The sequence below is a fragment of the Pseudarthrobacter kochi genome (assembly GCF_055412805.1).
Window position 1 is genome coordinate 1 of record NZ_JBVAYV010000028.1, and the last position, 53,725, is coordinate 53,725.

Consider the following 53,725-nt stretch of genomic DNA (forward strand, 5'->3'; position numbering starts at 1 on the left):
CGGATTGGCCAAACGGAGTTCTAGACAAACCCCATTTTTCCCGATCCGACAGGCATTCTCCGTTTAAACCGCCGATACAACCTCAACCCGACCGGTGGATCGAGGCTTAGGCCTCGGTGGCGCGGCATGGGGGGTGGCGGCAGCTTCGCAGCCACCATCCGATCCGGTTGCTGAGTGCCGCGAACGCCATCCGGCCGCGGATGGAAAACCTGTTCGAACGGATGGTCAAATATACAGAATCGAGGGATGCGGGCAGCCGGACACCCCAGGGGTCACCAGTGATGGCCTCTGGCGCGCTGAAGTCACCTTTTACACCATTCCAAACACCGCAATGGTGGACGAGTACACCCATGTTGAGGTGTTCAGTACGGGCTGCCCTGCTTTAGGACTTGACTACTTCTTCTCCAACATGGGGGCCGCTGTTCACAACCGCTTCGTATTTCAAACAGGACAGATCGTTTCCGGAAATGACGGGAAACCCGAGAACATTTCCGGCCACGGCATCCCAACCGACGTGCAGCAACTCTCACGCGGAGATGATCGCCTGGTTGTCTTGAACAACGGCAGGAACGAATTGCACGCGGTCAGTTGCGAGCCGTTATCTGCATTGGCCGCATCCCAAGGCGGCGGCCGCTGACCGTGAGAATCACGAGGCCCTCATGAAGGGCAGCTCGCGCTCCAGGGATGGCGGGGCATAGTCCTGATCGTCGCGGCTAACGCAGCGGCCATCATGCTGGCCGGACGCAGCACCAGGCAGTCCTCATGTCCGCCGGACGATCCCTCAGGCCCCGTGATCGGCCCGGCCCGGCTCGCTTGGCTTCCGGGGCGGGAACCGGACGAATGCCCCGACCAGAGCGATCGCCAGCGCCAGCAGTATTGTAGGCCCGGCCCCTCCGGCGGAACCAAGCGCAGCCGCGAAAACCCGTTTGCCCATCGCAGCCATCTCCTGCAGGTCTCCTCCCAGCACCCGCGTGCCCAGGACACTCTGCACCGCCGTGAACATCGCGGGGACCACCCAGAGGAGTCCCAGGTCCACGACCCACACCAGTGCCCGGACCGTGGGGCGCAGCCCGCACCACGCCAGCGCCCCGCCCACAAGCACCGCCGGTAACCAGGGCCACAGCATCGTCAGCAGCAAGGGGACGTTGCCGACGCCGGCCGCGTAGGCCACTCCGGCCGCCACCCAAGAGACAACCGGCACCGCCACCAGACCCACACCCAGGGCGGCCAGTGCCCGGGATTTTGCCGCGAGGAGCAACAGCACCATCAGCCCGGCGACGACGGCGGCAACCACCCCGCCCTGCAGACCGGCCAGGTAGAGACTGGACATCGGTCCGGGCGCCAAGCCCTCGCCGACCACGGTGAACGCCTGAATCGCGGCCGTGACCTGCACCAGGATCACACCGCCGGCTGCGCACCACATCGCCAGGCGCCGCCGCGCGGGGGACCAGAGCCGGACCGCCAGACCGGCAGCCGCCCCAGCCGTGGTCATGAGGGCCACCAGTGTGGTGGCTTCGTACTGGCTCAGCGGCAGGAGTGCCAGCGGCATCTGAGCGGGCAGAACCTGTGTGCCCCACAAGTTCTGGAGTGGCAGCCGGGCCCCGGTGAGCAGCCATGGGGCCAGGCCCAGGATTCCGGCCAACAGCCCGATCAGGAGCGAAACAGCCACGACTTTTCCGACCCCGGGCCTGGGCGCGTCCGACCGCCGCGACGCGGGTTTCACTGCCGGGCTGAGCCGACTTTCGCTGCCGCGGGCCATGGGATTTGCGTTTCCGGCTGCTTGGGGACCCACCTGGCCTTTGGGGTGACTCACGGGAACTCCTTCAGAAGTAACGAATTAACGCGGTTGCCGGGTGTGCCGGGCGTGTGGGGCAGCGGCGCTGCCCCGTACCCGGGTTCGGCGCATGGCAAGGGCTTGCGCGGCAAAGCGCCGTGCCAGTGGAACGGACTGAAGATCTGATGCTACACCGAGTGGATTAACTAAGGTTGCCGGCGGGCATCCGGGACTACCGCCGTCGACGGGGGACTAGCTGTCCGTCAAAAGTCTCGCGTAGTTCGCCATGGAGCGCTGGTACCGGGGCAGATGCGGAATGAGAGCTTCTAGCGCGACGCGGAGCGCCTCGTCGTGCCGGCCGGCGTCCCGGAGGGCCAGGGCCCGCACGGCGCTGGGTGCCCCGCCCAAGGCATGCGGATCGGCGTGCGCGAGGATCGCTAAGGCTTCGTCAGTGTGTCCGAGCGTCCGCTGCGAGCTGGCCATCTGCACGCAGGTGCGTGTCTGCCTGACGGGGTCGAGCCCGGCAGCGAGCCCGGCCTCGTAGAAGGAAACGGCGTCAGCAGTCCGCCCGGTTGAGTCGCGGATACAAGCGCGTTCGAAATCTCCCCGGCCGTCGCCTGCCGGCGAGACGGCTGCGAGTTCGTCCAGTTCGTCGACGATTTCGTCGCCGTCGGTCGGTGATGCCTCGAACGCCGTCCAGAAAGCGGCGATTCGGCGCTCCCACTCGTCAATGGTCATTTGCCGATCCTACGTGCGCCTGAGTGCCTACGGTCTTCCACAGCCGAGGCGGAAGTCATCGTCCCGGAGCTGCGCTCCCACGTGCAGCCGGGTCAACCCAACGCAGGAAAGGCAGGACCACCACATGACTGAACAGGAATACAAGACGGGGCAAAAGCAAAACACGACCGGGAAGAAGGTCTGGTTCATCACCGGCGCAGGCCGCGGGATGGGAACCGACATCGCGAAGGCGGCCCTTGCCGCCGGCCACGCGGTGGTCGCCACGGGACGGAACCCGGAAAAGGTCATCCAAGCTGTGGGCGAGAGCGGTAATCTGCTGGCAGTGAGGCTCGACGTCACCAATCCCGCCGAGGCTGAAGCGGCCGTCAAGGCCGCCGTCGACCGGTTCGGCCGGATCGACGTACTCGTCAATAACGCAGGCAACTTTTATGCCGGGTTCTTCGAGGAGATCACCCCGGAGGACTTCCGGGCGCAGATCGAAACAACCATGTTCGGGCCCATGAACGTCACCCGGGCGGTCCTGCCGGTCCTGCGGGCCCAGCGCTCCGGACTGATAGTCACGATCTCCTCGACCGCCGGAATCGTCGGCGGGGAGTTCCTGTCTGCGTACGCGGCCTCGAAGTTCGGCGTCGAGGGCTGGGCGGAGTCCCTGGCCCCGCTAGTTGCCCCGTTCGGCATCCGCACCATGACCGTGGAGCCGGGATTCTTCCGTACCGGGCTGCTCACGCCGGAATCCACCAGTTACGCCGCATCGACCCTCGAGGACTACGCCGAGCGGACGCGGGAGACCGTCGCAGCCTGGCGCAGCATGGATGGACAGCAGGGCGGTGACCCGGCCAAGCTCGCCGATGCCCTCATCGAACTGGCCGATCTGGACGAGCCGCCGCTGCGCTTTGCAGCAGGAGAGGACGCCGTCGGGGTCTTCGAGGCCCGCGCCAAGGTGCTTCAGGACCAGGCCGGCGCCTACCGTGAACTCTCCAGCAACCTCGCCTACGACGCCGGCTAACACCCGCCGCTGTACCGTAAAGGCCGATGACTACTTCACGATTTCTTGCGGCGTACGACCAGCAGCTCCGGACAGATGCGGAGACCCCCAGCGCGGTCGCCGTCGAGCGGCTGGGCCCGGTGCGGCTCGTGACGTTCGGGGGCGGCCGCGGCTTCGTGACCTATCAGGACCTCGCGGGGGCAGGCGCGGACACCGTCGCGCGATGGGTGGCTGAAGCGCTGGCCTTCTACCGCGGGGATCCGGCGATCGTGCGGGTCGAATGGAAGACGCGTGCGCACGATCATGCGCCCGGGCTCCATGAGGCCCTGCTCGAGATCGGATTTGAGCCTGACGAGACCGAGTCGGTGATGATCGGGCCCGCCAGCGCGCTCAGTGTGAAGGTGGATCTCCCGCCCGGGGTGAGTCTGCGGCGAGTGACAGAAGAACCGGACATCCGGGCCATGAGTGCCATGCAGGACGAGGTTTTTGGCAGTTCCGCCTCCGACGGAAACGCTGAAGCAATCCTGCGTCGGGCGGCTCTCGACGACGGGATGGAACTCTGGGTTGCCGAACACCAGGGTTTGATCGTCAGCGCCGGCCGCCTCGAGCCCGTTCCGAACACGGACTTCGCGGGCATCTGGGGAGGGGCCACGCGCGAAGAGTGGCGCGGCCGGGGTGTCTACCGCGCTGTCACCGCAGCCCGGGCCAGGGCGGCACTGGCCCGGGGCAAAACACTCATCCACAGCGATTCAACCGACTATTCACGACCGATCCTGGAACGCTCCGGCCTGCTCCGGGTGTCCACGACGACGCCGTACCGCTGGCGGCGCTGAGCTCCTGCGAAGATCTGGGTGGCACTACTCGGCGGACGGCCGCTGTCGTTGCTGTTTCGTCGCCGAACGCTGTTCCTTTGCGGCGAGGCGCCGACGGTTCGAGCCCCGGGTGGGTTTGGTCGCCCGGCGGGGAGCAGCCTCGGGGGCAAGACCTTCCGCCACGAGGTCGGCGAGCTTGGCCAGGGCGGTCTCGCGGTTGCGCAGCTGGGAGCGCCGCTCCGAGGCGGTCACGGTGATCACCCCGGCGACCAGGCGCCGTCCGAGACGCGTGAGCAGCATCAGCCGCTGGTCATCCGAAAGCGCCGCGGAGTCGGCGACGTTCCACGAGAGTTCGGCGCGGCTGTCCGAGGTGTTGACGTGCTGACCGCCTGGCCCGGACGAACGCGAGAACCGCCAGCGGAGTTCCGACGCGGGAATCGTGAGCGCGGGCGACACCTCCAGATCCATGCAACCAGCGTTGCACGATATGGACGCGATCAAGAACCCCTCAATCCGCGCACCGGCTCAGGCACCCGGCATTTGGTCTCCCGGGCCTGAAGCGGCTGCGCTATCCGAGCCTGCTAGTTGTCCTCTCCCGGCGGGCTTTCCTCGCTGAGTTCGTCCAGAACCTCAGCTGCGTCGCGGCTGCCGGCGTCGGCGAGACGACGGAGCTCGTCCAGGTCGCCCTTCTCTGAGGCGAGCTCCACGAGCTGGTCCGCTGCGTCCCGGCTGCCGGCGTCGGCGAGACGACGCAGTTCTTCAAAATCTCCCCGCTCCCCGGCACGTTCAATCAGTTCCGCGACGGCATCGAGGTCACCGCGGGCCGCTTGCTCCCGCAAGGCTGAGAGTTCAGAATCTGACATTTGGGGGGATCCTTCCCTGGGTTGGCGGTGCCGGAGGCTTCATTATGCGCCGGATTCTTCTAGTGCGTCAGGTCCTTGCCCTTGGTCTCCGGAATGGTGAAGACGAACAGCGCGCTGACGAGCAGGAGCGTGACGGCATACACGTTGAACACGTTGGCGAGTCCGATGCTCCAGCTCATCAACGCGCTGCAGATTGCGCCGCGGATCAGCTGGTCGGATGCCGCCCGTATCCTGGGTGCCCATGCCACCACCCTGGCTGCCCGCTGGGACCGGCTCGAGGCCTCCGGAGCCGCGTGGAGTACGGCTCATCTGATGGGCGATCCGAAGCAGATGTGCCTGGCGCTCGTGGAGGTGGACTGCGAGATGAAGCTGCGCGCCGACGTCACGGCCGCGCTTGCGGCCATCCCGGAAGTGGTCACGGTGGAGGAGGCTGCCAGTAACCGTGACCTCATGCTGACGGTCATCACGCCCACCCTGTCCCACTTCAGCGACAACGTGATGCCGCAGTTCCGGGAGATCCCTGGCCTCACCAAATACCAAACGTCGCTGTGCACGCGACTGCACTCGGGCGGCTACGCGTGGCGGCTGAACGTCCTGGACAAGTCGCAGAAGACCGCGCTTCAGGCACTGGCGGGTCCCGAGGCCGCTGGTCCGGCGCCGGCCGGAAACCAGGGTGCGCCGCTGCCCCGGAGCCACCTGGACCTGATCCCGTACCTGGCAAGGGATGGGCGGGCGGCTGCCGCGGACATTGTGTGGCTGCATTCCCTGGCGGACGTCATGAATGCAGAACAGGCGCTCCAGCTGCGGATCCCCGGAATCGAGCTCGTGGAAAGTGTTGTGGTGCTCAATACCGCCAAACGGGTCGGCTGGATGCTGAACCCGGACTCGACGGCAACCGGCGTCGTCGTCGTGCCGGCTGCCGAGCTGGCGCCGACGGCCTAAAGGCTACTAGCTGTTCTTCTTCCAGCGCTTCGGCCACTTCACGTTCAACAGCAACAGTCCGAGCAGGAGCGAGTCGACGGTCATGACGGCGGCCATAAAGTAGGCCCAGCCGATCATCACGAGGTCCTCACCGCCAGCCGGCAGCGGGAAGGGACGGGGTGCATCAGAATGCCCATGACAATCTCCTGACCTGGAATCCCCCCAGACACTCGATAGTGGTCCCAGTGTGCCACGGCGGCGCCCGTCGCCGGAAGACAATGCGCCGAACGGGTTCCGCGGCGGCGCCTTCCAGCCCAGGTGCTTCCGCAGGATACCCCCCGCCACCGGCGGGTCCTGCGGAAAACGCCCGGTTTCGGCGTTGCGGCGGCCGACAACTGGGCTGGAGCGCGCGTGAGGACCCCCGCGCATACGTGCTCAGGGTGCTGATTTAGGGCCCAGCAGCTCCGCGAGCATCGCACTCAGCGCGGCGGGAATGAGGACGAAACCGGCCAAATTCGAAGAAAGGCCATCCGGCAGTTGGACGGCCAGTCCGCCGACGACAACCGCGGGAGCAGCCGTCAGAACACAGACCCAGAGGGGCCTTCGCCGCAACGCCGCCCACACGGCGGCCCCCGCAAATGCCAGGGCGCCGAGGAGTACCAGCCGGTGGCCCTCCGCGTAAGTGGGGGATCGGACGATGAAGTTGAACGAGTACGCCAGACCGCAGGACATCACCACTGCGGCCAGCAGGACCAGCAGCGACCACAGCCCGTCGTCCCCGCGGATACGGCTCCTCATGGATTGAAGGTACCCTCCGCTGGTTGCAAACCGTGGCTAGCGCAGCACGACGGTCCGGTTGCCTTGCAGCGGGCCGATCCGACCCCGTTCCGGCGGCGGTGTGCGGTACTGCGCCGGCGCCGGGTTCCGCGCCGGCTTCCACCAGCGGGTCTACGAAGGCTTCGGCGGCGGGGTGGGTGTCGCGGACTCCGTGCAGGCCAATCAGCGTGAGCAGGGCTGCGGCGGCGGCTGGGAGGGCGCAGACGACGAAGGCCTGGGAGAAGCCGTTGCCGAGCGACTGCAGGGCGAGCTCGTGGGCTGCTGATCCGGGCGCTTCTGGTTAGCAGATACAGGCGTACAACAGGGGAACAGACCCAAAAATCAATGGTGGGCGTTGGTGTTCCTCGCCCTCGCACAATTCATGGTGGTGCTGGACGGCACGATCGTGAACCTGGCACTGCCTCGTCTCCAGATCGAGATGGGCATCAGCGACTCGACGCGATCCTGGGTGGTCACGGCCTACGCCCTGGTCTTCGGCGCCTTCCTGTTGCCGGGCGGACGGATCGCGGACTTCTGGGGCCGCAAGCGGACCTTTATCGTGGCCGCCGTCGGCTTTGCCGTTGCGTCCCTGATCGGCGGCATCGCCCAGCAGCCGTGGGAACTGCTCGGCGCCCGCGCCCTGCAGGGTGTGTTCGCTGCGCTGCTGGCACCCGCTGCACTGGCCCTCCTCACCGTCGCCTTTCCGGGCGGAAAGGACCGCGGCACGGCGTTCGCGATCTTCGGCTCCATCACCGGTGTCGGCGCCGCCGTCGGCGTCCTGCTGGGCGGGTTCCTGACCGAACACGTGAGCTGGCGCTGGTGCTTCTTCGTGAACGTGCCGATCGCCATCATCGCCCTCGCCGGGGTGTGGTCACTCGTCAGTGAAAGCAAGGCGCAGGGGTCCACCAAGTACGACTGGCCCGGAGTCATCCTGGCAGCTCTGGGCCTGGGGTCCCTCGTGTATTGCTTCACCAATGCGGAGCACGGCTGGGACGCCCCCGAAGCCTGGGGCTTCATCGCCGCCGGCGTCATCCTGCTGGCACTCTTCGTCCTGGTCGAGCGCAAGGTCAGGCCCCCGCTCCTGCCGCTGCGCGTGGCCACCGAGCGCAACCGCGGAGCGGCCTTCCTGGCCTCGTTCCTTGCCGGCGCGGTCCTCATCGGCGGCATCCTGTTCATCAACTTCTACATCCAGATAGTGCTTGGCTTCGCTCCGTTCCTCGCCGGGCTGGCCTCACTGCCCATGACGGTGGCGCTGATCATCACGGCAGCCGTCGTCGCGAAGAACCTGCCGAAACTGGGCGCCAGGATTCCGACAGCCGTGGGCCCGGTCTTTATGGCGGCTGCCATGCTCTGGCTCACCCAGGTCAGCGCCGAGGGAAGCTACCTCGTCAACATGCTGCCCGCGCTGCTTCTGATGGGCGTCGGGCTGGGCGCGGTGTTCGTTCCCATGCAGAACCTCGCCCTGTTCGGCGTGGACAGGGACGATTCCGGCGGCGCCAGCGCTTTGGTCAACGCCTTCCAGCAGATCGGCGGCTCCCTGGGCATCGCGCTCTTCAGCACCATCGCCGCCGCCACTGCAGGCGGGGCCTCGCTGGCCGCGCTCTCCGCCGGCTACTCCATGGTCTTCCTCTGGGCCGCAGGCGTCGCGATCCTGATCGCCCCGATCGCACTGCTGCTCATCAACATCGACCGCAAGACGTTCACCGGGACCGAGGGTGACGCCCCCGTGGTGTGCTGTTGGACCAAGCCGGTGAAAGGCTCAGATCCACTTCGGGGCGGCCGGAACCGCCGCTGGCGAGGCCTCGGCGTCCACTGCGGTCACGCCGGCACTGCCGCGTCCTGCGGCCCATTCGACGACGGCCGCGAGCGGTCCGGAGACCACCGTGGGGGACGCCGACGTCGTGTCCCCGAACGTGAGATCGTGGTCCGTTACCTTGACGACGAGGCCGGTGTCGGTGCCGCGGGTTTCCAGGCGCCGGTGATGTCCTTCAGGAGCCGTTCCAGGACGGGGACCGGGATGTCCCGGAAAGCGGCGCCGTTGTCGAGGTCGACGGCGTGCATCCAGACTTCACGGGTGCGCATCCAGACCGTTTCCGTGGCGGGTACTTCGCGGCCCTGGATGGTCCGCACTTTGTGGTGCCAGGCGTCCTCGGGCAGGTCCCGCCATTCGACGTTCAGGTGCTCGGCGGAGTGGTCGAAGAGGTGCCGCAGCGCGATCGGGCTCAGGGTTGCCCCGAAGTTGATCTCGTACTCGATGAGCCGGGCGATGGCCCGGGCGTTGTAGCCGATGTGCGCCGTGATGTGGCGGCGGGTCCAGCCCGGCAGCAGCGTATCGCCGTCGAGCTCCGCGTCGGAGAGTTCGTTGAGCTTGCGGGCGAAAAACGCCGTGCCCCGGCGTGCCTGCAGCAGGGCCGCCAGCAGCTCCGGGTCCGTCGTCTGGTCATGGCGGGCAACCATCAGGCTTCCTTGACCACGCGGTTCTTCAGTTCTCCGAGGCCCTCGATGGCGGTGACCAGGATCTGGCCTTCCTGCAGGTAGCGCTTCGGGTCCTGGGCGTGGCCGACGCCGCCGGGGGTGCCGGTGGCGATGACGTCGCCCGGGTTCAGCGTGATGATGGTGGAGATGTAGGAGACCAGGAACTCCGGGGTGAAGACAACGTCGTTCGTCGGGGTCTGCTGCTGGATCTCGCGGTCGACCGCGGTGGTCATCAGGCCGCCGCTGAACTCGTCCCTGGTGACCAGCGCCACCCTGCGCCCGCTCGTGACCAACGACGAGCCCGTCCCCTCGGCCTACGTCGCCTACCGCGGCACCGTTCCGATCACCGAAGACACCCCCAGGCCGACCTCGAGGACGTCATCGTCTACCTCGGCCCGGACTGCCACCTCGTGCAATACCGGCTGCGCAAGGGCGAGCTGCTGAACACCGTGGCCGTCTTCAAGTCCGCCTCCTTCGAGCGCGGCGAAGAGCAGTACGGCGGCGTCGACGAGCTCGAGGCCGCCTACAAGGATTGCGTTCCCGCGGTTCAGGAAGCACTGAAGAACCTGGCCACCGGGATCCGCTGGCCCATGTACGACCGCGACCCGATCGAAAACTGGGTCGCCGGCCGGATGGTCCTGATGGGCGACGCCGCGCACCCCATGCTGCAGTACCTGGCCCAGGGCGCCTGCCAGGCGCTTGAGGACGCCGCTGTACTGCAGGACGCCACCGTCGGCACGGTCTTTACCGCCGACGGCGTCAACCCCAACGCCTGGGACGGTGCGATTAAGGAGTTCAACCAGATCCGCGCCGGCCGTACCGCCCGGGTCCAGCGCACCGCCCGCGTCTGGGGTGAGTCCTGGCACGTCTCCGGGCTGGCCCGGACGCTGCGGAACCTGCTCTTCAAGAGCCGGAAGGACAACGACTTCCAGTACAACGACTGGCTGTACGGCCAGGACGGCGACGGCGTGCCGGCTGTCCGCGCCGCCAAGTCCGGCCTGGCGGACCGGGTCTCTGCCTGACCCGACCTGTCGCCCCGCCCTCCAACGCGGGGTCACTTAGCGCCAATCCGAGGCCTTCGGATGGGCGTAAAGTGACCCCGCGTTGCTTGTTCGCAGGGGCTCGGGACCGTTCCGGCCACTCCGGACTAGACTCGATTCCGGGCAGCGCGCGGACGCCTGGCGGCGGACGCCAGGTCAGATATGCCCGCGACAAGGAGGTCACGATGGCCGGCGGCAGCAGCGAACCCGGCAGGACCGTGACATCGAAGGTCCTCGCCATCCTGGAAGCCTTCGAAAAGTCCCGGGGCGCCCTCAGCTTGACCGACATCGCCGAAAAATCCGGATTGCCGCTGAGTACCGCCCACCGGCTGGTCAACGAACTCACCGACTGGGGATTGCTCACCCGCGAGCCGAACGGCCGCTACCAGCTCGGCATCCGGCTCTGGGAGCTCGCCCAGAACACCGGGAGGCAGCTCCGCGACGCGGCCCGGCCCTACGTCCAGGACCTCTTCTCGCTCACCGGCGAGACGGCGCACCTGGCGGTCCGGGCCGGCCGCGAGGTGCTGTACATCGACCGCGTCTACGGTTCCAAACGGGTACCCCGCGCCAGCCGGGTCGGCGGCAGGCTTCCCATGCACGCGACCGCCGTCGGCAAGGTCATCCTGGCCTTCGAGGAGGACTGGGTGCGGGACGCCTACCTGAACCGGCAGCTGGAGCGGCACACCGCGCACACCCACGTGGACCCGAAGAAGCTGGCCGCGGAACTCGCGCGAATCCGCGAGCAGGGCTACGCCACCACGCTGGAGGAGATCCGGCTGGGCTCCTGCTCGATTGCTGTCCCCGTCTTCCATACCGGCAGGATCGGTGCCTCGATAGGGCTGGTGCTGCCCACGAGCCAGGCCGCCACGATGACCCGGCACCTGCCGGTCCTGCGGGGCATCGCCGCGCAGATTGAGCGCGCCACGGCGAGGATCCCGCTGGAGACGCTGCTGGGCAGCCACGTCGCCGGCACGGACTGAGCCCAGCACCTCGCCGCGGGTCGTCCGGCCGCCGTGGCCCGGCAGCATCTTGAGCGGGAGTGTCCGTCCGGGGGCACTTTGGCGGCGATTTTCGGCGTCGGCGGCTGTGTTGGCGGCGTGTCCGTGTCGAAGTGCCCCCGGACCGCAGGCAGCACCCCCAGGGTTGGGCGCTGTCCAGGGGGAGCGGGCCCGGGCACGGTCAGCAACTGGTTTCCACTGAGTGGAAGCAGGTCCTGTCGTTGAATAGTGATGGGGGCCACACTGGTGAATAAGAACCCCGGCATGCACTGGCGCTGCCGGCGGGACCGAAAACCAAGGAGCTTAGATGTCACCCTCGACGGAAACGGCCGGCCGCTGTCCCTTTGGACACGGCGCCGAAGCACCCGAAGGGCACCACGGCTACGAGCCGTTCCAGATGAAGGACCCCTTCCCGGCCTACGCCGAACTCCGGGCCGAGCAGCCCGTGATGTTCGACGAGCGGGTCGGCCTCTACGTCGTCTCCCGCTACGACGACATCAAGGCCGTCTTCGAGGACTGGGAGACCTTCTCCAGCGAAAATGCCCAGGCCCCCGTCCGCGAACGCGGCGCCGCCGCGAAAAAGATCATGGAGGACGGCGGCTTCACCGCCTACTCGGGCCTGTCCGCCCGCCGCCCGCCGGAGCACACCCGCATCCGCGCCGTGGTCCAGAAGGCTTTCACGCCCCGCCGCTACAAGGCACTGGAGCCCTTCATCCGGCAGAACGTCGTCGAGCTGCTCGAAAAGATGCTGGCCCGTCCGGAACGCCGCGGCGACATGGTCAAGGACCTCGCCTACGACGTCCCCACCATCACCATCCTCACCCTGATCGGCGCAGATGTCTCCCAGGTGGACACCTTCAAGCGCTGGAGCGATTCCCGCGCGGCGATGACCTGGGGCGACCTCAGCGATGAGGAGCAGATCCCGCACGCCCACAACCTCGTGGAGTACTGGCAGGAATGCCTCCGCCTGGTCAAGGTGGCCCATGAGGAAGGCGGCGACAACCTCACCGCGGACCTCGTGAAGTCGCAGCAGGAAGGCGCCGAGATCTCCGACCACGAGATCGCTTCCGTCCTCTACAGCCTGCTCTTCGCCGGCCACGAGACCACCACCACGCTGATCTCCAACGCCCTCCGCGAACTCCTGGCCCGCCCCGAGCAGTGGAAGCAGCTCGTCGAGGATCCCAAGAAGATCCCGGCAGCCATCGACGAAGTCCTCCGCTACGCCGGCTCGATCGTCGGCTGGCGGCGCAAGGCCCTCAAAGACACGGAAGTCGGCGGCGTCGCGATCGAGGAAGGCGCGCAGCTGCTGCTCCTGATGGGCTCTGCCAACCGCGACGAGAACAAGTTCAACGCCGGCGAGGACTTCGACATCACCCGCCCCAACGCCCGCGAGCACCTTTCCTTCGGGTTCGGCATCCACTACTGCCTGGGCAACATGCTCGCCAAGCTCCAGGCCAAAATCGCCCTCGAGGAAGTGGCCCGGCTCGCCCCGGAACTGCAGCTGGAGAACGCGGAAGCCATTGGCTTCCGCGAAAACCTGTCCTTCCGCGTCCCCGAGACCGTCCCCGTCAGCTGGAAGGCCTGAGAAATATGCAAAGCAACGAATACATCCAGTTCTTCGACGGCGGTGTCACACCGAAGCTGGAGAACCTCGGCGGCAAGGGCGCCTCCCTCGTCACCATGACCTCCGCCGGAATGCCCGTCCCGCCCGGCTTCGTGGTCACCACGGCCCAGTTCGACGCCTTTATGGAGGAGGCAGGCATCACCCGGCATATTCACCAGCTCCTGGCCGATCTTGACCCCGAGGACATGGGCCAGGTGGACAAGGTCTCCGCCGCCATCCGAGAGGACATCTGCTCCCGCCCGGTGCCGCAAGCGATGCGCGAGCTCACCGTCGGCGCCTACGAGGCCCTGATGTCCCGCTTCGAGGCACCCGTCCCGGTGGCCGTGCGCTCCAGCGCCACCGCCGAGGACCTCCCGGACGCCTCCTTCGCCGGCCAGCAGGACACCTACCTCTGGCTCGACGGCGTCAAGGCCGTCACCGAGCACATCCGCCAGTGCTGGGCCTCGCTGTTCACCTCCCGCGCCATCATTTACCGGCTCAAGAACAACATCCCCAACGAGGGCCTCTCGATGGCCGTCGTGGTGCAGAAGATGGTCAACGCCCGCGTCTCCGGCGTCGCGATCACCATGGACCCCACCAACGGCGACCGCTCCAAGATCACCATCGACTCCTCCTATGGGGTCGGCGAGATGGTGGTCTCCGGCCAGGTCACCCCGGACAACATCATGCTGGACAAGGTCACCCTGGCCGTGATCTCCGAACACCTCGGCGACAAGCACGCAGAACTCGTCCCCGACGCCGCTGCCGGCCGCCTGGTGGAGCGGGAAGTCGACGCCGAACGCCGCGGCCGCCGCAGCCTCAGCGACGCCGAACTCACCGCCGTCGCGCAGATGGCCAAGCGTGCGGAGAAGCACTACAAGTGCCCGCAGGACATCGAGTGGGCCCTCGACACCGACCTGCCCGACGGCGAAAACCTGCTCCTGCTGCAGTCCCGCCCGGAAACCGTGCACTCCTCCAAGCCGACGGTGGTCACTCAAACAGTCCCGTCCCCGGCAGCCGCCGGCGGCTACTTCAGCGGACTCAGCCCCCGCCAGCTCATCTAACAAGTTTTGACCCGCTAGTCCGCTCCGTCACCCAGGCTCAACGCCGAGCCCGAATTGAAAGGACCGCCATGTCCCTGAAGTCCTTCCCCAAACCCTCCGAGCTTGCGGTCCCCGCCGGCGCCGAGGGCTGGGAAAAGATCTACCCGTACTACCTGGTGTTCCAGGACAAGCTCAAGGAGCAGGAGGACGCCAAGTTCTGGTTCTGCGACAGCCAGCACTGGCCCACCGTGTTCAAGCCCTTCGAGACCATCGGCGGCGAATTCGCGGTCAAGTGCCTGGGCCAGTACAACGCCCGGCACCTGATGATCCCCAACGCCAACGGCATCGAATTCCGCGTCCACCTGGGCTACCTCTACATGTCGCCCATCCCGGTGCCCGAGGACCAGATCGCCGCGCGGGTGCCCCTGTTCGAACAGCGCGTGGGCCACTACTTCCAGAACTGGGACCAGCTCCTCAAGCAGTGGCACGTCAAGGTCAAGGGCACCATCGACGAGATGGAAACCATCTCCTTCCCCAAGCTCCCGGACGTGGTCCCGATGGAGGACATCCTCTCCGGCAAGGGCAAGGACGGCTCCGAGAAGCTGCTCGAGAGCTACGACCGGCTCATCCAGCTGGCCTACCAGAACTGGCAGTACCACTTCGAGTTCCTCAACCTCGGCTACATCGCTTACCTGGACTTCTTCAACTTCTGCAAGCAGGTCTTCCCCAACATCCCCGACCAGTCCATCGCCACGATGGTGCAGGGCGTGGACATGGAACTCTTCCGCCCGGATGACGAGTTGAAGGGGCTGGCCAAACTGGCCGTCGAACTCGGGCTGCAGTCGCTCTTCGGCAACACCGACGACGTCGAGTCCACCCTGGCGGCCATCGCCGCGACCCCCGGCGGGGACCGCTGGACGGCCCAGTACGAGGCCGCCAAGGACCCGTGGTTCAACTTCACCGTGGGCAACGGCTTCTACGGCCACGACAAGTACTGGAACGAACACCAGGAAATCCCGCTCGGCTACATCGCTGACTACATCCGCCGCGTGGACGAGGGCCAGGAAATCATGCGGCCGGTCGCGGCCCTGATCATCGAACGCGACCGCATCATCGAGGAATACCGGGACCTGCTGGAAGGCGAAAACCAGGCGCTCTTCGACGCCAAGCGCGGCCTCGCCGCGACCGCCTACCCGTACGTGGAGAACCATAACTTCTACATCGAGCACTGGACCATGGGCGTCTTCTGGCGCAAGATCCGCGAGCTCAGCCGCATGATGCAGGCCGAGGGTTTCTGGACCGAGCCGGACGACCTGCTCTACCTGGGCCGCAACGAGGTCCGCGACGCGCTCTTCGACCTCGTCACCGGCTGGGGCGTCGGCGCCAAACCGATCGGCCCGGACTACTGGCCGGAAGAGATCGAGCGCCGCCGCGGGATCGTGGATGCGCTCAAGACCGCCCGCCCGGCCCCGGCGCTGAACACGCCGCCGGAAATCATCACCGAACCCTTCACCCGGATGCTCTGGGGCATCACCACCGAGCAGGTCCAGCAGTGGCTGGGAGCCGGCGAAGCGGTAGAAGGCGGCGGCCTGCGCGGCATGGCAGCCTCACCGGGCGTCGTCGAGGGCCTGGCACGCGTCATCACCGACGCGGACCAGCTCTCCGAAGTGCAGCAGGGCGAGATCCTGGTCGCCACCGTCACGGCACCGTCCTGGGGCCCGATCTTCGGCAAGATCAAGGCCACGGTCACGGATATCGGCGGCATGATGAGCCACGCGGCGATCGTCTGCCGCGAATACGGCCTCCCGGCTGTGACGGGCACCGGCTCCGCGTCCACCACGATCAAGACCGGGCAGCGGCTGCGCGTGGACGGCACCAAGGGCACCGTCCAGATCCTCGACGCAGAAGACGAACTGGCCGTCGCCGGACCGGGCGCCCACAGCCACAGCCATGTCTGATCCGCAGTTGGACGGTGCGGGCCAGCCTGCCCGCACCGTCCTGATCACCGGTGCCGCCGGCGGGCTGGGCCGGGCGTTCGCGCTCGGCTTCGCCCGCCGCGGCTACCGCGTGGCGGTGGCGGACGTGAACCTCGCGGGTGCGGAGGAAACGGCCAAGCTGGTCCTGGATACCGGGGCCTACGCGGCGGCCTTCCACGCCGACGTCACGAGCGTCGATTCCACCGAGGCCCTCGCAAGAAGCTGCGCGGATTTCGGCGGCGGAAGCATCGACGTCGTGCTTAACAACGCGGCGGTGTACGCGGGGGTGACCCGCAGCCCGTTCGAGGACATCGACCCGGCCGAATGGGACCTGGTGATGAACGTAAACCTCAAAGGCCCGTGGCTGGTCACCCGGGCGGCGAGCCCGTTCCTGCGCGAGGGCGGCCGCGTCATCAACCTCTCCAGCGCCACGATCTTTAGCGGCTCGGAGCAGTGGCTGCACTACGTCGCCTCCAAGGGCGGGGTGGTTGCCCTGACCCGGGTGATGGCCAAGGAACTGGGCCGGCGGGGGATCACGGTCAACGCGATCGCCCCCGGGTTCACCCTCACCGAGGCCAGCTACGGGCTGATGGAGAATGCCGAAAACTACGGTGTGGACCGCGGCGCCATCAAGCGGGCCAGCCAGCCGGAGGACATCGTGGGCGCGGCGCTCTTCCTGGCCGGTCCGGACAGTTCGTACTACACGGGCCAGACCATGGTGGTCGACGGCGGCCGCCAGTTCATCTGACCGCCCGCCCCAACTCTTCAACTGACTTTCAACACCAAGGAGGACCAATGCCAACGGTTCATTTCACCGACGCCGAAGGCGCCGTCCGCGACGTGCAGGGCAACCCCGGCGATTCCGTCATGGAAACCGCGGTGCGCAACGGCGTCCCCGGCATCGTCGCCGAATGCGGCGGGTCGCTCTCCTGCGCCACCTGCCACGTCTTTGTCCGCGAGGACTGCCTCCCGCAGCTGCCGCCCATGGAGGACATGGAGGACGAGATGCTCTACGGCACGGCCGTGGACCGCGAGGACAACTCGCGCCTGTCCTGCCAGCTCCGCCTCACGGACGAGCTCGAACTGTTCGTCACCACCCCGGAAACCCAGGTGTAGTGATGGGCACCCATGTTGCCGCGGCGGAGCAGACGTCCGCCGGAACGTCCGGCGCAGCCGGTACCGAAACTGACAGCCCTACCCGCACCGGCCTGCTGATCATCGGCGCCAGCCAGTCCGGCGTCCAGCTCGCGGTGTCCCTCCGGGCGCTCGGCTTCGACGAGCACATCACCCTGCTCGGCGACGAGGACCACCGGCCCTACCAGCGCCCGGCCCTGTCCAAGGAGTTCCTGCAGGGCACGGTGGAGAGCGAATCCCTCATCTTCCGCTCCAACGAGTACTGGGCCGACCACAACGTGGAGCTGGTCAAAGGCGAATACATCGTCACGATCGGCAAGGAAGCGGACGGCTCCGGGGTGGCGCACGCCTCCTCCGGCCGGGAGTTCCCCTTCAAGCGGCTCGCCCTCACCGTGGGCGCCCGCGCCAGGAAACTGGAGATCGACGGCGGGGACCTCGACGGCGTGCTCTATCTGCGCAACGCCGACGACGCCCTGGCCCTCAAGGCCCGGGTGGGGGACGCGCAGGACGTGGTGGTAATCGGCGGCGGATTCATCGGCCTCGAAGCCGCGTCCAGCCTGCAAAAGATGGGTAAAAACGTCACCGTCCTGGAATTCGGTCCGCGGCTGGTGGGCCGCGCCGTCGGCGAGGAGACCGCCGAGTACTTCCTGCAGGCGCACCGCGCCCGCGGCCTGGACATCCGGCTCAACACGAGCGCCACACGTTTCACCGCAGCCAGCACCGGGAACAACGCCGCGGGTGGCGGTCGCAGGGCCGTCGCCGGCGTCGAGCTCCAGGACGGCACGGTGCTGCCCGCGCAGATCGTGCTGGTCGGCATCGGGGTCATCCCGAACACCCAATTGGCCGAACAGCTCGGCCTCACGGTGGACAACGGGATCGTCGTGGACCGCTTCGCGCTGGCCTCGGACGGCACCACGGTGGCGATCGGCGACTGCGCCAACATGCCCAACCCCGTGCCCGGCTCCGAACCGGGCGAGCGGATCCGGCTGGAGAGCGTCAACAACGCGATCGAACACGCCAAGGTGGCCGCCTACTCGCTCACCGGCCGGCGCGAGGAATACGCCGGCATCCCGTGGTTCTGGTCTAACCAGGCCGACCTCAAACTCCAGATCGCCGGACTCTGCAACGGCTACGACCAGACCGTGCTGCGGCGGGACGAGGACCGCGGAAAATTCAGCGTCATCTACTACCGCAAGGGCCAGGTCATCGCCGCGGACTGCGTCAACGCCCCGCTGGACTTCATGGCGGTCAAGAACGCGCTTGCCAAAGGCCAGAACATCCCCGTCGGCGCCGCCGCGGACCCGGCCACACCCCTCAAGACGATCACCACGGACAGCTAACTGCACTCAGACAGTAAGTCGGCCCCACCCGAAGGAGCACCATGACCACCCCCAAGACCCCGGTCGCCGACGCCGGCACCGCGAACCCCGCTGGCGACAACCCGGCGGCTGTTGATTCCGCGGCTGTTGATTCGGCGGTTGCGGAGTTCGCCGCCGCGTACCCGGCCCGCCCGGTCCCGGCGACGGGACCGGTGGACACAGCCCCGATCGTCACCACCCCGGCGGCGCTCGAGGACCTCGACGGGCTTTGGCGGGCCGTGGTGCACGAGACCCGCACCCGCGGCAACGACATCCACCTGCCGATCTCGCTCGCCTTCGCCGAGCGGCTGTGCCGGGCCTACCCCGACGCCGACGCCGAACTGGTCAGGGTGGCCACCCTGCTGCACGACACCGGCTGGGCCCATGTGGACGAAACCCGCATCATCTCCGAGGGCTTCGCGGGCGACTGGCGCAAGGCCGCCATCCGCTACGAACACGAGAAGCAGGGCTGCGACGTTGCCCGCCGGGTGCTGCCGCCGCTGGGCTACTCACCGGAGTTCGTCGAGCGCGTCTGCGGCATCATCGACGGCCACGACACCCGCCCGGTGGCCCGGTCGCTGGAGGACGCATTGATGCGCGACGCCGACCGGCTGTGGCGCTTCGACCAGGCGGGGATTGCCCTGGCCTCCACCTGGTTCAAGATGGACCCGGCCACCTACACCGACCGGCTGGCCTCGGAAATCGTGCCCGAGCTCATCACGCAGGCCGCCCACGACATGGCCACGGCCGACCTGAACCGCTCCACCGCCCTGCTCAAGACGGCGGTCATCCGATGACGGCCGCCACGCACGACGCTCCCGCCGTTGCCGCCCGCGCCGCGCTCAAGCTGCCGTACACGCACGTCGACGACATCTTCATCGACGGCGCCTGGACGCCGGCGCGCGGCACCGGCCGCAACCCGGTCACCGACCCTGCCACCGGCGAAGTCTGGGGCTCCGTGCCGGACGGAACGCCCGAAGACGTCGACGCCGCCGTCGGCTCCGCCCGCCGGGCGTTCGACGCCGGCGAGTGGCCGCGGCTCGCACCGTCGGTCCGCGCGGCGTACCTGCTGCGCATCGCTGACGAAGTGGAGAAGCGTGCCGGGGCGCTGTCGCTGACGAACACCCGCGAGAACGGCTCTCCGGTGTCCGAATCCGCCGGGGCCGCCGCCAACGCCGCGGGCATCTTCCGCTACTTCGCCACCTTGGCCGACTACCTTGAGCGCGAGGACGTGCGGACCTTCCCCAAGGGCGGCGGGGAATCCGTGGTCCGGCGCGAACCGATCGGCGTGTGTGCCCTGATCGCGCCCTGGAACTTCCCGATCAACCTCGTGGTCATCAAGCTCGCCCCGGCGCTCCTGGCCGGCTGCACAGTGGTCATCAAGCCGGCGTCGCCCACCCCGCTGTCGCTCCGGGTGATCATCGACGCGGTGGCCGCGGCCGGGGTCCCGGCCGGCGTCGTCAACCTGGTCACCGGGTCCGGCCGGCTGGGGGATGCGCTGGTGAAGCACCCGGGTGTGGACAAGGTGGCCTTCACGGGCTCGACGCCCGTGGGCCGGAAAATTGCCGCGGCCTGCGGCGAGCTGCTGCGCCCCGTCACCCTGGAGCTTGGCGGAAAATCCAGCGCAATCGTGTTGCCGGACGCGGACCTGGACGCGATGTCCAAGGTGCTGATCCGCTCCTCCATGCGCAACACCGGCCAGACCTGCTACATCTCGACCCGGATCCTTGCCCCCGCCAGCCGGTACGAGGAAGTGGTGGATATGGTCACCACCACCATCGCGGGCGGCAAGCAGGGCGACCCGCTGGACCCGGACACGGTCTTCGGGCCCTGCGCCACGGAATCCCAGTACCGGACGGTGCTGGAATACGTGGAGTCGGGGCTGGCCGAAGGCGCCCGCGCCACCACCGGCGGACGGGCGGCGTCACTGGGCGGCGGGCTGGAAAGCGGGTACTTCGTTGAGCCCACCGTGTTCGCGGATGTCACTGCGGACATGCGGATTTCCCGTGAGGAGATTTTCGGCCCGGTCATCTGCATCCTGAAGTACAACGACGCCGACGGCAGTGCCGAGGAGGCCGTTGCCCTGGCCAATAATACCGAGTTCGGCCTGGGCGGGCTGGTGTTCGGGCGGGACCCGGAGGCCGCGCTGGCCGTGGCCGACCGGATGGATACGGGGTCGGTGGGCATCAACTTCTTCGCCTCCAACCACGCGGCACCCTTTGGCGGCCGGCACGATTCCGGCCTGGGCACCGAATACGGCGTCGAGGGCCTCAACGCCTACCTGAGCTACAAGTCGATCCACCGGAAGGTGTAGGCGCCGCCGTCAGACCAGGCCCAGGTGGCTGGTCAGGATGTAGTCGGCCGCGGCGTGGCCATGCATCCGGAGCCCGTTGCGGCCGGGGACGATCTGTTTTTTCTTCATGGCCTGCCAGAAGGACCTCTCGGTCCGCGGCGCGGCCTGGGTCACGTGGCACCAGCTCATGTAGAGGCCGTAAAGAGGGTCGCCGTCGAGGGTGTCATCGGGACCGACCCCGCGGGTGGTTGCTTCTTGAAGGAATTGGTCGAATTGCGAAGTCACCATGTTTGGTTCTTTTCCGCCAGGTGCGATGGGTGCTGCCGTGTGGCTACAGCAGCTGGAACTTCAACGTCTCGCACGGGACGCCGAAGCGGTTGGACCGGCGTCGAATATCGGCCGGTCCGGGGTTGTCTACACTGTAGACGTTAGGCGTAGACTACCTAATAAGCAAGCTTGCCTGTCTTCCGCAGAAGGGGTGGGACTGTCCGCCCCGACCACGATGGAGGCCCATGACCGCCCCGAAAGAACCGCTCAACAGCCCGGCCCGCGGCGGGAAGGCGAGGCTGAGCCGGGAACTGGTGTTGTCGACCGCGCTGGAGCTCGTGGACCGCGAGGGACTCGACGCCCTGACCATGCGCCGGCTGGGGCAGCAGCTGGGGCGGGACCCGATGAGCCTGTACCGCTACGCGGCCAACCGCGCCGCACTGCTGGATGGCGTGTCCGAGCTTGTCCTGAATGAACTCGCGATTTTCCCGGAGGATCCTGACTGGCAGGCCCAGCTCCGCCGGATCGCGCATGACCTGCGCCTGCTGGCCCTCCGGCACCCGAATGTTGTCCCTCTTCTGGTCACAAGGCCGCTGTCTACCCCGCTGGGCCTTCGCCCGCTGGGGACGCTCCGCCCGCTCGAGCAGATCCTCGCCCTGCTGATCGACGCCGGGTTCGCCGCCGAGGACGCGCTGCACGTCTACCGGGCCTACTACGGGTTTCTGTACGGCCATATTCTCAACGAACTCCAGGAATTCATCGTGGACTGGGACGAGAACGAGGCCCTTCTCCGGCTGGGCCTGCACCGGCTCCCCGTGAAGGATTTCCCCCGCCTCCGCGCCCTGGCCCCCGTGCTCGCGGACTACGACGGCGCCGCCGAGCTGGACCAGGGGATCGACATCCTCCTCTCCGGCCTGGCGGCCCGCCTCTCCGGCCCGGGGAAGCCCGCGGGGGAGGCCCTCGGGTAAATCGGCCCTACCGCCTCCCGTGGCACGGGAACATAATCGGGGCTATCAACCCCGTGCAGAAATTGGAGGCGATCGACGTGTCGGTTTATACGCTGGGAATCTGGCGGGTGCACCCTGGCCGGGAGAATGATTTTGTGCAGGCCTGGCGGGATCTGGCCCGGAAGACCCAGGAGGACTTTCCCCACGCGAAGGCCGTGCTGATGCATGACCGCGACGTCCGGAACCGGTTTATCAGCACCGGCCCGTGGGAGTCGCTGGAGCAGGCCGAGCAGTGGCGGGCGTCCGAGATGTTCAAGCAGACCATGGAGGGCATGCGCGAGATGCTGGAGCATTTCGAGTCGCGCACCCTGGACGAGGCCGCCAGTATTGGCGGGGATACGCCGTAGGGGATACCCGCGGTGGCGGGCATCCCCTCTGACGGGTCTTCCTAGCCGCCGAACGCGGTGAGGTGGTGCTGTGACGCCTCCAGGAGGCGGGTGAAGACGGCCTTGGCGTCCGGTGCCGTGGTGGCGCTCTCGGCTGCGGCGGTCAGGCCCTCGATGTCGGTCTTCTCGACGGTTCGCCCGGCCGCAAGTGCGCCCTCCTGGCTGGCCTGGCCCTGCGCGAGCAGCTCATCGTAGAGCTTCTGCAGGCCGTCGTCCGAGAACACGCCCGCGACGTGGTCAACGGTCGGATCGGTGACGCCGTAACCTTCCATCAGGTTCCGGACGGCCTCGAGATGCTTGGACTCTGAGTTGGCGACCCGGTTGAACACCGGGGCGTCGTAGAGGCCGGCAAAAGCCGTGTACAGGTCATGGGCCACCAGTTCCTCCTCGGCCATGTACGCAAGTTCTGCCCTCTGCGCATCCGTCATGGTGCCGGTGGTGCTGCTCCCTGAGTCCAGACCCGAGCCCTGTCTCGCGCCCTGGCCGCCGGCCTTGCCGTGGCCCATCAACTTGCCGCCGGCGGGGCTGCCGGCCTGATCGCCGGCGCCGTGGCCGTTCGGGGACTGCGCCTGCCCGCTTTGCTGGTGCTGGCCGCCCTGTACGACGGCGGCCACGCCGGGCCCTGCCACGAGAGCGGTAATGACGGCGCCGCCGGCGATTGCTGCTGCAATCATGGTCTTCTTTCGCATGGTGTGCTCCTTGTTCGATTGCCGGAAAACCAGCTTGTAGACACAGGATGCCGCCCGCGTGTGCAGTGCTGCTGGCGACCGTGTGCAGATTGTGTGGAGATTCGTTCCTCCTGCCTTCCGGCGCAAAAGCTGGCATTAGTGTTAGCCCTATGCCCACCGTGCTGGTCGTCGAGGACGAAAAAGACATCCGTGAAGTGCTGCGCCGTTACCTGGAACGGGCGGGGTTTTCCGTCCTGACCACTCCCTCGGGCGCCGAAGCACTGCGGCTTCTGCCGTCCGCTGACCTGGTGGTGCTGGATCTCGGGCTGCCCGACGTCGACGGCACCGACATCCTCCGCGAGATCCACAGGCTCGGAAGCCTTCCGGTGATAGTGCTGACGGCGCGCAGCAGCACTGAGGACCGGATCCGTGGTCTCGAACTGGGAGCCGACGACTATGTGACCAAGCCCTTCAGCCCGCATGAACTGGTCCTGCGGGTGCAGGCCGTGCTGCATCGCTTCGGAGGTGTCCCTGCTGCGGACGCAGCGGCGAGCTATGGTGGCGGCAGGCTGCGAATCGACCCAGGCCTGCACAAGGCATGGCTGGATGGGAACCTGCTGGATCTGACCCCAACAGAATGGGACCTGCTGGACGCTGTGGCGGCATCGCCGGGACGGGTCTACTCGCGGTACGAGCTGGTGAACCGTGTCCGGGGTTACGAATATGCCGGTTACGAGCGCACCATCGACTCCCACGTCAAGAACCTCCGGCGGAAGCTCGGACCCCGAGCCGCAGACGTCGTGGAAACGGTGACCGGCGTGGGTTACCGGCTGGGCCTGCACCGGGATGAGCGGAAATGAGGCACGCAGGGAAGGGCCTCGGACAACTCGGGAAGCGTCTGTTGCTGGCGTTTGTGCTGGTGGCTGTTTCGTCGGTTCTTGTGCTGGTCGCAGCTGCACTGATCGGGGTGGACCGTGGTGTTCATGCAGCGGAGCAGGCGGACCGCAAACAGCTGGCCGCGGCGGCAGCCGCTGCCGCCGCGGGCGCCTATCAACAGGCTGGCGGGTGGGACGGCGCCGATCTGAGTCGTTCCCTGGCCATCGGTGACGCCGCATCGGCGCGCCTGAATATCGTCGACGCCGACGGTAATGTGCTGGCCGGCTCCGGCAACCCGGCCCGGGGAAACGCCGGCCAGGCAGATTCCAGCGGTCAAGGAGCGGTGACCGCCGATGTCGTCGTCGATGGCACTCGAGTCGGTGCAGTGCGGGTCAATCCCGGAGGGATCGGAGGGAATGGTGGAACGAGGATCCTCGACGTTGCCTGGACGTGGATCGCCATCGCTGCAGTGGTGGCACTGACAATGGCTGTCGCCGCGAGCTGGTTCGTCACACGGAGGCTTGTCCGGCCAATCCGCAGCATGACGGAGGCGGCGCGTTCCTTTGGCGCGGGAAACCGGAACGTCCGCACGGCCGGGGATGCACCTGGCGAACTCGGCGACCTCGCCCACGCCTTCAATGACATGGCGGACGCGGTTGTCCGGTCCGATACGGAACGGCGCAACCTCACCGCAGATGTGGCCCACGAGCTGCGCACGCCGCTCGCGGCCCTGCAGGCAGGGCTCGAGGAACTGCGCGACGGACTCATGGAACCGACGCCGGCCGGTCTGGCCGGATTGCACGACCAGTCGCTCCGGCTCGGCCGGGTAGTCGCCGACCTCGCCGAGCTCTCCGCCGTCGAAACGGCGGCGCTCTCCCTGGACCTGGCACCCCTGGACCTTGCCGCGCTCGCTGCCGATGCCCTCTCCCGCTCAGAGCCGCAGTTGCGGGCGGCCGGCCTGGCGACGGAGCTGGAAAGCGCCGGTCCCGTGTGGGTCAGGGCCGACGGCGATCGCCTGCACCAGGCAGTCGGCAACCTGCTGGCCAACACCGCGCGCTACTGCCGGACGGGCGACAAGGTAACCCTCAAGACGTTGGCCGACGGCGGCGAGGCCGTGCTCACCGTCGCCGACACCGGCCCGGGAATCCCCGCCGAGGAACTGCCTCACATCTTTGACCGGCTCTGGCGGGGGAGGGCCGCAGAACAGATCGCCGGCTCCGGCATCGGGCTCGCCCTGGTCCGCGAAATCGTGACCAGCCACGGCGGAACCGTCCAGGCGGCGTCCACCCCGGGGGAAGGGACCACCATCTCCCTGCATCTGCCCCGCCTCCGCTGAGCCGAACGGCCGCACCTTCCGGCGCCCTGATGCGGGGTCACTTCGCGCCTGTCCGGGGCGGTCGGATGGGCTCGAAGTGACCCCGCGTTGCGTGGGATCAGGCGAACAGCTCCTCGCCGACGAATCCGTCCTCACGGCACCCCGGCGGGATGGCGAACACAGCGGAGCCGACAGGCGTCGTCCACTGATTGAGCATGTCCACTTGATCGAGCCGGCGCTGGATGGGCGTGAACTGCTTGTCGACGTCGGCCTGGTAGGACACGAAGATCAGCCCCGAGTCCGAGACCCCACCGGCGCCGGGAGCGGCGTCGTAGTTGTAGGCCCGGCGAAAGATCCGCTGGGAACTGTCCTCCGGCCGGGCCCGGCGCAGGTGCGAGACGTCCGAGATGACCGGGAACCCGAGCTTGGACACGGCGATCAGGTCGGGCTCGTCGTGCTCCTGCGTCCCGGTCAGGGGTGCGCCGTTGGGCAACCGGCGGCCCACGGATTCCTCCCGGCCGACGCGGTCCAGCCCGTCCCACTTGTCCAGATTCATCGCGATCCGGCGGATGACCACCGACGTGCCGTTGGCCGTCCATGCGGGAATTTCCCCGCCGCCCCAGACCACGCGCTCGTTGTCCGGGCTGCCCGGCGCAGGGTTCGACGTCCCGTCCACCTGGCCGAAGAGGTTCCGCATGGTGGTCCCGGACTTTTCACTGCCGTAGGAACGCCGGAAGCCGGTCTGCACCCAGCGGACGGTCGCGAAGCTCCGGCTGTCCTTCAGGAGCATCCGTTGGGCATGCGCCACGGTCAATGCATCATCCGCGCAGATCTGCAGAAGCAGATCACCGTCGGAGAATCCGGGCTGCAGCCGGTCGATGCTGAAGGCCGGCAGCGGCTTCAGCCAGCCCGGCGCCCGGGCGGGGTCCACCGCGGCAACCAGGCCGGGTCCGAAACCGAACGTGACCGTCAGCCGGGCCGGCACCTGGGCGAGTTCGCCCTCGGTGTCGGCCAGGGCCGGTTTTCCCGCGCAGAGGTTCGCGGCGTCGTCGCTGAGCAGCCGCAAGAGCGCCTTGACCGCGGCGCGGGTCGTTCCGGGCCGCAAATCCAGGGCGACAAAAACGCCGTGGGCCTGCGCCGCCGTCGTAATGCCCGCCTGGCGGTCGCCGTGAAACGGAACAACGCCGCTGCCGTGGACGTTCTCCGCGGGATCATCCGGGACGGGGTTCCCCGCCTGCTGGACGCCCGCCCCGGCGAGGTGGGCGCCGGCCGCGGCCAGCGCCCCCAGCCCGGCGGCGGCGCCGCCGAAGAGCAGTCCGCGCCGCGGCAGTTTCCGCGGGGCATCGGGCTCCTCACTGTCCGCGGTTGCGCCGGCGGGCCGCTGGTCCCCGGCGCTCATTTTGAGGTCGACGACGGCGCCGAACCGGGTGCGCTGCCGGTGCTGGAGGGCTGGCCGTGGGACATGCCGGCGCCTTCTTCTTCGACATAGTTCTCGTTGGCGCCGCTGAAGTCCTTCGCCACTGCGGTGAATTCGAAGCTGCCGCCGCCGGCCAGCTCAAGCGTGAACGTGACGTCAGCACCGGGGTTGATCGGCGCGGTAAGCCCCATCAACATGATGTGATTGGCCCCTGGCTCAAGTTTCAGTTCGCCGCCGGCAGGGATCACAAAGCCGCCCTGCTTGGCTTGCATCTGCATGGCGCCGTTGGGTCCCATGGCTGTTTCGTGCAGTTCGACCATCCGGGCCGACGGGGTCGAGGCGCCGGTGACGGTGATGTCGGCGTCGGAGGTGTTCTTGAGGACGCCGAAACCGCCGGTCATACCGGAAACGGCGGCCTTGACCCACGGCTGGCTGACTGCCAGCGCGACGGCCGCATTGGCCGGGGTGGCGGTGGCCGACGGGGATGGTGCCGGCGTCGAGGCTGAGGGGGCGCAGCCGGCGAGTGCCAGGGCCGCCGCCGCGAGAAGGGAAAGGGTAGGGTAAACGAGCTTTTTGGACATGGTGATACTCCTGAATCGGGGCAGCCGGCCGCAGCGGGCCGGCCCGGTAAGTGTTATTCGCTGGGGGATTGCGTGTTGCGCTTGATGCGCCGAAGGCCGATAAATGCCAGATAGATGCCGAGACCGGCGGCCGCAGCCGTTCCGGCGGCAGGCATCCAACCCGGTACCCCGTCACCGGTGCCGTTTGTGGCGGCCGCGCTGGGTTCACTGCTGGCACCAGCGCTGGCGGAGGCCGCCGGCGGCGCGGCGGCAGGATTGCCGACATGAATCCGGTAGCCGCCACTGATCGGGTGACCGTCTGCAGAGACCACCCGCCAGCTGACCTGATAGCCGCCGTCGGGGAGTTCCGGGAGCGCCTGGGTCAGCGTTTCCCGGGTGAGGACCGGTGCGCCTGCTACCCAGTTCCTGTCGTTGTCATCGACGACCCGGACCTCATGGCCGAGCGCCAGCAGGGGCGAACTGAAGGACAGGATGATGCTGGCTGGACTCTTGTCCAGGCGCTCATCGGGCGCTGGACTGGACGAAATCAGCTGGTCGTGGGCGAACGCCGCCGGTGCTGCTGGGAGGCTGGCGCCTACGCAGAGCAGGAGGGCGGCGAGCAGTGTTGCTCCCAAGCCAGGATTCCGCCATGTTTTTGAGCTATTTTTTGTCATGGCTGCTTCCCGCCCCGGCGCTGTCTTGGCAGCGCTGCGGGGCGTATCGGGTGAAGGCGCCGGGCGCCTAGGACACGAGCGGAAGCAGGGGAGGCCCGCGGCGGCGCATCACCAGCAGGGGCGCGCCGAGGTTCCGCAGCGGCCTGACGGGCCGGTTGGCGGGCAGGGCGGCTGCGGGCGGACACGCCGGCAAGGTCTGGAAAAGCGGGAGGAAAGCCGTCACGTGCAGTCGCATCGCCTGCACCAGCCGGACGGCGGCGACCTCGCCGTGGCGCAGGATGGCCACGGTCAGGACGGCGGCAACGGCGTGCCCCAGCCACATCAGCGGCGAGGCGTGGTCCGCCGTGGGGGAAAAGACCGTTCCGGCGGCAGGTTCCAGCAGGGACGAATGGGCCAGGTGGCCGCCGGCCGGAGCGCCGGAAACATGCGGAGCCGCTGCCCAGCTGAAGACCCAGTGGAAGAGTCCCTGGCTCAAAGCCACGCCGGCGGAGAGCCGCCACAGGGACAGCCCGCGGCCCGTGAGGGCGGTGCAGGCCAGCCCGGACAGGGCCAGCGTCAGGAGGAGCAGCGGAAGTTCGGGAGCGTTCCCGCCGGCCAGGAAGTGCGAACCGGCGGCGATGGAGGTCGCGACGACGGCGCCAATCCAGCCGCGTACAAGGCGCAGACCGTGTGCCGTCATTCTTCCTCCTTGCTCACGGGTAATTCTACCGGCTGTCGAAGACTTCGTTGGTGCCTGCTGGGTTCCGGCTCGGATACCAGGCGTGTGTGATGCAGTAACGTCATAATGCCAGCAGCTTTGTGGAGTAAATCGGTCGGGAGAGACGTGAAGGATGACCAGGGGCCAGCATCCGCTTCCCGCGCGGGGCGTGCTGTTGAACGGACCAAGGGAAGCCCTCTCTGGAAAACCGTCAGCGCCGAGCTGCTGCAAGAAGTCCTCGCCGGGGCGTTTGAGGCAGGTTTCCCCGGTGAACTGGAACTGGCCCAACGCTTTGGGGTAAGCCGTGGCACGATCCGGGCCGCCCTGGCACCCTTGCGCGATGCCGGGCACATCACCGCGCACCCCGGGAAGAAGCCCACGGTGGTCGCCGGAAGAAGTACGGCGTACGGACCGATCTACAGCGTCCTGGCGTCCATCCGGGAGTCGGGGATGAAACACCGGAGTGTGGTCCTGGAACAGCACCTGGTGGTCAACCCGGAGGTGGCGGCAAAGCTTTCCCTGGATCCGGACGCCGAGCTCTTCCACCTCTCGAGGGTCCGCCTCGCCGACGGCGAGCCGATCGGCCTCGACCAGGTCTGGCTCCCCGCAGCGACCGCCGAGAAGCTGCTGGAGGCGGACTTCCGTGACGCGTCCCTGTACGGGGAGCTCGACCGGCGCTGCGGCGTCGTGCTTGACGGCGGCACGGAGCAGCTCACTGCCGTGCTCGCCACCCCCGCACATGCGGCCCTGCTCGGGTGTCCGGAGGGCTCCGCGTTGTTGCTGATCGAGCGGACCGGCTGCCACCGGGCGCGCGACCTCGAATTCCGGCGCAGCTATGTCCTGGGCGACCGGGTGGCAATCGCGACCGCCTTTGGCTGCAAGGCCACGCCGCCCCGCCGAGACTAAGGGGCCGCCCGCACGCGAGGCACCGGGCAACGGTCCTCAGAGGTGGCCCTCTTCGCGAATGCCCACAGCAGCAGGGCGATGGAGAGGGCCGCCAGCAGGGGCTGGATCGGTTCGAAGTACTGCATGGCGCCGGACGTGCCGAGGGCCAGCAGAACGAGCTTGTTGCAGACCGGGCAGCCCACGGCAAAGAAAGAGACGATGGTGCCGGCAGCCCCGAAGCGGCCTTTGCTGTCGGACTCTTCGGTGCCGGCCTCGGCGTCGGCCGCGGGTTCACGGGAAAGGTAGGTGGCCAGCAGCAACCCGGTGAGGACGGCCGTGACGCCGAGAACCGGGAAGGACCACCAGGTCGGCGGGACCTCGCGGCTGAAAAGCGGCGTATCGATCAGGTCCGTGGGCACCGCCACCACGATGTACGTGAGGGCGGCGACGCCGGCCGCGGCCAGCCAGCGCCGCGCCGGCCACTGCGCCAGGGCAGCAAGCAAGGTTTCACATTTACTGCGGATCATCGGTCATCCCTGTCTTTGGCTGGCACGGGCTGGCGGCACTGGCGGTCCGGTTGGCCGTGGTCTCCGGCGCATTGTGTTGGCTGGCGGCTTCGGGGGCTTTTCGGTGGGTCATGGGTGGCTCGTTTCGCCGGCTCTTGAAATACAGTGCTATGCCGATCGCGAGAACGACGGCGGCGACCCCGGCGACAGCGACATCGGGGATGCCGGCGGCTGCCTCGGTGGCAACCGATTCTGCCCGGAACTGGTCCTGAACGGTCAGCACGCCGCCCAGCCCCGCCGTCCCGTCGCTGATCAGCAGGAGCACGCCGATGCCGACGGAAATGAGGCCGGAAATGATCATCAGCCAGGAGTTCGACCACGCCCCGATGGTGAGCGGCCGCGGACGCAACCAGCGGCGGCCGGAGATGCCCAGCCGGTCCCACAAGAGGGCCAGGACAAAGAGCGGCAACGCCATCCCGAGCGCGAAGACTGCCAGCAGCGCGCCACCGTAGGCGGCGTTGCCGCCGACTGCCGCGACGGTCAGGATGGAGCCCAGAATGGGCCCGGTGCAGACCCCGGCGACGCCGTAGACGGTTCCCAGGGCGAAGACGGACAACCGGGATGACCCGGTGCCCGCCGTTGGCGTGAGCCCGGAGGGAAGCCGGATTGCGGCGATCTGGGCGGCGCCCAGGACCATCACCAGGGCCGCCGAAACGCCGACCAGGACTGGCCGGTGCAGCGTGACAAGGGAGCCGAGAACCCCGGCAAATATGCCCAGCGGCACCAGGGTGCTCAGCAAGCCCAGATAGAACAGCCCCGTCCGTGCCACCAGCCGGGTCGTGGTGGAGAAGGCGTAGGCAAAGAAGGCCGGCAACAAGAGGGCCGAGCAAGGGCTCAACAGGGTCAGGACGCCGCCCAGGAATGCGCCAGCGTAGCCGATGTCCATTAGTTGCCCCTGGCCGACTTCAGTGCGGCATCGATGGCTTTCTCAAAGCTGGCCAGCGGCTGGGCCCCAACGAGCGGGGTGTCGTTCACCAGGAAGGTGGGGGTGCCGGTGGCGCCCAGGGACGCGGCCTCCTGGGCATCTTTCGACACCGCCGCCTTGAGGTCGGCGGAGTCCAGATCCGCTTCGAACTTCTTCAAATCAGGGACTCCCGCGTCGCCGGCAAGCTGGACGAGCCGCTCCCGGGGCAACTCCGCGTGGCCGCGTTCCGGCGCGATGGCGTAGACCGCCTTGTTGAATTCCCAGAACCGGCCCTGCTCGCCGGCCGCACGTCCGGCGACGGCAGCGGCGGACGACTCCGCCCCGAAGACCGGTAGGTCGCGCCACTCCAGTCTCAGGTCGCCGCGGTCGACGTATTTCGCCACCAGCGGGGGAAGGGTGTCTCGGGAAAACAGCCCGCAGAAGGGGCAGCGGTAGTCGGCATACTCCACCAGGACGACCGGAGCATCCTGGCTTCCGATCGCGGTCGGATCGTCTGCTTTCCGGCGGGACATGTCCAGTTTTTCGCCGGCAGGGCTCTTGGGGTCCTGGGACTGCTGCTGTTGTTCGGTGGCGTCTTTTTGGGCCGCTGCACCTTGGTAGGAGAGCAGTCCCACGAACAGCAGCAGCACGGCGATGCCCAGTGCAGGCAAGACAATCGATGCAGTGCGGGGGCGTGGCTTGGCGGCTGCAGGCCCGGGCTTGGTCAAAGTGGGCATCCGGACTCCTCAGGCGTTCCGTCGAGGAACGAAATGTTTAGACATTTGATAGTCTGCGAGGCTACGTGACATATGTGGCGTTGTAAAACACCCAAAATCCCACTTGGGGACCCGGGCGGGAAGCTGGGCCGCTTTACGCCGGCCCGTCTTCGAGGGAATGTTTGTACATTTCAAGGGGGCGGGCGCTAGCATGCAGGAAACGACCGGCGCGGCTCCGAAGCGGGCGGCCCATCCGCGCCGAAGGAGATCGCATGTCTGAATTTGCGTCCGACTGCCATGCCGAGGACACCGGCGAAAACGGCGGGACCCGTCGGGGCGAGCGCGCAGGGCGGGGCTGGCGCGGGCTCGTGGCCCATTCGGCCGGTCCTTTGGCGGATGACGCACTTGCCGGGGTGCTACGCAGCAGCCAGAACGCTGTTGCGGCGCTCGGACCAGGGGTTCCCATCGAGGCTGTCATCCAGGGGCCCGGGGTGGCGCACTTGGCGGAGGGCTCGGTTTTCGGTGAAGCCATCTCCGCCGCCGTCGCCAGCGGCGTCCGGGTGCTGGCGTGCGGGAACAGCCTGCGGTCGGCGGGGGTGGCTGCGGAGCACCTGCTGCCCGGCGTCGGGATGGTTCCGGCGGCCATCGCCCACCTTGCCGAACGTCAATGGGACGGCTGGGCTTACATCCGCCTGTAGCCAGTACCCGCTCTCCCTGTCAGCTCAGCCCTGTGGCCGCGCCTTTGTGGGGAAAAGCGGGCGGCAGTCGGTGCAGACGTCGACGTCCGAATCTCCTGATCCGCTGCGGCCTAGCGTGACCTTGCGCTCCAGCTCCAGTCGAGCGTGCAAGGCCCATGCCATCACGGCCAGGGACAGCAGCCCGACGGCGATCTGGACTGACGGAAGCGCTTCCCTCGCCGAGCTCGCCCACACCGTGCCGAAGAGGCCCAGGACGGGCCAGCGCAGATCGCACAGCGTCGCCGCCGCGCCGATCGGTGCGTTCACGTAGCTCCCAGCCAGGAAGCCGGCCAGGATCGAGCCCGCACCCACCAGGGCGAAGCCCGTCCAGCCAGTGCCGGCGCCGGCAATCATGCCGTTGGCAGCCACCAGGAAGACGGCGGCAAGGGCGGCCGCAGCGATGGACGTGGCCACCCGTGCCCTGGACCAGTTGCGGAGCACCTGCGGGAGCTGCCGCAGCCGGCTGCGGCTTGCGGGTGCCTCGGCCGTGACCGGGCGGGTGTTCTCTTCGGGTGTGCTATTGACGGTCATGGCTGCTCCTGGTCTTGGGCGGGACGCCGTGGCTGCAGGGCTGTCCAGATGATTACGGTGGCCACCAGTGCGATGGAGAGGAAGCCGAGCCCGGAATACCCGACGGCGGCCAGGACCGGTCCGGCCAGCGCGCCTCCGGTTGCCCCGGCCGCGTTCATGCTCAGATCCGACACGCCCTGGATCGCCGGCCGGTCCTGCACATGCGCCGACTCGGCCACGAGGGCGGACCCGGCAACCACGGAGGCGGACCAGCCCAGCCCCAGCAGGATCAGGCTTGTGGTGACGGCGGTGCCGGAGTCCGGCGCGAGTCCGGCCAGGATGAGTGACATCAGCAGCATTGTCTGGCCCAGCAGGATGGTGGGCAGCCGCCCCACCTTGTCCGCCATCCAGCCGAAAACGGGAGATAGCGCGTACATGCCGGCGATGTGCAGGCTGATCGTCAGGCCCACCACCGTGAGGCTGGCCCCATGGTCGCGCAGGTGCACGGGCGTCATGGACATGAGCGCCACCATCGTGGCGTGGCTGAGGGCGACGGCCGCCACCGCATACCTTGCCCGGGGGTTGCTGCGCAGAATCCGCAGGCCGCTCTTGGGCTTGGGTGCCTCGAGATCGGTAACCCGGGAGGCCATCGCAGTGAGGAGGGGGTCGGGCCGCAGGCCCGCTGCATAGACGACGGCGGCCGCCAGTTGGGCGGCCACGGAAAAGGCGAAAGCGCCCGTCAGCGGGGGCAGGCCAAGGGCGGCCCCGACGATCTCGCCGGGCCCGAACAGGTTGGGACCCAGGACGGCGCCGATCGTTGTGGACCACACCACGATCGAAAGGTCCCGGCCCCGGGACCCGGGGCGGGACAGGTCGGTTGCGGCGAAACGGGCCTGCAGATTCACTGCGGAGCCCGCGCCGAGGAGCATCAGGCCCAACAGCAGCAACGGGAAGACGCCCAGCGAGGCGGCGGTGATTGCCGTGACGGCCCCCGCCCCGGCAATCAGGGCTCCGGTGGACAGCGAGACCTGCCGGCCGCGGGCCTGGGCCAACCGGGCCAGGGGGACGGCCGCGAAGGCGGCGCCCAGGGTACTCATCGTGGCGGCCATGCCGGACCACGCGTTGGACCCGGAAAGCTGCGCTGCAAGCAGGGAGCCCAGGGAAAGCGTCGCTCCCATGCCGATGCCGCCGAGGATCTGGCCTCCGACGAGAACAGCGACCACACGGCGCTGCAGGCGGGGAATTTCCGGGCCGGGCCGGGCCGGGGGTGTGACTGTTTCCGGTCTGGTGGACCGGCCTGGCTTCAAGGCTTCCGGCCGTTCATGTGTGCTCATGGTGATCCTTTGCGTTCCCGGGCATGGCCCCTGCGGCCGGGACACCTTCAATATACCCTATGGGGTATTATTGTTGGTATTAGGTGCGGCATCCGCGGCACCCCGATTTTGGAGATCCTATGTGCGCTGCAGTTCGTTGTAATCGTTGCGGAAAAATCACCTGGGCCGGCTGCGGCGAGCATGTCGACTCGGTCATGGCCGATGTACCCCAGGACCAGCGCTGCACCTGCGGCGACTAGGGCAAAACGCTGATGACCCGGGATCTATGAGCCCCGGGATTTACGATCGGGGCCGGTCCGGGTCTAGTCCGGGACCGGCCCCGTTCGGTCCGGATGGATATTGCCCGAGCCATATTTGAACGCTACGCCCTCTCCGGCGATGGTAGCGCTGGCGTCCCCTCTGACCACTCACCGGGCAGCATCCCTACAGATCAGAGCGGGCCGAATTTCCGGTAGCCGACAGGTGTTATCGTTTTCAGCAGCGCCGCTACACAGCGGCGGAGAAGTACCCGGGAGTTATCAGTGCGGCACGGATCCAAGCCCACCATCCGCGACGTCGCGGAGGCCGCAGGGGTGTCCCTGACCACTGTCTCCTACGTGCTTTCGGGCCGTCCCGGCGGCAACACCCGGATCAGCCAGCCCACCCAGGACCGCGTTCATGCCGCGGCCCGCGAACTGGGCTATGTGCCGAACCGGGCCGCCCGCGGGATGCGGCGCGGACGCACCGACGTCGTGGCGGTGGCCATCACCGACCTTGAGGATTCCTGGGACCGCGCGCTCGCCGTGGCAGCCGCCGGGACCCTGCCCCGGCACGGCTACCAGCCGGTCATCCTTGTGGGCGGGAGCTGGCGGCAGTTCATGCTCTCAGGAGGCGCCGACGCCGTCATCCTCGGCTCGAAGCCGGCGGAGCGCACCGCCGCCGACCTCGAGACGATGACGGAACTCGCTGCCCGCGGCGTTGCCCAGCTGGCCTTCTCGGACACTCTGCAGCCGGACGGCGTCGACGTGCTGGCGCCGGGGGCCGCGGGCACGGCGGATGCGCTCGCCGAGCGCGCCGTCGCGATGATGCTCGAACGGCTGCGCGGCTAAACGCCCTGGCCGGGCGCCGGCCTTTACGAGTCCCGCAGCGGGCGCCGCGCCAGCCACGCCGCTACGATCGCGCCGGAGATGTTGTGCCAGAGCGAGAACACGGCCGACGGCAGCGCCGTCAGCGGGCTGAAGTGCGCCGTGGCCAGGGTCGCGGCCAGGCCCGAATTCTGCATGCCGACCTCGAAGGCCAGCGCGCGGCGGGCCTTGTCATCCAGGCGCCCCAGCTTGCCGGCCAGGTACCCCAGGCCCAGGCCGAAGCCGTTGTGCAGCACCACGGCAAGGAACACGATCCCGCCGGCGGCGACGATCTTGCTGGCGCTGCCGGCCACCACAATCGCCACAATCAGGGAAATCACGACGGCAGAGGCCCAGGGCAGGACCGGCAGCACCCGGGCCACGAGCTTCTTGAGGAAAAGGCGGGCCAGCAGGCCGGCGATCACCGGCAGCAGGACGGTCTTGACGATGTCCAGCACCATGCCGCCGGCGTCGATCTGCAGATAGGAGCCGGCCAGGAACAACACCAGCAGCGGCGTCACGATCGGGGCGATCAGGGTGGACACGGAGGCGACGGCGACCGAGAGGGCGACGTCGCCCTTGGCCAGGAACGCCATCACGTTGGACGCGGTGCCCGAGGGTGCGCAGCCCACGAGGATCAGGCCTACGGCCAGTTCCGGCGACAGGTTCAGGGCGACGGCGATCAGCCAGCCGGCACCTGGCATGATGACGTAGTGCGCCACAATGCCCAGGACCACGGCCCAGGGACGCTTCGCCACGGAGGCGAAGTCAGGCGGGGTCAGAGTCAAGCCCATGCAGAACATGATGATGCCCAGGAGATACGGCACGCTGGGGCCGAGTGGCTTGAAGGCGCCCGGCAGCAGGTACCCGGCGACACCGGCGATGACGACCAGCAGCGGGAAAACGGTCACCGCGATGCGGGCGATCTTGGCCTCGGCGGCGAGGGCGGGATTGACCGGGACCGCGCCAGCGCTGGTCTCCGGGGCGGACTGCGGGGTTTTGGTTGCCTCAAGCATCCAAGCATGGTGCCACTGCCGGCGCCCCGGAACCAGTTCGTGACCGTTCCGCAGGCGAATATGTCAGATTTCTTTGGGGCGGCCGGCCCGCGGGAGGCGGCTCCCGGCGCCCACGGTAAAGTTGCCCTTGCAGGACGAGCCGGCCGCTTCGGGCCGACACCCTCGCCTCCTGACTTCCCTTCCGGCGCGTTGCGGCGCCCCACTTTGCCGACGTCCCCCAGCCGTTGCTGAATACCGAAGCCGCCGCGTCGCGCCTTCCCGAGACTGAACGGAGCCAGCAATGGCCACCAAATCCGCCCCGGCCCTGACTCCGGAGCAGCTCCAGTCCGTCCGTGGCACCCTGCGCTCCCCGCGCCGGCTGAAGACCGAGGTCCTCGGCGGGCTGGTCGTCGCATTGGCCCTGATTCCGGAGGCTATCGCCTTCTCGATCATCGGCGGCGTCGATCCGCGGATCGGTCTCTTCGCCTCCTTCACCATGGCGGTCACCATCGCCTTCGTCGGCGGCCGCCCGGCAATGATCTCGGCGGCTACCGGCGCCGTTGCCCTCGTGATCGCCCCGCTGGTGAAGTCCCACGGCCTGGACTACCTCGTCGCAGCGGTCATCCTGGCCGGCGTCTTCCAGGTCATTCTGGGCTTGTTCGGGGTGGCGAAGCTCATGCGGTTCATCCCGCGCTCGGTTATGGTCGGCTTCGTCAACGCCCTGGCCATCCTGATCTTCATGTCCCAGGTCCCCGAGCTGATCGGCGTCCCCTGGCTGGTCTACCCGCTCACTGCACTGGGCCTGCTGATTGTCTTCGGACTGCCCCGGCTGACCCGGGCCATCCCCGCGCCGCTTGTGGCGATCGTGGTCCTGACGCTCATCACGGTGCTGGCCGCCGTTGCCGTTCCCACGGTGGGGGACAAGGGTGCGCTGCCCGATTCCCTGCCGGCCCTGTTCATCCCGAACGTGCCGTTCAGCCTCGAAACCCTGCAGGTTATCTTCCCGTACGCTCTGGCCATGGCCTTCGTGGGGCTGCTCGAATCCCTCATGACCGCGAAGCTCGTCGACGACATCACCGATACCCGGTCCCACAAAACCCGAGAGGCCTGGGGTCAGGGCGTGGCGAACATCGTCACCGGCGTCTTCTGCGGCATGGGCGGCTGCGCGATGATCGGCCAGACCATGATCAACGTCAAGGCCTCCGGCGCCCGGACCCGGATCTCCACCTTCCTGGCCGGTGTATTCCTGCTGATCATCGTGGTGGTCCTCGGCGATATCGTCTCGCTGATCCCGATGGGCGCCCTCGTGGCCGTGATGATCTTCGTTTCAGCGGCGACCTTCGACTGGCACAGCATCCGGCCGTCCACGCTGAAGGCGCTGCCCAAGAGCGAAACGCTGGTCATGGTCGCCACCGTCATCGTCACCGTGGCCACCCACAACCTGGCGATCGGCGTCAGCGTCGGCGTGCTGGTGGCGATGGTCCTGTTCGCCCGGCGTGTGGCGCACTTCGTGACGGTGGAACGGACCGTGGCAGAGGCCGACGGCGTCCCGGTGGCCACGTACGTCGTGGACGGCGAACTCTTCTTCGCCTCCTCCAACGACCTCTACACCCAGTTCGAATACGCCCTGGACCCCGATCGTGTGGTCATCGACATGCATGCCAGCCACCTCTGGGACGCCTCGACGATCGCCGCACTGGATGCCGTCACCGAGAAGTACCGGCACCACGGCAAGGACGTGAAGATCGTCGGCCTCAACGATGCCAGCATCCTGATGCGCGAACGCCTTGGCGGCAAGCTCGGCGCGGGCCACTAGGGCGGGAGCGCGCGTCCCCTCCGCTGTCAGGGCGCTGGTTTGGTCGCTTTGCCGTCCAGCCAGCGCGTGTCGGAGCCGTCGCGGTGCACGCCGGAGGATCCGACGTGCTTGGAATCGATCTGCGGCCCGTTCTTGATGACGTGGACCAGCGCCATGCCGTGGCCGCGTCCAAGCTCGTAGTCCTCCTTGAGCCAGTCGAGGATGGTACCGGCCTTCACGGAGGGGTCGGTGAACCCCTTCTGCCCGGCCAGCTCCACGAGTTGGCGCGGGGTGAGGCCGGTCTTGTCTTCGATGGTGTCGAGATAGGCCTGGAACGACATGCTGGCTTCCTTTCAGCGGTTGGCGGTTACTTCGCCACTCCAGGGACAGCCGGCGCGTCCCGCCAGAGCTTCCTCATTCCGAACCCGGCGCGCTCCTGCCCAGTTGCTTCTGCGCGGACACGGAAACGCCCGGCGTGTCGGACGGATTGGCAGCGCTTCGGGGCTGCGGCCGGGGTGGAACTGGGCGGGAACGCAGCCGGTGCGTGATGCCGGCGGAAGGGCTACGCTCGGGAACATGACGCAGACCTGGGATCCGGGCCAGAGCGGAGTCCTGGAACTTCCGTCCGGCCGGCTCATCCGCGGCCGCGGGCTGCTCAGGCCGTTTCCCGCCGGGCAGCGTCCCGACTTCGGCCTGTACCTGCTGGGAAAGCGCCCGGGCCCGGCGCCATGGGATTCGCGCTGGGTCCGCTGGCGGGACTTACACGTTCCGGCCGACGACGCCGACACCCTGGACGCGCTTATCGAGGCCTGGCGCCGCGCCGGGCGCGAGCGGGTTGAAGTCGCCTGCTGGGGCGGCCGGGGCCGGACCGGCACCGCACTGGCCTGCATCGCCGTCCTGGACGGTGTCCCTGCCGCGGACGCCGTCGCCTTCGTCCGCGCGAACTACCGGCGGGGAGCCGTTGAGACCCCGTGGCAGCGGAAATACGTCGCCCGGTTCCAGGGCCCGGACGCCTGAGACGCCGCCGCGCCCAGCCTTTCTCGACGCGCCGGCCCCATCTCGACGCGCCAAATTCCTGACCGCGCCCGTATCCGGGTAGCGCCCGGAATTCCGCGCATCGCAGGCGCGAGGCGGCCGCGCCGGCTGGCCCGGGACGCGTTAGCTGTTCCGGCCGACCTCGGTAGGCTCAAGTGCAATGTTTGCCCCGATCAAGGAGACACTCTTTATGCCTGCCGAAAGTCCGACAATTCTTGCGACCTCCGGCGGCTACAAGCCGGGGACACGCACACGCCTGGAATTCAACAAACTGGTCCATTATGCGGTGGACTTGTCCGGTGTCACCGGGCGGGCGCCCAGGGTCGCGCACGTCGGCACCGCCAGCGGGGACCAGCGGTGGTTCAACAACGAGATCAGCGAAGCGGGAAACGTCGCCGGCTTCCAGCTCAGCCACCTGAACCTGTTCAGCATGCCCAACGTCGGCAACATCGAGGAGTTCCTTCTCGGCCAGGACGTCGTGTGGGTCAACGGCGGTTCCGTGGTCAACCTCCTCGCCGTCTGGCGCGCCCATGAACTGGACGGGATCTTCCGGCGCGTCTGGGAAGCCGGAGTGGTGCTGGCCGGCGTTTCGGCCGGTTCGATCTGCTGGTTCAACGGCGGAACGACGGATTCATTCGGTCCCGAGCTTCGCGCCGTGAGCAACGGGCTCGGGCTGCTCCCGTACGACAACGGAGTCCATTACGACTCAGAAGCCGCACGCCGCCCGCTCGTGCACCGCCTGGTGGCGGACGGAACACTGGACGAGACCCACTGCACCGACGACGGCGTGGGCCTGCTCTACCGCGGGACCGAGCTGGTCGGGGCCGTCACGGAAACGCCGGGCAAGGCCGCCTACCGCGTGCGGCTGAGCGCGTCCGGCGGCTCAGCCGCCGAAGTAGTCGAGGAACGGCTGGAACCGGCCGGGCTATAGGAGCTCAAGTGACTCACTCCGCGGCGTTCGTTGCTCCGGAGACTCCGCGCCGTGACCGGGCGAAGGCCGCAACAGCGGAGAAAATGCCGAGGGCGCAGAGGGCGGTCGCCGCAAGCTGGGACCCCAAGTGCCTGTCCGTGGCAATTCCCAGGGCAATGGTCAAGGGGAACCAGATGATCAGCCATCCGGCAACGACCGCAACGGTTCCGGGCAGGGGCAGCCCTCCGCGTGCAAGCAAAACGCCAAGACCTATGGCCGCAGTTGTCAGGCCGCCGATGATCATGGCTGCAAGACCCAGCCGTGCCAGCCCGGGATCGACGGAGTCAATGGCATAGACCCGCACCGCCTCCAGAACGCCGGTCAGCAACGAAAACAGCCCTGCCGCCGTCACCAGCGTGGCCATGATCGTCATCCTGGTACTCGGGGTCATAGTCCCAGAACCTAGCACCAGCGGACCCGGGCCGGCGAGGGCACACGTGCCGGGAAGACTACCCCTGCGTCAGCCGGTAGCGCTCGATCTGTTTGAGCCGCCGCTGGAGGCTGTCGCGCCGCGGGTGCGGGACGGCGTCGGCCGGTTCCGCGGTGAGATCGATGTGTTTGGTGCCGTACTGCCAGAGCAGCAGGTCATCGAGGAGCCGGTCCGGGCCGGGGGAGTAGCGGTGGTCCAGGGCCTTGCGGACCTCGGTGATGCGGTTGGCGCTGAGCAGCCCGGCCAGCTGCATGGTCTGGTTAAGGCCGTGGGCTGCCATCAGCTCGGCGGCCCAGCCCCAGTCGTCGTCGACCTTCCGGTCCACGTGGGGCAGGAGCGTGCGCCAGACGTCGCGGATCCGGTTCGGGGTGAGCTGGGCTGCGCCTTCGCCGTCCATGTCCCAGTAGCTGCGGACCTCCTCGTAGCGTTCGTGCAGGTCAGCGAACGCTCCCTCCACGGTTTCCAGCATGGCGGCGGTGGCGGTGAACTGGCGGTCGAAGTGCGGCGTCCAGGCGCGCGGATCCTCGGCCTTGAACCGGATGTCGTGCTCGATTTCGCTCCAGGCGTGCGCGAACACGGTGCGGATCTGGCATTCGAAGAAGTAGCTGCCGTTCGGCTGGACCTCCGGGTTGAAGGCCTGCTGGTACTCCTTGACGGCCTCGTTCTGGATGGTCCGCAGGATCAGGTGCCGGCTGGAATAGCCGTAGGTCCCCGACTCGATCGAGCCGATGTCCTTCTCGCGGTCGCCGCGGCAGTCAAAGAGCTGGCGCTGGCGTTTGATCAGGTTGGCCACCACCGCATTTTCCGCCGGCAGCTTGGTGATCACCCGGATCCCCACCATGTCATTCAGGGTCCGGAACGGGTCCGGGAACTTCAGCACCGGCGGACCGCCCGGCTCCAGCGGCTCCTCCGTGCGGGAGATCTTCTCGCGGAACGATTCGACCGTCTTGGTCCGGCCGGTGACGAACAGCGGTGTCACTTCGGTGCCCTTGAGCATGGCCCGAAGTGTCAGCAGGACCTCGCGCGTGACCAGCTTCAGGGCAGGGCGCACCCGCTCGTAGAGTTCCACGTTTTCCTGCACGGAGTCGCGCAGGTTCACGTCCAGTCGATCCCAGTTGCTCGCCATGCCTCCAGCTTACGGCCGGGGTACGACGGCGGAGGGCTGACACCCCCGGGGCGATCGGCTGCGGCCGCCAACCCGGGCCGCAGCCGCCTTACGCCGTGCCGCGCGGCGCTCAAGGTAGGCTCGGCACATGGCTGATGTGCGGCGTCGGGCTTTGATCGCGGCCGCAGCGACGGTGACTCTGGGGGCACTCTCCGCCGCCTGTTCACCGGGCCCCAAGGAGGACACTGTGAAGCGGCATAGGTACAGCTACGGCGATGACCCCAGCCAGTGGGGTGAGCTCTTCCTGCCGGATGCTGCGGCTACCAAGGGTGTGGTGGTGGTCATCCATGGCGGCTACTGGCGCTCGCAGTACGGTGCGGAACTCGGCGAACCCCTGGCCAAGGACCTTGCGGTGCACGGCATGGCAGCCTGGAACCTCGAGTACCGCCGCGCCGGCAATGGCGGCGGTTGGCCCCATACCTTCGCCGACGTGCTCGCCGGAATCGACAAGCTCGGCGACATCGCCGGTGACCATGGCCTCGGCCTGGACAGGGTCGTGGCGCTGGGGCACTCGGCCGGCGGCCACCTTGCCGTGTGGGCGGCAGGACGGACCCGCCTGGCCCAGCTCGGCGCCCCGGACGCGGACCGCCAGCTGTTGCGCAAGGACGACGACGGCGCGGTGCACCTGACCGGCGTCGTCAGCCAGTCCGGGGTGCTCAACCTCGCTGAAGCCGAACGGCTGAACCTCAGCAACGGCGCAGTCAGCAACCTGCTGGGCGGCTCCTCCGAGAAATACCCGAAACGGCATAAATATGCGGACCCGATGAGCGCCGTCCCGCTGGCGGTCCCCGTTTATGCCGTCCATGGCACGGACGATGACACTGTTCCCGTGAGCCAGTCCGACTCCTACGCTGCGGCGGCCAAATCTGCCGGCGCGCCCGTCCAGCTCCTGAAGGTCCCGGGGGACCATTTCGCCCTAATCGATCCGAAGGCCGCCGCCTACCGGAAGTGCCGGGAACTGGTGCAGCTCCTGCTGGTGTGAACCGCATCAGGGGCGCGCGGCGCCCGGTGATAGCGTGACCCCTATGCAAGTTGAAGTTCCCGCGGTCCTGCGCGCCCTGACAGCGGGCTTCACCAAGTTCATTCGGGCGTTCGCGCCGCGCCACCCGGCCCAGGTGATCGTCCTTGGCTTCGCCGGTGCCGTCGCCGCCGGCACCGGGCTGCTGTTGCTCCCGGTGGCCAAGGCAGGCGGGGGTGCTGCCAGCCCGCTGGAGGCCCTGTTCACCGCCACCTCAGCCGTCTGCGTAACGGGCCTGATCACCGTGGACACACCAGTTTTCTGGAGCGGATTCGGCCAGGTGGTCATCCTGGTCCTGATCCAGGTCGGCGGTTTCGGCGTCATGTCGTTCGGCACGCTGCTCGGGGTCCTGACCGCCCGCCGGCTGGGCCTGAGGTCCCGGATTTCCGCCGCCGCCGAGACCAAGAGCAGCGGCTTCGGCGACGTCCGCCAGGTGCTCGTGGGTGTTCTGGCCATCAGTCTGGCCGTGGAAGCGGCCCTGGCGCTGGTTCTCACGATTCAGTTCATGGCCGGGTACGGCTATCCACTCGGCGACGCCGTCTGGCACGGGGTGTTCCACTCCATCTCGTCCTTTAACAACGCCGGCTTTGCCCTGTATTCGGACAACCTGATGGGATTCGTCGGCGACCCCTGGATCTGCCTTCCGATAGCTGCCGCTGTGATCATCGGCGGCCTCGGATTCCCGGTACTCTTCGAACTGGGACGGCAGTACCGGCGTCCCATCCACTGGAGCATGAACACGAAACTCGTCCTCGTCGGCTCGGCCATCCTCCTGGCGGGCGGCGCAGTGTTCCTTACCGCCGTCGAATGGGCCAACCCGGCAACCCTGGGCGGCCTCCATCCTGCCGAACGGGTACTGGCCGGCTTCTTCCAGTCCGCCATCGCCCGCACCGCCGGCTTCAACAGCATCGACATCGCCCAGATGAATCCGGTGTCCTGGCTGGGCATGGACATCCTGATGTTCATCGGCGGCGGCCCGGCCGGAACTGCAGGCGGCCTGAAAATTACCACTTTCGCCGTCCTGTTCTTCATCCTCAGCACCGAGCTGCAGGGTGGGACGGCTGTGAACATTTTCGGCAAGCGCCTGTCCCGCGCGGTGCACCGCCAGGCCATCACAGTGGTGCTGCTGGCGATCGCCCTGGTGACCGGCTCGACGATGTTCCTGATGCTGATCACCGATTTCGGACAGGAGCGGATTCTGTTCGAGGTAATCTCGGCCTTCGCCACGGTCGGGCTGTCCACCGGCATCACTGCCGCCATCCCTCCTGCGGGTCAACTGGTGCTGATCCTGCTGATGTTCGTCGGGAGGCTGGGCCCGGTGACGCTTGGCGCGGCCCTGGCCCTGCGCGAACGACCCATGCTCTACGAATATCCCAAGGAAAGGCCCCTCATTGGCTAGGAACATCTTTTCGTCCCACTCCTCTGCCGCCGGTGACAAGGCGTCCTCAGTGGTGGTCATCGGCCTGGGCCGCTTTGGCGGCTCGCTGGCCCTGGAACTGGAGGCGCAGGGCACCGAGGTGCTCGGCATCGACGCCAGCGAGGAAATCGTCCAGTCCTTTAACGGACGCCTCACCCATGTGGTCCGGGCCGACTCCACGAAGGAAGAAGTGCTTCGCCAGCTCTCGGTCCATGAGTTCGACCGGGCGGTGGTCGGGATCGGCTCGGACATCGAAGCCAGCATCCTGACGACCTCCCGGATCCTCAAATTCCGGCGCCCCCAGATTTGGGCGAAGGCCATCAGCGAACCGCACGCCGAGATCCTTGGCCAGCTCGGCGTCGAGCACGTCATCCGGCCGGAACACGACATGGGCAAACGCGTCGCGCACCTGGTCCTCGGTTCGATTCTTGACTATGTGGAATTCGAGGACGACTTCGTAATGATCCGGACCAGCCCGCCGGCCGGCATCCGCGACCGTCCCCTCGGCGTGCTCGGCCTCCGGGACAAGTACGGCATCACCATCGTGGCGGTCAAACGGCCCGGCGGCAAATGGGGCCATACGACGGCGCAGACAGTGCTCTACGACGACGACCAGATCATCGTCCAGGGCAGCAAAGCCAAAGCCGAACGGTTCGCCACCACGTCCTGACCCACTAGACTGGGGGGCAGGTGCGCCGGGAAGTCTGGTCGGCATAGTTCAGTCGACCCAAATTTTAGGACTCCCGCATGAGCCCCACACCTCCTCCCTCCCGGCCCCGTTTGACCATCTTTGGACGCGGCAGCTACGCCGAATCCCTCCGGATCGGCGAAATCCTTCGCAAGGAAACAGTCGGCGGCGCCCTCCTGGTTGCCGCCGCCGTGATCGCCCTGATCTGGGCCAACTCGCCTGTTTCCGCGAGCTATTTCGCGCTGCGCGACTTCAAGTTCGGCTACGAACCGTGGCACCTGGAACTAAGCCTGGGGGCCTGGGCGGCCGACGGGCTGCTGGCGATCTTCTTCTTCCTGGTCGGACTCGAACTCAAGCGGGAGTTCATCGCCGGGGACCTGCGGCAGCTGGACAAATCGATCGTTCCGGTCGCTGCGGCCGTGGGCGGTGTGGCCATCCCGGCCGTAATCTACGCCGTCGTGAACCTCGTGAGCCCGGAGACCCTGCGCGGGTGGGCGATCCCCACCGCCACCGACATTGCCTTCGCCGTCGCCGTGCTGGCCATCATCGGATCCCACCTGCCCAGCGCCCTGCGGATCTTCCTGCTGACACTCGCCGTGGTGGACGACCTGATCGCCATCACCATCATCGCCGTCTTCTACACCAGCGACCTCCAGCCGCTGCCGCTGCTGCTGGCGCTGCTACCCCTGGCCCTTTACACCTACCTCGCGCATAAATACCGGCGTTTCTTCGGGACGAAGACGGCCGCGGCCTGGGTCATCCTCCTGCCGCTGGGCGCGGCGACGTGGGCCCTCGTCCACGCCTCGGGCATCCACGCGACCGTGGCAGGCGTGCTGCTCGGCATCGCCATCCCGGTCTTGCGCTCGCAGGCCAGCGGGGGACCGGAGGCCGGTCCGGGCCTTGCGGAGGTCTTTGAGCACCGGTTCCGCCCGATCTCGGCCGGCGTCGCCGTCCCGATCTTCGCTTTCTTCTCCGCGGGCGTCGCCGTGGGCGGCTGGGACGGGCTGGTCTCGGCGCTGACCGACCCGGTGGCTGTCGGCATCATCATGGCACTGGTCCTTGGCAAGCCGATCGGCATCATGGGCACCACCTGGCTCCTCACGAAGGTCACGAAGGCGCGCCTGGACAACAGCTTCAAGTGGATCGACGTCTTCGGGGTGTCCCTGCTGGCCGGCATCGGCTTCACCGTCTCGCTCCTGGTGGCCGAGCTGAGCTTCGGCCAGGGCAGCCTCCACGACGACCACGCAAAGGTGGGCATCCTTGCCGCGTCCGTGCTGGCGGCCCTGCTCGCCACGGTGGTGCTGAGGACCCGTAACCGGCAGTACCGGCAGGCCGAAGAAGCGGAAAAGGTCGACGCGGACCAGGACGGCATCCCGGACGTCTACCAGCAGGACGGCAGCGCCCGGTAGCCCGCTCGGCGAGGGCCTGAACCAGCCACCCGCATTGCGGACCACCCGGGCGCCGGCCCGCGTTCTCTGGCAGAGTATGAGCATGCTCACAGTAATTGGCGAGGGCCTGGTTGATGTGGTCCAGCGTTCCTCCGGTATCCAGGCCCATGTCGGCGGAAGCCCGCTCAACGTCGCCGTGGGGCTGGCCCGGCTGGATCATCCGGTGCAGTTCATCGGCCGCTACGGGCGCGATGCCTACGGTGAAGCGGTGGCGGCCCATCTGAAGTCCAGCTCGGTGCTGCTGCCGTTGGGCCCCGATGAGCTCCCCACGTCCGTGGCCACCGCCCTGATCGACGACGACGGCGGCGCCAGCTACACCTTCGAGCTCGCCTGGGAGCTGCCCGGCCTCGCGGGCCGGCTGCCGTTTATGCTGCAGGCAACGACGCTGCTGCACACCGGCTCGATTGCCACCATGCTGGCTCCCGGGGCCGCCGAGGTGCTCGCCGCCGTCGAACATGCCCATCCCCTGGCCACGATCAGTTTCGACCCCAACTGCCGGCCCAGCATCATCACCGACGTCGACTATGCGCGCCGGCAGGCGGAGAAGTTCGTCACCCTGGCGGACGTGGTGAAGGCCTCGGATGAGGATCTTCAGTGGCTGTACCCCGGCGAGGATCCGCTGGATTCGGCCCGCCGCTGGCTTGCGCTGGGCGGCTCGGAAGGCCCTGCCATGGTGGTGGTCACCCGCGGCGCGCAGGGGCCCTGGGGGGTGAATGCCGCCGGCGAAGCGCACTTCCCGGCGCCGTCCGTGAAAGTGGCGGACACCGTTGGCGCCGGCGACTCCTTTATGGCGGCGCTGCTCTCCGGCGTGGTGGACCTGGGCCTGGCCGGGGCGCAGAACCGCAAGGACCTGCGTGAGCTCTCCGCCGAAAGCCTCCGGGACCTCCTGGCCCGCGCAGCCTGGGCCGCCGCGGTCACCGTATCCCGGGCCGGCGCCAACCCGCCCACCCGTGCCGAACTGAACCGGGTGGAGCTCGGCGCACAGGCCCCGCACCCCGCGGAGGCTGCGGGCCGCGGCCCCGAAGGTGCAGAACTCCCCAGCAACTGAAAGGCAGCCATGACACACCACGAGGCCCCGTCCTTCCGCGTCAGCAGTGAGTCATTCCTCGACGGCCAGACCCTGCCGCCCGCCCAGCGCGGTGCCTCGACCGGCGCCGGCGCCAAGGACGAGTCGCCGCAGCTGAGCTGGAGCGGCGCCCCGGCCGGAACCCAGAGCTACGCCGTCACCGTGTTCGATCCCGACGCTCCGGGCCGCGGCGGCTTCTGGCACTGGGCCGTGCTCGACCTCCCGGCCGGCGTCACCAACCTCCCGGCCGGAGCGGGGTCGCGCCAGGGCGGTCACCTGCCGCCCGGCGCGTTCCAGCTGAAGAACGACGGCGGCGCCACCGGCTATCTGGGGGCGGCCCCGCCCAGGGGCCACGGCCCGCACCGGTACGTCGTCACGGTCCACGCCCTCGACGTCACGCACTCCGGGCTCGACCCCGCAGCCCACCCGGCAAAGCTGGAGTCGAAGCTCGCCCCGCACGCCCTGGGCCGGGCCAGCCTGACCGGCATCTACGAACGGCACTAGCGGCCCGCCGTCGGCCCCGCCCGCACCGGGACCCGCCCCCACCCCGCCCACGTAGACTGGCAGTATGCGGCTGGTAGCAAGTGACATTGACGGAACGATCCTCGGCCACGACGGCAAAATCAGTGACCGGACCGTCCGTGCGTTCCACGCCTGCCGGGAAGCAGGCATCGAACTGGTCTTCGTCACGGGCCGCCCGCCGCGGTGGCTGCACCCCCTCCAGGAGCAGTTGGGCCACACCGGTACCGTCATCTGCTCCAACGGCGCCGTCGTCTGGGACCTGGAAGCGGACCGCATGGTCTCAGCCCGGGCCCTGCAGCTCGACGCCGTCTTCGAGGCCCGCCGCATCATCCAGCGGCTGCGCCCCGCCGCGCTGTTCGCTGCCGAAACCCTGACCGGCTTCCACCTGGAACCCGGGTTCATCGAGAACGGCGCCAGCAGGCTGCTCGCGGAGTTCACGCCGGCACCGCTGCACACCACGCTCACCGCGTCCGATTCCGTGGTGAAGTTCCTCGCCATTGTCCGGGAGGGCACCGCCGACGAATTCCTCGCCGAGGTCACGCCGGCCGTCGCCCACCTTGCTGCGGCAACGCACTCGGCGCCGAACATCGCGCTCCTGGAACTCTCCCTGCCCGGTGTCAACAAGGCCGTCACGCTTGCCGAGTACGCGGCCGCCCTGGGCGTCGACTCGGCCGATGTGGTGGCGTTCGGGGACATGCCCAACGACATCGAGATGTTGCGCTGGGCCGGCGACGGCTACGCGATGGCCAGCGGGCACCCCGAGGCCATCCTTGCGGCCGGGCAGCAGGCACCGCACTTCGACGACGACGGCGTCGCCCAGATACTCGAGGCCAAGCTTGCAGCCCTGGGCATCACGATTCCCTGACCAGGCTGCCAGTCCAGACACCGGACTCCCAGCTCCCGGACAACTCACGTTCACCTTCGCCCCCTACGCTGGAGTCTCACGACGGATTTTTGACTGATGGTGGGAAGTCATGGCCAGGTACCGCACGGAGAAATTGGACGACATGCCCCTGCGCCCGGTGGCGCCGGACGCGCACTGGAAGAGCCTGCAGCAGGGCGATCGCGTCAACGTCAGGCTGGCGCCCGGGTACGAAACCGGCGGCCGGGTGGACGCCGTCACGGCGGACCACACCGCCGTGTGGGTGTACCTCGACGGCGGCCGTGGCCGCACGCTCCTGCACTGCAGCGACGGCGTGGAGATCCTCCCGCACTCCAAGTGATCCCGGTCTCCTGCCCGCACTTCGACTGCTGCTGAGCGGTGCTGGCCCGGGCTCCGATAGGCTTCAGGAGTGAGCACCCCGCACCCGTTTTTTACCTCCGGTTCTGCCTCCGGCCCGGCCGCCGGAGACGGTCCGCCACCTCCCGTGGCCATGGCCCACCGCGGGTTCTCCCGGGACGGACTGGAGAACTCCATGGCGGCGTTCCGCGCCGCCGTCGAACTGGGGTTCCAGCACCTGGAGACGGATGTGCACACCACAGCCGACGGCGTCCTGCTGCTGTTCCACGACGAAACCCTGGACCGGGTCACGGATGGCCGCGGCCGGATCTCGGAACTCCCGGCGGAGACTGTGGCGCGGGCGCGAATCGGCGGTGCGGAACCCATCCCGTTGTTTGAGGAACTTGCCACCGCCTTCCCGGATGTCAGGCTCAACCTGGACGTCAAGGACTGGAATTCGGTGGATACCCTGGCGGCGGCGATCGAACGGTTCGGGCTGCACGACCGCGTTCTGATTGCCAGCTTCTCGGACCGCCGCCGCCGGGCTGTGCTCAGACAGCTGAGCCGGCCCGCGGCAAGTTCGGCCGGAATGGTCTCCAACGCCCTCTTTGTCCTGCTGGGCCCGGTCCTCCCGGCGTCGCTGCTGCGCCTCACAGCGGGGCGTGCGCTCCGCGGCGTGCTCGCCCTGCAGGTTCCGGTCAGCTACGGTGCGGTGACCGTCGTGACCCCCGGCCTCGTCCGGCGCGCCCATCGGCACGGGCTGCAGGTGCACGTGTGGACGGTCAACGATCCCGCGGAAATGCACCGGCTGCTGGACCTCGGGGTCGACGGGATCGTCACCGACCGCGCGGACCTGCTCAAGGAAGTCCTGCAGGAACGCGGCAGCTGGAGCGGCTGAGCCCAGGTCAGGGCGTCAGGAACCGAGCTCCATCATCAGCTGCGGCAGTTCCTCCGTGAGTTCACGGGCGAGGTAGCCGAGGCCGCCCAGCCGGCTCGCGAGCCTGTCGCCGGCGGCCGCATGCAGATGGGTGCCCCAGCAGGCGGCCTGCGCGTCCGTGGTTCCCCGCGCCCGCAGCCCGGCGATCGTCCCGGACAGCACGTCGCCGGAGCCGGAGGTGCCCAGACCGCTGTGTCCGGTGGTGATTTCCCACAGCGAGGCCCGGGCACCGCCGGCCCCACCGCCTCCCGTTTCGGAGACCGGGCGCCCGCCAGCCCCGCCGGGCCGGGCGATTACACCCTGGCAGCTCACCACCGCGCCGTACTTCTCCGCGAGCTCCGGTACGTCCCGGACCAGCTCCGCGGCGTCGTGCCCCAGCAGGATGCCGCCCCCGCCGGGCAGCGGCCAGTCCCGCAACAGGGTCGGCGTGACCGGCTCAGGGCGGACCGGCTCCCGGCCGGCCCCGGGGTGAGGCTTACCGTGGGTGGACATTGGCATCACCGGCATGTTCGGTCACGGGGATTCCTTCGCTCATCAGGTGGTCTGTCACGTTGAAGCTCTCCAGCTGCCAGCGGCCGGTGCCGCCCGGACGGACAAAACGGCTCACGGAGGCGTTGAGGATGGCCGTTGTGCCGGCGATGTCCAGCAGTTCGCCCTCCGTCAGCCTTTCCAGGATGTAGCGGATCAGCAATATGACGGCGTCGTGGCAGACCAGCAGCACCCGCTGGCCGGGGTACAGGCGGTCCAGATCAGCCAGCAGGGAGCGCAAGCGGAGGACGACGTCGGCCCACGATTCGCCGCCGGGCGGGCGGTAGTAGAACTTGCCCAGCCAGCGCCGCCGTTCGGCCTCCCGGGGGAGCCTGGCCTCCACTCCGGCCGAAGTGAGCATGTCCAGGATGCCGATCTCACGGTCACGCAACCGTTCATCCAGCAGGACCTGCGTCGTCCAGCCCCCGGTGTGCACGGCCAGTTCCGCTGTCTGCCGCGGCGGAGATACGGGGAGGACCAGACGGCGGCATGCCGGTCCTCCGGAAACCCGGCAAGCAGGCCACCGAGCGCCAGCGCCTGCTCGCGCCCGGTTCCGGACAGCTCGACGTCGGCATCACGCGCCGGAACATTGATGACGTGCGCCCCGGACTGGTGTGCCATAGTGGCGGCGACGTTCCCCTGGCTCTCGCCGTGCCGGACGAGCAGCAGTTCGCTCATACCGGGAGGGCCGGTGATGCGCGCTGCCGCGGGTGACGGCGGCTGTCCGGGGCTGCTGGCAGGATAGGACCATGCGTATCCTGATCGCCCCCGACAAGTTCAAAGGCTCCCTGACCGCCGCCGAAGCCGCTGCCGCCATCGCCGAGGGTGCCTTGCGCGTCTATCCCGACGCCGAGGCCATCCAGTTTCCGGTGGCCGACGGCGGCGAGGGAACCCTTGAGGCGGCCGTCACCGCCGGGTACGAGGAGCGGCTGAACGCCGTCGTCGGCCCGATCCTGGCACCCGTCGGCGCGGCCTGGGCGATCCGGAGGGACGCTTTCGGCGGGGCCACCGCAGTCATCGAGACCGCGCAGGCCTCCGGCCTTGCGCACATGGACCCCACCCCGGCCAACGCCCTGCGGGCGCACAGCTACGGCTGCGGCCAGCTGATCGCCGCCGCCCTCGACGCCGGCGCGACGGAGATCGTGCTGGGCCTGGGTGGCTCGGCGATGAGCGACGGCGGCAGCGGCGCCCTGCGCGCACTCGGCCTCAAGCCGCTCGATGCCGTGGGCAATGTGGTGCCGCTCGGCGGCGGCTCACTGGCCGACGTGGCACAGCTCGATGTCAGCGGCCTCGATCCGCGGCTGGGCGCGGTGACCTTCCGGATCGCCGTCGACGTGCAGAATCCGCTCTTCGGCAGCGACGGCGCCGCCCACGTGTTCGGCCCGCAAAAGGGCGCCGACGAGGACACCGTCGAGCTGCTCGACGCCGGACTGCGCAACTGGGCCTCCGTGCTGCGCCAATCCACCGGACGTGACGTCAACGTTCCCGGGGCCGGGGCGGCCGGTGGCTTCCCGGCGTCGTTCCTGGCCTTCAGCAACGCTGCCCTGGAAGGCGGCTTCGAGCTGGTGGCCGGTCTCACTGGACTGGCCGGCAAGCTCGCTGAGGCGGACCTCGTGATCACCGGTGAGGGGTCGCTGGATTCGCAGTCGCTGACGGGCAAGGCTCCGATTGCTCTCGCCGACGCCGCCCACCGCCTCGGAATCCCGGTGATTGTGGTCGCGGGACGGATCCTGGTCACGCCGGAGGACCTCGCCAACCACGGTGTGGTCGCCGCGGCTCAACTGCTGGACGTGGCCGGCAGTCCGGACGACGCCGTCGCGAACGCCGCGAAGTACCTGGCCTGGGCCACCAGCCAGGTGCTCGAGGGGGCGTAGGCGCTCAGGCGCCGGTCTCGTAGTGCGGCTCCGCGACGGGCTTGGATTCCGGCGAGCCTCTTTCGCGGAGGTAGACGGAAGCGCCGACGAGGACGCCGACGGCGAGGAATTCGCTTTGCCAGTTCTGGAAGGACTCAAACCAGAAGCGGCTCGTCGCGAGGTAGCCGAGGACGGTCACGGGCGGCTGTCCGTGGCTCTGCTGCTCGGAGCTGTATTCCTCGCTGCCGCCGACCGCGTGAAGGGCAAAGGAGGCCGCGAACAGCAGCAGGAACATGATCGACAGGGAGTGTTCGTAGAGTTTGAGGACCCAGCCGCCCTGCCGCACCGGCCCCGGGGTGGCTGGCTTCAGGGTGGCGTCGCGGGGGTCCTCATCCTGCGGGGCTACCCTGCCCATCGGTTTCGACTCCGAGGATCCTTTCTGGAAGAGGAACACTGTCAGGATGACGTACATGCCCATCTGCAGGAACTCGGACTCCCAGTTTTCAAAGGTCGCCTCGAGGAACACCCCGGTGCCGAGGTAGCCCAGTACGGTCACGGCCGGCTCGCCGTGGGCCAGCTGGTCCTCGCTGTAGTCGGCGGCCCCGCTGAATACCATGCCGCCGAAGAACACCAGGAAAAGGCCGATATTTGCCAGCAGCAGCCCGTGTTCCTTGACCCACTTGCTCACAGTTCCTCCTGGCAGTTTGCTGCGTTCCTGACTGGCGGTGTCCGTCATGTCATTCGTCCTTCCGCGGCCTGGCGGCGGAGCCTGCTCGGCACGTAGACCAGCAGGAGCAGCAGCACCGCCAACAGCATAGCCCCGGCTGTCAGCCCCGCCGTCCGGCCCGCCGTGACGTCGAAGACCAGGGCGGAGGTGCCGACGCTGAGGAGCCCGATGCCGGCCAGGGCAACCTTCGCGATCCTGTCCGCGCTGGACACCAGGGCGGCCCTGAGGTGCAGCCGGAACAGGCGGCGGTGCACGCTTACGGGCAGCAGGATCAGGGACGTTGTGAGGGCAGCCAGCGCAACGTTGGCGAGGTAGAGGGTGGTCTGGAAGTCGTCCAGTGTCTCGAACCTCGACTGGAACGGCAGGGTTAGCAGGAACCCCGCGAGGATCTGCACCCCGGTCTGCAGCACCCGCAGTTCCTGCAGCAGTTCCATCCAGTTGCGGTCCAGTTTTTCGATGCC

General features: G+C 68.1%; 57 protein-coding genes and 6 pseudogenes. 37 read left to right on the top strand and 26 right to left on the bottom strand.

What is annotated here, in order from left to right:
• Nucleotides 1-133: 133 nt before the first annotated feature.
• Complete coding sequence (locus tag ACZY0Y_RS13625) at nt 134-637, top strand: hypothetical protein (protein ID WP_463958506.1); 504 nt, start codon at nt 134-136, stop codon at nt 635-637.
• A gap of 144 nt (nt 638-781) precedes the next feature.
• On the opposite strand, the gene ACZY0Y_RS13630 is transcribed toward ACZY0Y_RS13625, so the two are convergent.
• Complete coding sequence (locus ACZY0Y_RS13630; protein WP_463958508.1) at nt 782-1,669, bottom strand: hypothetical protein; 888 nt, start codon at nt 1,667-1,669, stop codon at nt 782-784.
• Nucleotides 1,670-2,026: 357 nt separating this feature from the next.
• Nucleotides 2,027-2,512 (bottom strand): tetratricopeptide repeat protein, encoded by a 486-nt coding sequence (locus tag ACZY0Y_RS13635; protein WP_463884724.1) that lies wholly within the window; start codon nt 2,510-2,512, stop codon nt 2,027-2,029.
• 124 nt (nt 2,513-2,636) lie between these two features.
• On the opposite strand from ACZY0Y_RS13635, the gene ACZY0Y_RS13640 reads away from it, so the two are divergent.
• A complete protein-coding gene (locus tag ACZY0Y_RS13640) occupies nt 2,637-3,518 on the top strand; it encodes an SDR family oxidoreductase (RefSeq protein ID WP_463884723.1) in 882 nt (293 codons plus the stop codon).
• A gap of 26 nt (nt 3,519-3,544) precedes the next feature.
• Complete coding sequence (locus tag ACZY0Y_RS13645) at nt 3,545-4,330, top strand: GNAT family N-acetyltransferase (protein WP_463958509.1); 786 nt, start codon at nt 3,545-3,547, stop codon at nt 4,328-4,330.
• 24 nt (nt 4,331-4,354) lie between these two features.
• Here the strand turns inward: ACZY0Y_RS13645 and arfB are convergent, their stop codons facing one another.
• Entirely contained in the window at nt 4,355-4,777 is a 423-nt protein-coding gene (gene arfB / locus ACZY0Y_RS13650; RefSeq protein ID WP_463958511.1) for an alternative ribosome rescue aminoacyl-tRNA hydrolase ArfB, read from the bottom strand.
• A gap of 113 nt (nt 4,778-4,890) precedes the next feature.
• A complete protein-coding gene (locus ACZY0Y_RS13655; RefSeq protein ID WP_160668580.1) occupies nt 4,891-5,172 on the bottom strand; it encodes a hypothetical protein in 282 nt (93 codons plus the stop codon).
• A gap of 165 nt (nt 5,173-5,337) precedes the next feature.
• Between ACZY0Y_RS13655 and ACZY0Y_RS13660 the strand changes: the two genes are divergently transcribed.
• On the top strand, nt 5,338-6,114 hold the full coding sequence (locus ACZY0Y_RS13660; protein WP_463884719.1) for an Lrp/AsnC family transcriptional regulator: 777 nt from the start codon (nt 5,338-5,340) through the stop codon (nt 6,112-6,114).
• Nucleotides 6,115-6,528: 414 nt separating this feature from the next.
• On the opposite strand, the gene ACZY0Y_RS13665 is transcribed toward ACZY0Y_RS13660, so the two are convergent.
• A complete protein-coding gene (locus ACZY0Y_RS13665) occupies nt 6,529-6,891 on the bottom strand; it encodes a hypothetical protein (protein WP_463884717.1) in 363 nt (120 codons plus the stop codon).
• 100 nt (nt 6,892-6,991) lie between these two features.
• On the opposite strand from ACZY0Y_RS13665, the gene ACZY0Y_RS13670 reads away from it, so the two are divergent.
• Nucleotides 6,992-7,195: a hypothetical protein gene (locus tag ACZY0Y_RS13670; RefSeq protein WP_463958513.1), complete on the top strand. Its 204-nt coding sequence runs from the start codon at nt 6,992-6,994 to the stop codon at nt 7,193-7,195.
• A 72-nt stretch (nt 7,196-7,267) separates the two neighbouring features.
• Nucleotides 7,268-8,464, top strand: a pseudogene (locus ACZY0Y_RS13675) (MFS transporter); the annotation flags it as partial.
• A 204-nt stretch (nt 8,465-8,668) separates the two neighbouring features.
• On the opposite strand, the pseudogene ACZY0Y_RS13680 reads toward ACZY0Y_RS13675, so the two are convergent.
• Both ACZY0Y_RS13680 and ACZY0Y_RS13685 read right to left on the bottom strand, forming a co-directional pair.
• A pseudogene (locus tag ACZY0Y_RS13680) lies at nt 8,669-9,366 on the bottom strand (maleylpyruvate isomerase family mycothiol-dependent enzyme).
• Nucleotides 9,366-9,653 (bottom strand): annotated as a pseudogene (locus tag ACZY0Y_RS13685) (fumarylacetoacetate hydrolase family protein); the annotation flags it as partial. The pseudogenes ACZY0Y_RS13680 and ACZY0Y_RS13685, both read right to left, overlap by 1 nt.
• Between ACZY0Y_RS13685 and ACZY0Y_RS13690 the strand changes: the two are divergent.
• From ACZY0Y_RS13690 to ACZY0Y_RS13735, 10 genes and pseudogenes are all read left to right on the top strand, one after another.
• Nucleotides 9,652-10,406, top strand: a pseudogene (locus tag ACZY0Y_RS13690) (FAD-dependent monooxygenase); the annotation flags it as partial. The pseudogenes ACZY0Y_RS13685 and ACZY0Y_RS13690 sit on opposite strands and share 2 nt — an antisense overlap.
• A 203-nt stretch (nt 10,407-10,609) precedes the next feature.
• Complete coding sequence (locus ACZY0Y_RS13695) at nt 10,610-11,404, top strand: IclR family transcriptional regulator (protein WP_463884715.1); 795 nt, start codon at nt 10,610-10,612, stop codon at nt 11,402-11,404.
• A gap of 325 nt (nt 11,405-11,729) precedes the next feature.
• Nucleotides 11,730-13,007 carry a cytochrome P450 gene (locus ACZY0Y_RS13700; RefSeq protein WP_463884714.1) on the top strand — a complete coding sequence of 426 codons (1,278 nt, stop codon included), beginning with the start codon at nt 11,730-11,732 and terminating at the stop codon, nt 13,005-13,007.
• A gap of 5 nt (nt 13,008-13,012) precedes the next feature.
• Nucleotides 13,013-14,089, top strand: coding sequence for a PEP/pyruvate-binding domain-containing protein (locus ACZY0Y_RS13705; RefSeq protein ID WP_463884712.1), 1,077 nt, complete (start codon nt 13,013-13,015; stop codon nt 14,087-14,089).
• Nucleotides 14,090-14,157: 68 nt separating this feature from the next.
• Nucleotides 14,158-16,026, top strand: coding sequence for a PEP-utilizing enzyme (locus ACZY0Y_RS13710; RefSeq protein ID WP_463884710.1), 1,869 nt, complete (start codon nt 14,158-14,160; stop codon nt 16,024-16,026).
• Nucleotides 16,019-16,792: an SDR family NAD(P)-dependent oxidoreductase gene (locus tag ACZY0Y_RS13715; protein WP_463958514.1), complete on the top strand. Its 774-nt coding sequence runs from the start codon at nt 16,019-16,021 to the stop codon at nt 16,790-16,792. Before ACZY0Y_RS13710 ends, ACZY0Y_RS13715 begins: the two co-directional genes overlap by 8 nt.
• A gap of 47 nt (nt 16,793-16,839) precedes the next feature.
• A complete protein-coding gene (locus tag ACZY0Y_RS13720; protein ID WP_024367748.1) occupies nt 16,840-17,160 on the top strand; it encodes a 2Fe-2S iron-sulfur cluster-binding protein in 321 nt (106 codons plus the stop codon).
• Nucleotides 17,161-17,162: 2 nt separating this feature from the next.
• Nucleotides 17,163-18,518 (top strand): NAD(P)/FAD-dependent oxidoreductase, encoded by a 1,356-nt coding sequence (locus ACZY0Y_RS13725; protein WP_463958515.1) that lies wholly within the window; start codon nt 17,163-17,165, stop codon nt 18,516-18,518.
• Nucleotides 18,519-18,559: 41 nt separating this feature from the next.
• Complete coding sequence (locus tag ACZY0Y_RS13730; RefSeq protein WP_463958516.1) at nt 18,560-19,333, top strand: HD domain-containing protein; 774 nt, start codon at nt 18,560-18,562, stop codon at nt 19,331-19,333.
• The gene (locus ACZY0Y_RS13735) at nt 19,330-20,850 is read left to right on the top strand and encodes an aldehyde dehydrogenase family protein (RefSeq protein WP_463958517.1); all 1,521 of its coding nucleotides are present in this window, start codon (nt 19,330-19,332) and stop codon (nt 20,848-20,850) included. The genes ACZY0Y_RS13730 and ACZY0Y_RS13735 overlap by 4 nt, the downstream gene beginning before the upstream one ends.
• A 9-nt stretch (nt 20,851-20,859) precedes the next feature.
• On the opposite strand, the gene ACZY0Y_RS13740 is transcribed toward ACZY0Y_RS13735, so the two are convergent.
• Entirely contained in the window at nt 20,860-21,117 is a 258-nt protein-coding gene (locus ACZY0Y_RS13740; protein WP_463884702.1) for a hypothetical protein, read from the bottom strand.
• 224 nt (nt 21,118-21,341) lie between these two features.
• Here ACZY0Y_RS13740 and ACZY0Y_RS13745 point away from each other — a divergent pair, with 224 nt between their 5' ends.
• Together ACZY0Y_RS13745 and ACZY0Y_RS13750 are read left to right on the top strand one after the other, a co-directional pair.
• Nucleotides 21,342-22,064, top strand: a complete 723-nt coding sequence (locus tag ACZY0Y_RS13745) for a TetR/AcrR family transcriptional regulator C-terminal domain-containing protein (protein ID WP_463958518.1) — start codon at nt 21,342-21,344, stop codon at nt 22,062-22,064.
• A gap of 77 nt (nt 22,065-22,141) precedes the next feature.
• Nucleotides 22,142-22,450, top strand: coding sequence for an antibiotic biosynthesis monooxygenase family protein (locus ACZY0Y_RS13750; protein ID WP_463958519.1), 309 nt, complete (start codon nt 22,142-22,144; stop codon nt 22,448-22,450).
• Nucleotides 22,451-22,491: 41 nt separating this feature from the next.
• Here ACZY0Y_RS13750 and ACZY0Y_RS13755 read toward each other — a convergent pair whose 3' ends face one another.
• Nucleotides 22,492-23,178 (bottom strand): DUF2202 domain-containing protein, encoded by a 687-nt coding sequence (locus ACZY0Y_RS13755; protein WP_463958521.1) that lies wholly within the window; start codon nt 23,176-23,178, stop codon nt 22,492-22,494.
• A gap of 149 nt (nt 23,179-23,327) precedes the next feature.
• Here ACZY0Y_RS13755 and ACZY0Y_RS13760 point away from each other — a divergent pair, with 149 nt between their 5' ends.
• Both ACZY0Y_RS13760 and ACZY0Y_RS13765 read left to right on the top strand, forming a co-directional pair.
• A complete protein-coding gene (locus tag ACZY0Y_RS13760; RefSeq protein ID WP_463884696.1) occupies nt 23,328-24,017 on the top strand; it encodes a response regulator transcription factor in 690 nt (229 codons plus the stop codon).
• A complete protein-coding gene (locus tag ACZY0Y_RS13765) occupies nt 24,014-25,369 on the top strand; it encodes a sensor histidine kinase (protein WP_463958523.1) in 1,356 nt (451 codons plus the stop codon). Before ACZY0Y_RS13760 ends, ACZY0Y_RS13765 begins: the two co-directional genes overlap by 4 nt.
• Nucleotides 25,370-25,466: 97 nt before the next feature.
• Here ACZY0Y_RS13765 and ACZY0Y_RS13770 read toward each other — a convergent pair whose 3' ends face one another.
• From ACZY0Y_RS13770 to ACZY0Y_RS13785, 4 genes are all read right to left on the bottom strand, one after another.
• Nucleotides 25,467-26,747 (bottom strand): Dyp-type peroxidase, encoded by a 1,281-nt coding sequence (locus ACZY0Y_RS13770; protein ID WP_463958525.1) that lies wholly within the window; start codon nt 26,745-26,747, stop codon nt 25,467-25,469.
• Complete coding sequence (locus tag ACZY0Y_RS13775) at nt 26,744-27,346, bottom strand: copper chaperone PCu(A)C (protein ID WP_463958527.1); 603 nt, start codon at nt 27,344-27,346, stop codon at nt 26,744-26,746. Before ACZY0Y_RS13775 ends, ACZY0Y_RS13770 begins: the two co-directional genes overlap by 4 nt.
• A 53-nt stretch (nt 27,347-27,399) precedes the next feature.
• Nucleotides 27,400-27,960 carry a copper resistance CopC family protein gene (locus ACZY0Y_RS13780; protein WP_463884689.1) on the bottom strand — a complete coding sequence of 187 codons (561 nt, stop codon included), beginning with the start codon at nt 27,958-27,960 and terminating at the stop codon, nt 27,400-27,402.
• 106 nt (nt 27,961-28,066) lie between these two features.
• Complete coding sequence (locus ACZY0Y_RS13785; RefSeq protein WP_463958529.1) at nt 28,067-28,678, bottom strand: hypothetical protein; 612 nt, start codon at nt 28,676-28,678, stop codon at nt 28,067-28,069.
• 144 nt (nt 28,679-28,822) lie between these two features.
• Between ACZY0Y_RS13785 and ACZY0Y_RS13790 the strand changes: the two genes are divergently transcribed.
• Complete coding sequence (locus ACZY0Y_RS13790; RefSeq protein WP_463958531.1) at nt 28,823-29,602, top strand: GntR family transcriptional regulator; 780 nt, start codon at nt 28,823-28,825, stop codon at nt 29,600-29,602.
• On the opposite strand, the gene ACZY0Y_RS13795 is transcribed toward ACZY0Y_RS13790, so the two are convergent.
• Genes ACZY0Y_RS13795 through ACZY0Y_RS13805 form a run of 3 tightly spaced genes read right to left on the bottom strand, consistent with a single transcriptional unit; the run spans nt 29,599 to nt 31,788 of the window.
• Nucleotides 29,599-30,108, bottom strand: a complete 510-nt coding sequence (locus tag ACZY0Y_RS13795; RefSeq protein ID WP_463958532.1) for a hypothetical protein — start codon at nt 30,106-30,108, stop codon at nt 29,599-29,601. The genes ACZY0Y_RS13790 and ACZY0Y_RS13795 overlap by 4 nt on opposite strands.
• Nucleotides 30,095-31,033, bottom strand: a complete 939-nt coding sequence (locus tag ACZY0Y_RS13800) for a cytochrome c biogenesis CcdA family protein (protein ID WP_463958534.1) — start codon at nt 31,031-31,033, stop codon at nt 30,095-30,097. The genes ACZY0Y_RS13795 and ACZY0Y_RS13800 overlap by 14 nt, the downstream gene beginning before the upstream one ends.
• Complete coding sequence (locus tag ACZY0Y_RS13805; RefSeq protein ID WP_463884681.1) at nt 31,033-31,788, bottom strand: DsbA family protein; 756 nt, start codon at nt 31,786-31,788, stop codon at nt 31,033-31,035. Before ACZY0Y_RS13805 ends, ACZY0Y_RS13800 begins: the two co-directional genes overlap by 1 nt.
• A 251-nt stretch (nt 31,789-32,039) precedes the next feature.
• Here ACZY0Y_RS13805 and ACZY0Y_RS13810 point away from each other — a divergent pair, with 251 nt between their 5' ends.
• Nucleotides 32,040-32,465: a DsrE family protein gene (locus tag ACZY0Y_RS13810; protein ID WP_463958536.1), complete on the top strand. Its 426-nt coding sequence runs from the start codon at nt 32,040-32,042 to the stop codon at nt 32,463-32,465.
• 24 nt (nt 32,466-32,489) lie between these two features.
• Here ACZY0Y_RS13810 and ACZY0Y_RS13815 read toward each other — a convergent pair whose 3' ends face one another.
• On the bottom strand, nt 32,490-33,035 hold the full coding sequence (locus tag ACZY0Y_RS13815; protein WP_463958537.1) for a hypothetical protein: 546 nt from the start codon (nt 33,033-33,035) through the stop codon (nt 32,490-32,492).
• A complete protein-coding gene (locus ACZY0Y_RS13820; RefSeq protein WP_463958538.1) occupies nt 33,032-34,348 on the bottom strand; it encodes an MFS transporter in 1,317 nt (438 codons plus the stop codon). Before ACZY0Y_RS13820 ends, ACZY0Y_RS13815 begins: the two co-directional genes overlap by 4 nt.
• Before the next feature lie 119 nt (nt 34,349-34,467).
• On the opposite strand from ACZY0Y_RS13820, the gene ACZY0Y_RS19895 reads away from it, so the two are divergent.
• Both ACZY0Y_RS19895 and ACZY0Y_RS13825 read left to right on the top strand, forming a co-directional pair.
• A complete protein-coding gene (locus tag ACZY0Y_RS19895) occupies nt 34,468-34,587 on the top strand; it encodes a DUF8730 family Cys-rich protein (protein ID WP_498049657.1) in 120 nt (39 codons plus the stop codon).
• Nucleotides 34,588-34,869: 282 nt separating this feature from the next.
• Nucleotides 34,870-35,436, top strand: coding sequence for a LacI family DNA-binding transcriptional regulator (locus ACZY0Y_RS13825; protein WP_463958540.1), 567 nt, complete (start codon nt 34,870-34,872; stop codon nt 35,434-35,436).
• Nucleotides 35,437-35,459: 23 nt separating this feature from the next.
• On the opposite strand, the gene ACZY0Y_RS13830 is transcribed toward ACZY0Y_RS13825, so the two are convergent.
• On the bottom strand, nt 35,460-36,467 hold the full coding sequence (locus ACZY0Y_RS13830; RefSeq protein WP_463884670.1) for a bile acid:sodium symporter family protein: 1,008 nt from the start codon (nt 36,465-36,467) through the stop codon (nt 35,460-35,462).
• 280 nt (nt 36,468-36,747) lie between these two features.
• Here ACZY0Y_RS13830 and ACZY0Y_RS13835 point away from each other — a divergent pair, with 280 nt between their 5' ends.
• Nucleotides 36,748-38,262, top strand: a complete 1,515-nt coding sequence (locus ACZY0Y_RS13835) for a SulP family inorganic anion transporter (RefSeq protein ID WP_463958542.1) — start codon at nt 36,748-36,750, stop codon at nt 38,260-38,262.
• Between the two features lie 26 nt (nt 38,263-38,288).
• Here the strand turns inward: ACZY0Y_RS13835 and ACZY0Y_RS13840 are convergent, their stop codons facing one another.
• The gene (locus ACZY0Y_RS13840; protein WP_463882890.1) at nt 38,289-38,582 is read right to left on the bottom strand and encodes a DUF4287 domain-containing protein; all 294 of its coding nucleotides are present in this window, start codon (nt 38,580-38,582) and stop codon (nt 38,289-38,291) included.
• Between the two features lie 235 nt (nt 38,583-38,817).
• On the opposite strand from ACZY0Y_RS13840, the gene ACZY0Y_RS13845 reads away from it, so the two are divergent.
• Together ACZY0Y_RS13845 and ACZY0Y_RS13850 are read left to right on the top strand one after the other, a co-directional pair.
• On the top strand, nt 38,818-39,258 hold the full coding sequence (locus ACZY0Y_RS13845; RefSeq protein WP_463882891.1) for a protein-tyrosine phosphatase family protein: 441 nt from the start codon (nt 38,818-38,820) through the stop codon (nt 39,256-39,258).
• A gap of 208 nt (nt 39,259-39,466) precedes the next feature.
• Nucleotides 39,467-40,207 carry a Type 1 glutamine amidotransferase-like domain-containing protein gene (locus ACZY0Y_RS13850; RefSeq protein WP_463958543.1) on the top strand — a complete coding sequence of 247 codons (741 nt, stop codon included), beginning with the start codon at nt 39,467-39,469 and terminating at the stop codon, nt 40,205-40,207.
• 13 nt (nt 40,208-40,220) lie between these two features.
• On the opposite strand, the gene ACZY0Y_RS13855 is transcribed toward ACZY0Y_RS13850, so the two are convergent.
• The gene (locus tag ACZY0Y_RS13855; protein ID WP_463958545.1) at nt 40,221-40,637 is read right to left on the bottom strand and encodes a hypothetical protein; all 417 of its coding nucleotides are present in this window, start codon (nt 40,635-40,637) and stop codon (nt 40,221-40,223) included.
• 58 nt (nt 40,638-40,695) lie between these two features.
• Nucleotides 40,696-41,802: a GTP pyrophosphokinase gene (locus tag ACZY0Y_RS13860; RefSeq protein ID WP_463882896.1), complete on the bottom strand. Its 1,107-nt coding sequence runs from the start codon at nt 41,800-41,802 to the stop codon at nt 40,696-40,698.
• Between the two features lie 226 nt (nt 41,803-42,028).
• Here ACZY0Y_RS13860 and ACZY0Y_RS13865 point away from each other — a divergent pair, with 226 nt between their 5' ends.
• The 9 genes from ACZY0Y_RS13865 to ACZY0Y_RS13905 all read left to right on the top strand — a co-directional run bounded on the left by ACZY0Y_RS13865 (nt 42,029) and on the right by ACZY0Y_RS13905 (nt 50,117).
• Nucleotides 42,029-42,823, top strand: a complete 795-nt coding sequence (locus ACZY0Y_RS13865; protein ID WP_463883032.1) for an alpha/beta hydrolase — start codon at nt 42,029-42,031, stop codon at nt 42,821-42,823.
• 43 nt (nt 42,824-42,866) lie between these two features.
• Complete coding sequence (locus ACZY0Y_RS13870; protein ID WP_463882898.1) at nt 42,867-44,258, top strand: TrkH family potassium uptake protein; 1,392 nt, start codon at nt 42,867-42,869, stop codon at nt 44,256-44,258.
• Nucleotides 44,251-44,946 (top strand): potassium channel family protein, encoded by a 696-nt coding sequence (locus ACZY0Y_RS13875; RefSeq protein ID WP_463882899.1) that lies wholly within the window; start codon nt 44,251-44,253, stop codon nt 44,944-44,946. Before ACZY0Y_RS13870 ends, ACZY0Y_RS13875 begins: the two co-directional genes overlap by 8 nt.
• Before the next feature lie 77 nt (nt 44,947-45,023).
• Complete coding sequence (nhaA, locus tag ACZY0Y_RS13880; protein ID WP_463958546.1) at nt 45,024-46,373, top strand: Na+/H+ antiporter NhaA; 1,350 nt, start codon at nt 45,024-45,026, stop codon at nt 46,371-46,373.
• A gap of 82 nt (nt 46,374-46,455) precedes the next feature.
• Entirely contained in the window at nt 46,456-47,460 is a 1,005-nt protein-coding gene (locus ACZY0Y_RS13885) for a carbohydrate kinase family protein (protein WP_463882903.1), read from the top strand.
• A gap of 9 nt (nt 47,461-47,469) precedes the next feature.
• Entirely contained in the window at nt 47,470-47,982 is a 513-nt protein-coding gene (locus ACZY0Y_RS13890; RefSeq protein ID WP_463958548.1) for a YbhB/YbcL family Raf kinase inhibitor-like protein, read from the top strand.
• Between the two features lie 64 nt (nt 47,983-48,046).
• A complete protein-coding gene (locus ACZY0Y_RS13895) occupies nt 48,047-48,865 on the top strand; it encodes an HAD family hydrolase (protein ID WP_463882907.1) in 819 nt (272 codons plus the stop codon).
• 109 nt (nt 48,866-48,974) lie between these two features.
• Nucleotides 48,975-49,223, top strand: a complete 249-nt coding sequence (locus ACZY0Y_RS13900) for a hypothetical protein (RefSeq protein WP_463882909.1) — start codon at nt 48,975-48,977, stop codon at nt 49,221-49,223.
• A 69-nt stretch (nt 49,224-49,292) separates the two neighbouring features.
• Entirely contained in the window at nt 49,293-50,117 is an 825-nt protein-coding gene (locus tag ACZY0Y_RS13905; RefSeq protein ID WP_463882911.1) for a glycerophosphodiester phosphodiesterase family protein, read from the top strand.
• 15 nt (nt 50,118-50,132) lie between these two features.
• On the opposite strand, the pseudogene ACZY0Y_RS13910 reads toward ACZY0Y_RS13905, so the two are convergent.
• Both ACZY0Y_RS13910 and ACZY0Y_RS13915 read right to left on the bottom strand, forming a co-directional pair.
• A pseudogene (locus tag ACZY0Y_RS13910) lies at nt 50,133-50,561 on the bottom strand (NAD(P)H-hydrate dehydratase); the annotation flags it as partial.
• 70 nt (nt 50,562-50,631) lie between these two features.
• Nucleotides 50,632-51,362, bottom strand: a pseudogene (locus tag ACZY0Y_RS13915) (histidine phosphatase family protein).
• A gap of 71 nt (nt 51,363-51,433) precedes the next feature.
• On the opposite strand from ACZY0Y_RS13915, the gene ACZY0Y_RS13920 reads away from it, so the two are divergent.
• Nucleotides 51,434-52,558, top strand: coding sequence for a glycerate kinase (locus ACZY0Y_RS13920; protein ID WP_463882915.1), 1,125 nt, complete (start codon nt 51,434-51,436; stop codon nt 52,556-52,558).
• A gap of 4 nt (nt 52,559-52,562) precedes the next feature.
• On the opposite strand, the gene ACZY0Y_RS13925 is transcribed toward ACZY0Y_RS13920, so the two are convergent.
• Nucleotides 52,563-53,225, bottom strand: a complete 663-nt coding sequence (locus ACZY0Y_RS13925) for a DUF6766 family protein (protein ID WP_463958549.1) — start codon at nt 53,223-53,225, stop codon at nt 52,563-52,565.
• A gap of 44 nt (nt 53,226-53,269) precedes the next feature.
• Entirely contained in the window at nt 53,270-53,722 is a 453-nt protein-coding gene (locus tag ACZY0Y_RS13930; protein WP_463883034.1) for a DUF6328 family protein, read from the bottom strand.
• Between the last annotated feature and the right edge of the window lie 3 nt (nt 53,723-53,725).

Coding starts and splice junctions, on each gene's coding strand:
- ACZY0Y_RS13855 (WP_463958545.1), bottom strand. CDS start 40,637: ATGACCCCGAGTACCAGGATGACGATCATGGCCACGCTGGTGACGGCG.
- nhaA (WP_463958546.1), top strand. CDS start 45,024: ATGAGCCCCACACCTCCTCCCTCCCGGCCCCGTTTGACCATCTTTGGA.
- ACZY0Y_RS13850 (WP_463958543.1), top strand. CDS start 39,467: ATGCCTGCCGAAAGTCCGACAATTCTTGCGACCTCCGGCGGCTACAAG.
- ACZY0Y_RS13760 (WP_463884696.1), top strand. CDS start 23,328: ATGCCCACCGTGCTGGTCGTCGAGGACGAAAAAGACATCCGTGAAGTG.
- ACZY0Y_RS13660 (WP_463884719.1), top strand. CDS start 5,338: ATGCTCCAGCTCATCAACGCGCTGCAGATTGCGCCGCGGATCAGCTGG.
- ACZY0Y_RS13735 (WP_463958517.1), top strand. CDS start 19,330: ATGACGGCCGCCACGCACGACGCTCCCGCCGTTGCCGCCCGCGCCGCG.
- ACZY0Y_RS13810 (WP_463958536.1), top strand. CDS start 32,040: ATGTCTGAATTTGCGTCCGACTGCCATGCCGAGGACACCGGCGAAAAC.
- ACZY0Y_RS13715 (WP_463958514.1), top strand. CDS start 16,019: ATGTCTGATCCGCAGTTGGACGGTGCGGGCCAGCCTGCCCGCACCGTC.
- ACZY0Y_RS13870 (WP_463882898.1), top strand. CDS start 42,867: ATGCAAGTTGAAGTTCCCGCGGTCCTGCGCGCCCTGACAGCGGGCTTC.
- ACZY0Y_RS13775 (WP_463958527.1), bottom strand. CDS start 27,346: ATGTCCAAAAAGCTCGTTTACCCTACCCTTTCCCTTCTCGCGGCGGCG.
- arfB (WP_463958511.1), bottom strand. CDS start 4,777: ATGGATCTGGAGGTGTCGCCCGCGCTCACGATTCCCGCGTCGGAACTC.
- ACZY0Y_RS13695 (WP_463884715.1), top strand. CDS start 10,610: ATGGCCGGCGGCAGCAGCGAACCCGGCAGGACCGTGACATCGAAGGTC.
- ACZY0Y_RS13635 (WP_463884724.1), bottom strand. CDS start 2,512: ATGACCATTGACGAGTGGGAGCGCCGAATCGCCGCTTTCTGGACGGCG.
- ACZY0Y_RS13765 (WP_463958523.1), top strand. CDS start 24,014: ATGAGGCACGCAGGGAAGGGCCTCGGACAACTCGGGAAGCGTCTGTTG.
- ACZY0Y_RS13720 (WP_024367748.1), top strand. CDS start 16,840: ATGCCAACGGTTCATTTCACCGACGCCGAAGGCGCCGTCCGCGACGTG.
- ACZY0Y_RS13830 (WP_463884670.1), bottom strand. CDS start 36,467: ATGCTTGAGGCAACCAAAACCCCGCAGTCCGCCCCGGAGACCAGCGCT.
- ACZY0Y_RS13745 (WP_463958518.1), top strand. CDS start 21,342: ATGACCGCCCCGAAAGAACCGCTCAACAGCCCGGCCCGCGGCGGGAAG.
- ACZY0Y_RS13705 (WP_463884712.1), top strand. CDS start 13,013: ATGCAAAGCAACGAATACATCCAGTTCTTCGACGGCGGTGTCACACCG.
- ACZY0Y_RS19895 (WP_498049657.1), top strand. CDS start 34,468: ATGTGCGCTGCAGTTCGTTGTAATCGTTGCGGAAAAATCACCTGGGCC.
- ACZY0Y_RS13725 (WP_463958515.1), top strand. CDS start 17,163: ATGGGCACCCATGTTGCCGCGGCGGAGCAGACGTCCGCCGGAACGTCC.
- ACZY0Y_RS13640 (WP_463884723.1), top strand. CDS start 2,637: ATGACTGAACAGGAATACAAGACGGGGCAAAAGCAAAACACGACCGGG.
- ACZY0Y_RS13655 (WP_160668580.1), bottom strand. CDS start 5,172: ATGTCAGATTCTGAACTCTCAGCCTTGCGGGAGCAAGCGGCCCGCGGT.
- ACZY0Y_RS13845 (WP_463882891.1), top strand. CDS start 38,818: ATGACGCAGACCTGGGATCCGGGCCAGAGCGGAGTCCTGGAACTTCCG.
- ACZY0Y_RS13820 (WP_463958538.1), bottom strand. CDS start 34,348: ATGAGCACACATGAACGGCCGGAAGCCTTGAAGCCAGGCCGGTCCACC.
- ACZY0Y_RS13815 (WP_463958537.1), bottom strand. CDS start 33,035: ATGACCGTCAATAGCACACCCGAAGAGAACACCCGCCCGGTCACGGCC.
- ACZY0Y_RS13840 (WP_463882890.1), bottom strand. CDS start 38,582: ATGTCGTTCCAGGCCTATCTCGACACCATCGAAGACAAGACCGGCCTC.
- ACZY0Y_RS13890 (WP_463958548.1), top strand. CDS start 47,470: ATGACACACCACGAGGCCCCGTCCTTCCGCGTCAGCAGTGAGTCATTC.
- ACZY0Y_RS13755 (WP_463958521.1), bottom strand. CDS start 23,178: ATGCGAAAGAAGACCATGATTGCAGCAGCAATCGCCGGCGGCGCCGTC.
- ACZY0Y_RS13900 (WP_463882909.1), top strand. CDS start 48,975: ATGGCCAGGTACCGCACGGAGAAATTGGACGACATGCCCCTGCGCCCG.
- ACZY0Y_RS13805 (WP_463884681.1), bottom strand. CDS start 31,788: ATGCCCACTTTGACCAAGCCCGGGCCTGCAGCCGCCAAGCCACGCCCC.
- ACZY0Y_RS13920 (WP_463882915.1), top strand. CDS start 51,434: ATGCGTATCCTGATCGCCCCCGACAAGTTCAAAGGCTCCCTGACCGCC.
- ACZY0Y_RS13730 (WP_463958516.1), top strand. CDS start 18,560: ATGACCACCCCCAAGACCCCGGTCGCCGACGCCGGCACCGCGAACCCC.
- ACZY0Y_RS13710 (WP_463884710.1), top strand. CDS start 14,158: ATGTCCCTGAAGTCCTTCCCCAAACCCTCCGAGCTTGCGGTCCCCGCC.
- ACZY0Y_RS13665 (WP_463884717.1), bottom strand. CDS start 6,891: ATGAGGAGCCGTATCCGCGGGGACGACGGGCTGTGGTCGCTGCTGGTC.
- ACZY0Y_RS13740 (WP_463884702.1), bottom strand. CDS start 21,117: ATGGTGACTTCGCAATTCGACCAATTCCTTCAAGAAGCAACCACCCGC.
- ACZY0Y_RS13895 (WP_463882907.1), top strand. CDS start 48,047: ATGCGGCTGGTAGCAAGTGACATTGACGGAACGATCCTCGGCCACGAC.
- ACZY0Y_RS13835 (WP_463958542.1), top strand. CDS start 36,748: ATGGCCACCAAATCCGCCCCGGCCCTGACTCCGGAGCAGCTCCAGTCC.
- ACZY0Y_RS13860 (WP_463882896.1), bottom strand. CDS start 41,802: ATGGCGAGCAACTGGGATCGACTGGACGTGAACCTGCGCGACTCCGTG.
- ACZY0Y_RS13770 (WP_463958525.1), bottom strand. CDS start 26,747: ATGAGCGCCGGGGACCAGCGGCCCGCCGGCGCAACCGCGGACAGTGAG.
- ACZY0Y_RS13645 (WP_463958509.1), top strand. CDS start 3,545: ATGACTACTTCACGATTTCTTGCGGCGTACGACCAGCAGCTCCGGACA.
- ACZY0Y_RS13785 (WP_463958529.1), bottom strand. CDS start 28,678: ATGACGGCACACGGTCTGCGCCTTGTACGCGGCTGGATTGGCGCCGTC.
- ACZY0Y_RS13885 (WP_463882903.1), top strand. CDS start 46,456: ATGCTCACAGTAATTGGCGAGGGCCTGGTTGATGTGGTCCAGCGTTCC.
- ACZY0Y_RS13800 (WP_463958534.1), bottom strand. CDS start 31,033: ATGGACATCGGCTACGCTGGCGCATTCCTGGGCGGCGTCCTGACCCTG.
- ACZY0Y_RS13700 (WP_463884714.1), top strand. CDS start 11,730: ATGTCACCCTCGACGGAAACGGCCGGCCGCTGTCCCTTTGGACACGGC.
- ACZY0Y_RS13795 (WP_463958532.1), bottom strand. CDS start 30,108: ATGATCCGCAGTAAATGTGAAACCTTGCTTGCTGCCCTGGCGCAGTGG.